The sequence below is a fragment of the Nocardia sp. NPDC001965 genome (assembly GCF_053594175.1).
Genome location: NZ_JBSFDZ010000007.1, coordinates 30658 through 88041, shown reverse-complemented (window position 1 = coordinate 88041; position 57384 = coordinate 30658). Strand labels below are relative to the sequence as shown.

51 protein-coding genes (1 of these 51 only partly in view) are annotated in these 57384 nt (G+C 67.6%); 21 read left to right on the top strand and 30 right to left on the bottom strand.

Going from position 1 to position 57384, the window contains the following annotated elements; genetic code table 11:
* Positions 1 to 620, bottom strand: partial view of an HAD-IIA family hydrolase gene (locus ACWCPQ_RS13335; protein WP_449898422.1) — the 5' portion only. It extends 157 nt beyond the left edge of the window; the window shows 620 of its 777 coding nt (coding positions 1-620); it begins with the start codon at positions 618 to 620; the stop codon falls past the left edge of the window.
* Positions 621 to 898: 278 nt separating this feature from the next.
* Between ACWCPQ_RS13335 and fgd the strand changes: the two genes are divergently transcribed.
* Positions 899 to 1909: a glucose-6-phosphate dehydrogenase (coenzyme-F420) gene (gene fgd / locus ACWCPQ_RS13330; protein ID WP_449898055.1), complete on the top strand. Its 1011-nt coding sequence runs from the start codon at positions 899 to 901 to the stop codon at positions 1907 to 1909.
* Positions 1910 to 2032: 123 nt separating this feature from the next.
* Here the strand turns inward: fgd and ACWCPQ_RS13325 are convergent, their stop codons facing one another.
* Positions 2033 to 3280 carry a hypothetical protein gene (locus tag ACWCPQ_RS13325; RefSeq protein ID WP_449898053.1) on the bottom strand — a complete coding sequence of 416 codons (1248 nt, stop codon included), beginning with the start codon at positions 3278 to 3280 and terminating at the stop codon, positions 2033 to 2035.
* 149 nt (positions 3281 to 3429) lie between these two features.
* On the opposite strand from ACWCPQ_RS13325, the gene pta reads away from it, so the two are divergent.
* From pta to ACWCPQ_RS13305, 4 genes are all read left to right on the top strand, one after another.
* Positions 3430 to 5502, top strand: coding sequence for a phosphate acetyltransferase (gene pta / locus ACWCPQ_RS13320; protein ID WP_449898050.1), 2073 nt, complete (start codon positions 3430 to 3432; stop codon positions 5500 to 5502).
* Positions 5503 to 5534: 32 nt separating this feature from the next.
* A complete protein-coding gene (locus ACWCPQ_RS13315) occupies positions 5535 to 6734 on the top strand; it encodes an acetate kinase (protein WP_449898047.1) in 1200 nt (399 codons plus the stop codon).
* Between the two features lie 84 nt (positions 6735 to 6818).
* Entirely contained in the window at positions 6819 to 7016 is a 198-nt protein-coding gene (locus tag ACWCPQ_RS13310; protein WP_449898045.1) for a hypothetical protein, read from the top strand.
* Between the two features lie 384 nt (positions 7017 to 7400).
* The gene (locus ACWCPQ_RS13305) at positions 7401 to 7808 is read left to right on the top strand and encodes an ATP-binding protein (RefSeq protein ID WP_449898043.1); all 408 of its coding nucleotides are present in this window, start codon (positions 7401 to 7403) and stop codon (positions 7806 to 7808) included.
* A gap of 36 nt (positions 7809 to 7844) precedes the next feature.
* Here ACWCPQ_RS13305 and ACWCPQ_RS13300 read toward each other — a convergent pair whose 3' ends face one another.
* On the bottom strand, positions 7845 to 8099 hold the full coding sequence (locus ACWCPQ_RS13300) for a MerR family transcriptional regulator (RefSeq protein ID WP_449898420.1): 255 nt from the start codon (positions 8097 to 8099) through the stop codon (positions 7845 to 7847).
* 588 nt (positions 8100 to 8687) lie between these two features.
* On the opposite strand from ACWCPQ_RS13300, the gene ACWCPQ_RS13295 reads away from it, so the two are divergent.
* On the top strand, positions 8688 to 8891 hold the full coding sequence (locus tag ACWCPQ_RS13295) for a cold-shock protein (protein ID WP_327149099.1): 204 nt from the start codon (positions 8688 to 8690) through the stop codon (positions 8889 to 8891).
* Positions 8892 to 9044: 153 nt separating this feature from the next.
* Here the strand turns inward: ACWCPQ_RS13295 and yczR are convergent, their stop codons facing one another.
* Complete coding sequence (gene yczR, locus ACWCPQ_RS13290) at positions 9045 to 10544, bottom strand: MocR-like transcription factor YczR (protein WP_449898041.1); 1500 nt, start codon at positions 10542 to 10544, stop codon at positions 9045 to 9047.
* A gap of 61 nt (positions 10545 to 10605) precedes the next feature.
* Here yczR and ACWCPQ_RS13285 point away from each other — a divergent pair, with 61 nt between their 5' ends.
* On the top strand, positions 10606 to 10815 hold the full coding sequence (locus ACWCPQ_RS13285; protein WP_449898039.1) for a hypothetical protein: 210 nt from the start codon (positions 10606 to 10608) through the stop codon (positions 10813 to 10815).
* Positions 10816 to 10893: 78 nt separating this feature from the next.
* On the opposite strand, the gene ACWCPQ_RS13280 is transcribed toward ACWCPQ_RS13285, so the two are convergent.
* From ACWCPQ_RS13280 to ACWCPQ_RS13265, 4 genes are all read right to left on the bottom strand, one after another.
* Positions 10894 to 11178, bottom strand: a complete 285-nt coding sequence (locus ACWCPQ_RS13280) for a hypothetical protein (protein WP_449898036.1) — start codon at positions 11176 to 11178, stop codon at positions 10894 to 10896.
* A gap of 139 nt (positions 11179 to 11317) precedes the next feature.
* The gene (locus ACWCPQ_RS13275; protein WP_449898034.1) at positions 11318 to 13918 is read right to left on the bottom strand and encodes a LuxR C-terminal-related transcriptional regulator; all 2601 of its coding nucleotides are present in this window, start codon (positions 13916 to 13918) and stop codon (positions 11318 to 11320) included.
* A gap of 89 nt (positions 13919 to 14007) precedes the next feature.
* Complete coding sequence (locus tag ACWCPQ_RS13270) at positions 14008 to 14304, bottom strand: excalibur calcium-binding domain-containing protein (RefSeq protein ID WP_449898032.1); 297 nt, start codon at positions 14302 to 14304, stop codon at positions 14008 to 14010.
* Between the two features lie 197 nt (positions 14305 to 14501).
* A complete protein-coding gene (locus ACWCPQ_RS13265) occupies positions 14502 to 16637 on the bottom strand; it encodes an Rv0361 family membrane protein (RefSeq protein WP_449898030.1) in 2136 nt (711 codons plus the stop codon).
* An 85-nt stretch (positions 16638 to 16722) separates the two neighbouring features.
* On the opposite strand from ACWCPQ_RS13265, the gene ACWCPQ_RS13260 reads away from it, so the two are divergent.
* Positions 16723 to 17166, top strand: a complete 444-nt coding sequence (locus ACWCPQ_RS13260; protein ID WP_449898028.1) for a DUF3151 domain-containing protein — start codon at positions 16723 to 16725, stop codon at positions 17164 to 17166.
* Between the two features lie 68 nt (positions 17167 to 17234).
* Positions 17235 to 18329, top strand: coding sequence for an FUSC family protein (locus tag ACWCPQ_RS13255; RefSeq protein WP_449898026.1), 1095 nt, complete (start codon positions 17235 to 17237; stop codon positions 18327 to 18329).
* A 351-nt stretch (positions 18330 to 18680) separates the two neighbouring features.
* On the opposite strand, the gene ACWCPQ_RS13250 is transcribed toward ACWCPQ_RS13255, so the two are convergent.
* Together ACWCPQ_RS13250 and ACWCPQ_RS13245 are read right to left on the bottom strand one after the other, a co-directional pair.
* Entirely contained in the window at positions 18681 to 19460 is a 780-nt protein-coding gene (locus ACWCPQ_RS13250) for a site-2 protease family protein (RefSeq protein ID WP_449898023.1), read from the bottom strand.
* A gap of 214 nt (positions 19461 to 19674) precedes the next feature.
* Positions 19675 to 20334, bottom strand: coding sequence for a hypothetical protein (locus tag ACWCPQ_RS13245; protein ID WP_449898021.1), 660 nt, complete (start codon positions 20332 to 20334; stop codon positions 19675 to 19677).
* Between the two features lie 199 nt (positions 20335 to 20533).
* On the opposite strand from ACWCPQ_RS13245, the gene ACWCPQ_RS13240 reads away from it, so the two are divergent.
* On the top strand, positions 20534 to 21823 hold the full coding sequence (locus ACWCPQ_RS13240) for an adenylosuccinate synthase (protein WP_449898019.1): 1290 nt from the start codon (positions 20534 to 20536) through the stop codon (positions 21821 to 21823).
* 4 nt (positions 21824 to 21827) lie between these two features.
* Here the strand turns inward: ACWCPQ_RS13240 and ACWCPQ_RS13235 are convergent, their stop codons facing one another.
* Together ACWCPQ_RS13235 and fbaA are read right to left on the bottom strand one after the other, a co-directional pair.
* Positions 21828 to 22943, bottom strand: coding sequence for a BTAD domain-containing putative transcriptional regulator (locus tag ACWCPQ_RS13235; RefSeq protein ID WP_449898017.1), 1116 nt, complete (start codon positions 22941 to 22943; stop codon positions 21828 to 21830).
* A 24-nt stretch (positions 22944 to 22967) separates the two neighbouring features.
* A complete protein-coding gene (gene fbaA, locus ACWCPQ_RS13230) occupies positions 22968 to 24002 on the bottom strand; it encodes a class II fructose-bisphosphate aldolase (protein WP_449898015.1) in 1035 nt (344 codons plus the stop codon).
* A gap of 210 nt (positions 24003 to 24212) precedes the next feature.
* Between fbaA and ACWCPQ_RS13225 the strand changes: the two genes are divergently transcribed.
* Positions 24213 to 24953: a DedA family protein gene (locus ACWCPQ_RS13225; RefSeq protein ID WP_449898418.1), complete on the top strand. Its 741-nt coding sequence runs from the start codon at positions 24213 to 24215 to the stop codon at positions 24951 to 24953.
* Complete coding sequence (locus ACWCPQ_RS13220) at positions 24954 to 25748, top strand: DedA family protein (protein WP_449898013.1); 795 nt, start codon at positions 24954 to 24956, stop codon at positions 25746 to 25748.
* Here ACWCPQ_RS13220 and ACWCPQ_RS13215 read toward each other — a convergent pair.
* Positions 25680 to 26870: a glycoside hydrolase family 76 protein gene (locus ACWCPQ_RS13215; protein ID WP_449898011.1), complete on the bottom strand. Its 1191-nt coding sequence runs from the start codon at positions 26868 to 26870 to the stop codon at positions 25680 to 25682. The genes ACWCPQ_RS13220 and ACWCPQ_RS13215 overlap by 69 nt on opposite strands.
* A 301-nt stretch (positions 26871 to 27171) precedes the next feature.
* On the opposite strand from ACWCPQ_RS13215, the gene ACWCPQ_RS13210 reads away from it, so the two are divergent.
* Positions 27172 to 27951, top strand: a complete 780-nt coding sequence (locus tag ACWCPQ_RS13210; protein ID WP_449898008.1) for a TrmH family RNA methyltransferase — start codon at positions 27172 to 27174, stop codon at positions 27949 to 27951.
* Between the two features lie 129 nt (positions 27952 to 28080).
* Here ACWCPQ_RS13210 and ACWCPQ_RS13205 read toward each other — a convergent pair whose 3' ends face one another.
* The 7 genes from ACWCPQ_RS13205 to clpB form a co-directional block, all read right to left on the bottom strand.
* Positions 28081 to 28392 carry a DUF4190 domain-containing protein gene (locus ACWCPQ_RS13205; RefSeq protein WP_449898006.1) on the bottom strand — a complete coding sequence of 104 codons (312 nt, stop codon included), beginning with the start codon at positions 28390 to 28392 and terminating at the stop codon, positions 28081 to 28083.
* Positions 28393 to 28414: 22 nt separating this feature from the next.
* Positions 28415 to 29149, bottom strand: a complete 735-nt coding sequence (locus ACWCPQ_RS13200; protein WP_449898003.1) for a lysoplasmalogenase — start codon at positions 29147 to 29149, stop codon at positions 28415 to 28417.
* Positions 29150 to 29151: 2 nt separating this feature from the next.
* A complete protein-coding gene (locus tag ACWCPQ_RS13195; RefSeq protein ID WP_449898001.1) occupies positions 29152 to 30210 on the bottom strand; it encodes a beta-ketoacyl-ACP synthase 3 in 1059 nt (352 codons plus the stop codon).
* A 95-nt stretch (positions 30211 to 30305) separates the two neighbouring features.
* The gene (pyrE, locus tag ACWCPQ_RS13190; RefSeq protein WP_449897998.1) at positions 30306 to 30854 is read right to left on the bottom strand and encodes an orotate phosphoribosyltransferase; all 549 of its coding nucleotides are present in this window, start codon (positions 30852 to 30854) and stop codon (positions 30306 to 30308) included.
* Positions 30855 to 30989: 135 nt separating this feature from the next.
* Positions 30990 to 32009 (bottom strand): hypothetical protein, encoded by a 1020-nt coding sequence (locus tag ACWCPQ_RS13185; RefSeq protein WP_449898416.1) that lies wholly within the window; start codon positions 32007 to 32009, stop codon positions 30990 to 30992.
* A 73-nt stretch (positions 32010 to 32082) separates the two neighbouring features.
* Positions 32083 to 32859, bottom strand: a complete 777-nt coding sequence (locus tag ACWCPQ_RS13180) for a DUF5666 domain-containing protein (protein WP_449897996.1) — start codon at positions 32857 to 32859, stop codon at positions 32083 to 32085.
* 108 nt (positions 32860 to 32967) lie between these two features.
* Positions 32968 to 35559 (bottom strand): ATP-dependent chaperone ClpB, encoded by a 2592-nt coding sequence (clpB, locus tag ACWCPQ_RS13175; RefSeq protein WP_449897993.1) that lies wholly within the window; start codon positions 35557 to 35559, stop codon positions 32968 to 32970.
* Positions 35560 to 35891: 332 nt separating this feature from the next.
* Between clpB and ACWCPQ_RS13170 the strand changes: the two genes are divergently transcribed.
* Both ACWCPQ_RS13170 and ACWCPQ_RS13165 read left to right on the top strand, forming a co-directional pair.
* Positions 35892 to 37049 (top strand): globin domain-containing protein, encoded by a 1158-nt coding sequence (locus ACWCPQ_RS13170; RefSeq protein WP_449897991.1) that lies wholly within the window; start codon positions 35892 to 35894, stop codon positions 37047 to 37049.
* Between the two features lie 64 nt (positions 37050 to 37113).
* A complete protein-coding gene (locus ACWCPQ_RS13165; RefSeq protein WP_449897989.1) occupies positions 37114 to 37896 on the top strand; it encodes an FAD-binding oxidoreductase in 783 nt (260 codons plus the stop codon).
* Positions 37897 to 38241: 345 nt separating this feature from the next.
* On the opposite strand, the gene ACWCPQ_RS13160 is transcribed toward ACWCPQ_RS13165, so the two are convergent.
* From ACWCPQ_RS13160 to dnaK, 4 genes are all read right to left on the bottom strand, one after another.
* Positions 38242 to 38661: a heat shock protein transcriptional repressor HspR gene (locus ACWCPQ_RS13160; RefSeq protein WP_449897987.1), complete on the bottom strand. Its 420-nt coding sequence runs from the start codon at positions 38659 to 38661 to the stop codon at positions 38242 to 38244.
* Positions 38661 to 39833, bottom strand: a complete 1173-nt coding sequence (gene dnaJ, locus ACWCPQ_RS13155) for a molecular chaperone DnaJ (protein ID WP_449897985.1) — start codon at positions 39831 to 39833, stop codon at positions 38661 to 38663. Before dnaJ ends, ACWCPQ_RS13160 begins: the two co-directional genes overlap by 1 nt.
* A 171-nt stretch (positions 39834 to 40004) precedes the next feature.
* Positions 40005 to 40730: a nucleotide exchange factor GrpE gene (gene grpE / locus ACWCPQ_RS13150; protein WP_449897983.1), complete on the bottom strand. Its 726-nt coding sequence runs from the start codon at positions 40728 to 40730 to the stop codon at positions 40005 to 40007.
* Positions 40727 to 42580 carry a molecular chaperone DnaK gene (dnaK, locus tag ACWCPQ_RS13145; protein ID WP_449897981.1) on the bottom strand — a complete coding sequence of 618 codons (1854 nt, stop codon included), beginning with the start codon at positions 42578 to 42580 and terminating at the stop codon, positions 40727 to 40729. The genes grpE and dnaK overlap by 4 nt, the downstream gene beginning before the upstream one ends.
* Before the next feature lie 496 nt (positions 42581 to 43076).
* Here dnaK and ACWCPQ_RS13140 point away from each other — a divergent pair, with 496 nt between their 5' ends.
* The 3 genes from ACWCPQ_RS13140 to ACWCPQ_RS13130 all read left to right on the top strand — a co-directional run bounded on the left by ACWCPQ_RS13140 (position 43077) and on the right by ACWCPQ_RS13130 (position 47260).
* Positions 43077 to 44411 (top strand): hypothetical protein, encoded by a 1335-nt coding sequence (locus ACWCPQ_RS13140; protein ID WP_449897979.1) that lies wholly within the window; start codon positions 43077 to 43079, stop codon positions 44409 to 44411.
* Positions 44412 to 44572: 161 nt separating this feature from the next.
* A complete protein-coding gene (locus ACWCPQ_RS13135) occupies positions 44573 to 45928 on the top strand; it encodes a S1 family peptidase (protein ID WP_449897977.1) in 1356 nt (451 codons plus the stop codon).
* A 69-nt stretch (positions 45929 to 45997) separates the two neighbouring features.
* Positions 45998 to 47260: a S1 family peptidase gene (locus ACWCPQ_RS13130; protein ID WP_449897975.1), complete on the top strand. Its 1263-nt coding sequence runs from the start codon at positions 45998 to 46000 to the stop codon at positions 47258 to 47260.
* 389 nt (positions 47261 to 47649) lie between these two features.
* Here the strand turns inward: ACWCPQ_RS13130 and ACWCPQ_RS13125 are convergent, their stop codons facing one another.
* Positions 47650 to 48426 carry a hypothetical protein gene (locus ACWCPQ_RS13125; RefSeq protein ID WP_449897972.1) on the bottom strand — a complete coding sequence of 259 codons (777 nt, stop codon included), beginning with the start codon at positions 48424 to 48426 and terminating at the stop codon, positions 47650 to 47652.
* Between the two features lie 469 nt (positions 48427 to 48895).
* Here ACWCPQ_RS13125 and ACWCPQ_RS13120 point away from each other — a divergent pair, with 469 nt between their 5' ends.
* Positions 48896 to 52186 carry a (Fe-S)-binding protein gene (locus tag ACWCPQ_RS13120; protein WP_449898414.1) on the top strand — a complete coding sequence of 1097 codons (3291 nt, stop codon included), beginning with the start codon at positions 48896 to 48898 and terminating at the stop codon, positions 52184 to 52186.
* A 180-nt stretch (positions 52187 to 52366) separates the two neighbouring features.
* Here the strand turns inward: ACWCPQ_RS13120 and ACWCPQ_RS13115 are convergent, their stop codons facing one another.
* Entirely contained in the window at positions 52367 to 52798 is a 432-nt protein-coding gene (locus ACWCPQ_RS13115; protein WP_449897969.1) for a PPOX class F420-dependent oxidoreductase, read from the bottom strand.
* Between the two features lie 103 nt (positions 52799 to 52901).
* Here ACWCPQ_RS13115 and ACWCPQ_RS13110 point away from each other — a divergent pair, with 103 nt between their 5' ends.
* Both ACWCPQ_RS13110 and ACWCPQ_RS13105 read left to right on the top strand, forming a co-directional pair.
* Positions 52902 to 53711 (top strand): phytanoyl-CoA dioxygenase family protein, encoded by an 810-nt coding sequence (locus ACWCPQ_RS13110; protein WP_449897967.1) that lies wholly within the window; start codon positions 52902 to 52904, stop codon positions 53709 to 53711.
* A 19-nt stretch (positions 53712 to 53730) separates the two neighbouring features.
* A complete protein-coding gene (locus ACWCPQ_RS13105; protein ID WP_449897964.1) occupies positions 53731 to 54012 on the top strand; it encodes a hypothetical protein in 282 nt (93 codons plus the stop codon).
* Between the two features lie 43 nt (positions 54013 to 54055).
* Here the strand turns inward: ACWCPQ_RS13105 and ACWCPQ_RS13100 are convergent, their stop codons facing one another.
* The 4 genes from ACWCPQ_RS13100 to ACWCPQ_RS13085 all read right to left on the bottom strand — a co-directional run.
* Entirely contained in the window at positions 54056 to 55201 is a 1146-nt protein-coding gene (locus ACWCPQ_RS13100; RefSeq protein WP_449897961.1) for an acyl-CoA dehydrogenase family protein, read from the bottom strand.
* Positions 55201 to 56433, bottom strand: a complete 1233-nt coding sequence (locus tag ACWCPQ_RS13095; RefSeq protein WP_449897959.1) for an acyl-CoA dehydrogenase family protein — start codon at positions 56431 to 56433, stop codon at positions 55201 to 55203. The genes ACWCPQ_RS13100 and ACWCPQ_RS13095 overlap by 1 nt, the downstream gene beginning before the upstream one ends.
* 162 nt (positions 56434 to 56595) lie before the next feature.
* Positions 56596 to 57126, bottom strand: a complete 531-nt coding sequence (locus ACWCPQ_RS13090; protein ID WP_449897957.1) for a YdcF family protein — start codon at positions 57124 to 57126, stop codon at positions 56596 to 56598.
* A gap of 65 nt (positions 57127 to 57191) precedes the next feature.
* Positions 57192 to 57384: hypothetical protein (locus tag ACWCPQ_RS13085; RefSeq protein WP_449897956.1), on the bottom strand; the 193-nt coding region annotated here is incomplete at its 5' end.

Below are 57384 nucleotides of genomic sequence, written 5' to 3'. Positions count from 1 at the left end.
TCCATTCCGGAGATCACATCGGTATCCATCCGGTCACCGACCATCACACTGGTCTGTGAGTGGGCGCCGATCCGGCGCAGCGCCGAACGCATCATCAGCGGGTTCGGTTTACCGATGTAGTAGGGGTCGCGGCCGGTGGCGCGGGTGATCAGGGCGGCCACCGAACCGGTCGCGGGTAGTACACCGTCGCGGGACGGGCCGGTGGGGTCGGGGTTGGTGGCGATGAACCGCGCCCCCCGTTCGACCAACCGGATCGCGGTGGTGATCGCTTCGAACGAGTAGGTGCGGGTCTCGCCCAGCACCACGTAGTCGGGGTCCACCTCGGTCAGCACGTAGCCGATCTCGTGCAGCGCGGTGGTCAACCCGGACTCACCGACCACGTAGGCGGTGCCACCCGGCCGCTGCTCGTCGAGAAAACTGGCCGTGGCCAGGGCGGAGGTCCAGATCGAGTGCTCCGGGATCTCCAGCCCGGTCTGCCGCAACCGGGCCTGCAGGTCGCGTGGGGTGCGGATCGAGTTGTTGGTCAGCACCAGGAACGGGATCTCCTCGGCCCGCAGTTCGGCGAGGAATTCGTCGGCGCCGGGGACCATATGGTCCTCGTGCACCAGTACCCCGTCCATATCGGTGAGATAGGAGAGAATCCGGTCGTCTGTGCTCACCCCATCGATTCTGCGCTCGACGGTCCGAGGAGCGGGTATGCCGCGCCCGGAGTCCGGAACGCGAGCCGAGAACGAGACCCCCGCACATTCGCACGACCCCGCTCCGGCCGGGGCGAACCTCGGCATACCCGCTTCGCCCCGGACCTGCGCGGGCGGCGGGTGGGCTCGGCCCAACTGCGCCTATTAGTGTCGGATCCGGGCCGGAAACGGTCCGACCACAACGCGACAGGAGTGGGCGCATGGGTGAGCTGAAGCTCGGGTACAAAGCGTCGGCGGAACAATTCGGACCCCGTGAACTGGTAGAGCTGGCGGTACTGGTCGAGGAACACGGCCTCGACAGCGCCACGGTCAGCGATCATTTCCAGCCGTGGCGGCACAAGGGTGGCCACGCACCGTTCTCGCTGGCATGGCTGGCCGCGGCGGGTGAGCGTACCGAGCGGATCCTGCTCGGTACCTCGGTGCTCACCCCCACCTTCCGGTACAACCCCGCGGTGATCGCACAGGCGTTCGCAACCCTGGGCTGCCTGTATCCGGGCCGGGTGATGCTGGGTGTGGGCACCGGTGAGGCGCTCAACGAGATCGCCACGGGTTACTCCGGCGAGTGGCCGGAGTTCAAGGAACGGTTCGCCCGCCTGCGTGAATCGGTCGATCTGATGCGTGCCCTGTGGACCGGCGCCCGCACCGATTTCGACGGCACCTACTACAAGACGGTAGGCGCCTCCATCTACGACGTTCCCGAAGGCGGGATCCCGGTCTACATCGCCGCCGGCGGCCCGGTGGTGGCCAGGTACGCGGGTCGCGCGGGCGACGGATTCATCTGCACCTCGGGTAAGGGTATGGACCTCTACACGGAGAAGCTGATGCCCGCGGTGGCCGAAGGCGCGGCGAAGGTGGACCGTGAGGTCAGCACCATCGACCGGATGATCGAGATCAAGATCTCCTACGACACCGATCCCGAACTCGCGCTGGAGAACACCCGCTTCTGGGCACCGCTGTCGCTGACGGCCGAACAGAAGCACAGCATCACCGACCCGATCGAAATGGAGGAAGCAGCCGACGCGCTGCCGATCGAACAGATCGCCAAACGCTGGATCGTCGCCAGCGACCCGGATCAGGCGGTCGAACTGGTGAAACCCTATGTCGATGCGGGCCTCGACCACCTGGTTTTCCACGCGCCGGGCCACGACCAGAAGCGCTTCCTCGATCTGTTCCAGCGCGACCTCGCCCCGCGGCTGCGCGAACTCGGATAGCGATCAGGCAGTCGCCCGCGCCGGTGCCGGACCACGAGCCGGCCGGCGCGGGCGTGCGGTTGCGGGCAGTTCGCCGTACAGAAGCGGCCGGTCACGGGTCCGGCGCATCCGCGCGCCGCGGTGTCATTCGTCGATCCCGAACCGGATCTTCACCGCCTGTGGACGGTATTTCGCGCTGTCCTCGAGGACCCCCTCGACGCTTCCGTTGAGGTTGTAGGTGACTGTCAATTCGTCACCGCGCCTGAGGTCGGGCTGCTCGTGCGCGTTGTAGACGACCGTGTCGGCATCGCCGAAGAATCCCAAGGGGCCCGATTCTGTGGCGCGGTACAGAAGGGTCTGCGATTCGAACGGGCCGACCGGGGAATCCGAGAGATATCCGACGATATCCGGGCTGTAGGGGACCGTGGTGTCCTGCGTCACCAAGAGGAAATTCCGGTCGTTCAACCTCGACACACTGTATTCGTTGGCCACACCGGACATGATCGGCGCCGAATCCGTCTCTCTCGGTGACCATCCACCGTCGCCGTCCGCGAACTGCCACGGTGCTCGCATATCGTCGCCTTCGACCCGCGCCACGTGCATGGATTTCTCGGCTCCCCGATCGTCGACGCCGTAGACATACGTGTGGTTGTCACGGTTGTCGAATTCCACCCACGATGCCCAGTGCACTCCGGTCTCGGAAGGCATCGGTGTCACATCCAGCCGGCCGAGATCGTGGGCATCGAACCGGACCAGCAGATTCTCCTGGAACTCCAATTCCCCGGCTCCGCCCGGGATCAGTGCAACGCGGAGACGTTCGGCGTCGAAATCCGCGGCCGAGGCCAGTGCCCGGGAATCACCGGTGAAACCGAGGAACATCACATCCAGGGTCTCGCGGCTGGTCACATGCGATCCACCGAGCCAATGGAACTGATCACCCCGTGGGGGCAGCAGCGCACGACTCGCGCCGTCACCGGACGTGCCGAGTACCGTCCGCATACTGCCGTCGCGTTCGACCAGGACGAGGCTGTTGCTGACAAACGGAGTGTCCCGGGCCCGCGAGCCATCGGGTCCCACTCGTCCCAGAAAGGTGTCGGAAAACATGAACACGTGTTTGTCCTCCGACAACCGCCGCAGATAGGTGCTGTCGGCCCCCGTCCAACCTCCGTCGTCGGTATAGGCGTATTTGGACAGCAGTGTGTTGAGCTCGTGATGGGGTGTCGCGGACTTCACGCGCAACCGCGGGCCCGGCACCTGGTCGGTGGGGACCGGTGCGCGGTTCGGACCGTCCAACGGGGCCGCAGCGAGTACGTCGGCCCGCCCGTGGTGATCGGCGCCTCCGCGCAGGGTGAACGCGACATCGTCGTACTCGGATTTGAACACTGCGGCCACGTCTGCGATCGGCGGGACCGTCCGGGCGAGCACTTTCGACCACCGCGCTCCACGTGTCCACAGGAGAATATTTTCACAGGCCGTGGTCCGGCCCGCCGGAATACAGCGGCGACGAGGTGCTCGCGCAGCAGATGGCTAGGCTCTGACCCATGGCCGAGGTAGCTGCGTCCAGTGTGTACATCGCGTCGCCGGAGGGCGATACCGGGAAATCGACCGTAGCGCTAGGTGTGCTGCAGATGTTGTGTGCGACCACCGCTCGGGTGGGGGTGTTCCGGCCGATCACCAGGTCGGCCACCGAACCCGATTACATACTCGAGCTGCTGCTCGAACACAGCACCGTCGATATCGAGTATCAGCAGGCGGTGGGGGTCGGTTACGAGCAGGTGCACGCCGACCCGGATGCCGCCATCTCCGAGATCGTGGAGCGATACCACGAGGTGGCGGCCGTCTGCGATGCCGTGGTGATCGTGGGCAGCGATTACACCGATGTGGCCAGTCCGAGCGAATTGCGGTTCAATGCCCGGATCGCGGTGAATCTGGGGGCGCCGGTGCTGCTGGTGGTGCGCGGGGCACAGCGCTCGGCTGCCGAGATCGAGCAGCTGGTGGAGTTGTGCGCGGCGGAGTTGAAGTCCGAGCACGCCCAGCTCGCGGCGATCATCGCCAATCGCTGTGCGCCCGGGGATCTCGATACGGTCCGGGCGGCGCTGGCGCCGTTCGGGGTGCCGTCGTGGAGTCTGCCGGAGGTGCCGCTGTTGATCGCGCCCACCATGGCGGAGTTGTGCGAGGCCTTGGACGGTGATATGTACAGCGGCGATCCCGAACTGCTGCACCGGGAGGCGCTGGGGGTGATGGTGGGCGGGATGACCGCGGAGCACATTCTGGAGCGTCTGTACGACGGGGCTGTGGTGATCGCGCCCGGTGATCGTTCCGATGTCCTGTTGAGTGTGGTGAACGCCCATGAGGCGGATGGTTTCCCGTCGCTCGCCGGGATCATCATGAACGGCGGGTTGCTGCCGCATCCGGCGGTTGCCCGGCTCATCACCGGGTTGAAACCGCGATTACCCATTTTGACCACCGGTCTGGGCACCTACGACACCGCCGGGGTCGCGCATCGCACTCGCGGCCGGATGTCGGCGCACAATCCGCGCAAGGTGGATACGGCCCTGGCATTGATGGAAACCCATGTCGATGCCACGGATTTCCTGCACCGGCTGGAGGTTCCGCTGACCAGTGTGGTGACCCCGCAGATGTTCGAATACCAATTGATCGAACGGGCCCGGGCCGATCGGAAGACGATCGTGCTGCCCGAGGGCGACGACGACCGGGTACTGCGTGCCGCGGGGCGGGTATTGCAGCGCAAGATCGCGGATCTGATCATCCTCGGTGACGAAACGGCAGTCCGGGCCCGGGCCGCGGAACTGGGGGTGGATATCGGCGATGCGCGGGTGCTCGATCCCCGGACCTCCGAGCATCTCGACGATTTCGCCCGCGAATACGCGGAGCTGCGCAAACACAAGGGGATGACCGTGGAGCGGGCGCGGGAGACGATCACCGATATCTCGTATTTCGGCACCATGATGGTGCATCGCGGTATCGCCGACGGCATGGTGTCGGGGGCGGCGCACACCACCGCGCATACGATCCGGCCCTCGTTCGAGATCATCAAGACCGTTCCCGGGGTTTCGACGGTGTCGAGCGTGTTCCTCATGTGCTTGGCCGACCGGGTGCTGGCCTACGGCGACTGCGCGGTGGTCCCGGACCCGAGTTCGGAGCAGCTGGCCGATATCGCCGTCTCGTCGGCCGCGACCGCGACCCGTTTCGGGATCGATGCCCGGGTGGCGATGCTCTCCTATTCGACCGGTGAATCGGGTAGTGGCGCGGATGTGGACAAGGTGCGGGTGGCGACGGGGCTGGTCCGGGAGCGGGCGCCGGAACTGCCGGTCGAGGGCCCGATTCAGTACGACGCGGCGATCGAGCCGACGGTCGCCGATGCCAAACTGCCCGGTTCCGCAGTGGCCGGGCGGGCGACGGTTTTCGTCTTCCCCGATCTCAACACCGGTAACAACACCTACAAGGCGGTACAGCGCAGTGCGGGGGCGGTCGCGATCGGGCCGGTTCTGCAGGGCCTGCGTAAACCGGTGAACGACCTGTCCCGCGGCGCACTGGTCACCGATATCGTGAACACGGTGGCCATCACCGCCATTCAAGCGCAGGAGCAGTGACCGCGGCGCGGTCGGGCGAAAAGGAGACGGCGGTGGGCGGCGACCTGGTACTGGTGGTCAATTCCGGTTCCTCTTCGATCAAATATCAGCTGCTGGAGCCGGATTCGGGCACCGTCGCGGCGGCAGGCCTGGTGGAGCGGATCGGGGAGGACGGTGGCGCGATCGAACACACCACCGACGGCCGGACCCTGACCGAACAGGTCACGATCCCCGATCACACGGCCGGGTTGCGACTGGCGTTCGACAAATTCGCCGCCACCGGTCACGATCTGGCCGCGGCGGGTGTGACCGCGGTCGGGCATCGGGTCGTGCACGGCGGCGAAGTGTTCTACGAGCCCACCCTCGTCGACGACCGAGTACTGGCCACGATCGACGAGCTGTCGACGCTGGCGCCGCTGCACAATCCGGCGAACGTGCGGGGTATCGAAGCGGTCCGCACCTTGTTGCCCGGTGTGCCGCAGGTCGCGGTGTTCGATACCGCGTTCTTCCACGGACTGCCCGACGCCGCGAAAACCTATGCGATCGACGCGCAGGTCGCGGCCGCGCACGGGATCCGGCGTTACGGATTCCACGGCACCTCACACGAGTACGTGTCCGGTCGCGTCGCCGAATTCCTCGGCCGCCCGGCCGAATCGTTGAAGCAGATCGTCTTCCATCTCGGTAACGGCGCGTCGGTCTCGGCGTTGCGCGGCGGGCGCCCGGTGAACACGAGTATGGGACTGACCCCGTTGGAGGGGCTGGTCATGGGTACCCGCTCCGGCGATCTGGATCCCGGGATCATCCTTCATCTCATGCGCACCGCGCATCTGGATGTCAACGGTGTCGATCGCCTGCTCAACCGTGGCTCGGGCCTGCGCGGGCTGGCCGGTGTCAACGATTTCCGGGAGTTGCGGCGACTCATCGGTGCCGGCGACGCCGCGGCCCGGCTGGCCTACGACGTCTACGTCCACCGTCTCCGCCACTATCTCGGCGCCTACCTGGTCGAACTCGGCGGGGTCGATGTGATCACGTTCACGGCTGGGGTCGGCGAGAACAATCCGGATGTGCGTGCCGATGCACTCGCCGGGCTGTCCGGGTTCGGTATCGGAGTCGACGCGGACCGCAATGCGGCGCCGGAGCGTACCGCGCGGCGGATCTCCGCACCGGATGCGAAGGTGGATGTCCTGGTGGTTCCGACGAATGAGGAACTCGCCATCGCCCGCGCTGCGGCGGCACTCACCGCAACATCCTGATTCGGACCGGATTCGGGTGGGCGCGATTCGATCCCGGGGTAGGTTCGGTCGAGCACATGGGTCGGCTACGGGAGGGGAACCACGGTGGAGCGACGATACTTCTGGTTCGGCGTCCTCACCTGCGTCGCCTTGTCGGTTTCGGCGGTCGAGATCGTCCGAACCTCGGGTTCCCGGTTCGTGCTGGGGCTGGTCTTCGTGTCGATAGTGGTGATGGGGGTCAGCCTGTTCCGCCGCCGCGCCGAGTCCGGTATCCGGTTCGGGAGCAGTCGGCACGACCGGTGAGCGATGGCACCGACATCCGTCGCGCCGCCGGCCGCACTCGGTCAGCGCGATGACGCCGTGCCGGCTCGTTCGAGTGCGCCGTCCGAGCCGGAGTGGGGATATCGATTCCCGGACGGCGCTGCGCACCGCCGTCGCTTCGCTGCGCGGCCCTGTTCGCAGGGGTGTGGATCTCCGCGGGACTGATGCTCGCCTACGCCTCGCCCGCTCTTGTACCGGGTGACGTATTGCTTGCCGACTTCTACAAGTACGTGCCGGTGCCGGACCGCGGCACTCCGCGCTGCCGGACCCACATTCCGCTCGGCCGTGTGGTTTCCGCCGGTCGATCCCGGGTAAGCAGGGCCAGTCGGAACAGCCGTGGAATGCGGAGCGGGAGTAGGAGCCGTGATGGGTGCGATGACCCTGAACCCGGTGCGGGGCGCGGATGTACTGGTTGTCGAGGTCGATCTCGAGACGGCGCCGCCGGCGCAGGTGCGGGCAGCGGTGCGGCGTCTGGTGAGCGAGTGCGCAGGTGTCGAGGTTTGCGATGCGGTGCAGGTGAGTGATGAGTTGGTCAGCAACGCCTTGCGCCACGCTCGCTCGCCACGGACCTGCCGGTTGATGGCCGGTCGTCGCGGTCGGTTTCGTATCGAGGTAAACGATGCCTCGCCCGCGCCGGCGCGGATCCGCCGACCCGACCACACGGGCGGGCGCGGCCTGTGGCTGGTCGTCCGGCTCACGACCCGGTGGGGTACCGACGACCGCGAGGGCGGGAAAACGGTGTGGGCCGAACTCGACCGGCCCGCCGGTCTCTGAACCCGGCGGTCACCGGCCTCGGTGTCGCCGGTGTGGTCAGTCCCGTTCGGTGAGTTCGGCGTTGATCTCGCGAGCCTCGGCGAGCTGGTCTTCGAGGATGATGATCCGGCACGCCGCTTCCAGGGGGGTGCCGGAGTCCACGAGTTCGCGGGCGCGGGCTGCGATGCGCAGCTGGTAGCGGGAGTAGCGGCGATGCCCGCCGGGTGAGCGTTGCGGGGTGATCAATTTCGCGTCGTCCAGGGTTCGCAGAAATGCTTGGGTGGTGCCGATCATGTCCGCGGCCCGGCCCATCGTGTAGGCGGGATAGTCGTCGTCGTCGAACTTCTCGTTCGTGGTCGGGGGTTCAGAAATCAGGGGGTCTCCAGACGCCGGAGTGCCCCGGCGCCAGGGGCGCCGGGGCACTGAAAGGGGGAATTACTTCGTCTTCCGACATGTAAACCGATACGTCGGCGATCACCCCGATCACAAAACCTACTGGGTGACCCGACGGGCAACGCCTCCCTTCTCCTCACGGTGTTACTTCATCTTCTTTCCGTGCAACTTCACTTGCTCCCGGCGAGCGGTAGGACCGTCGTACTTGCTGGTCCCGTAGCCGCGCCCACCGGTCCTTACTCACGGGCAGTTCATCATCTCCCGTGCCGTATGGATACTTCCTTCTTTTCCGACGACACAGAAGTTACCCCACAACTTCTCGAATGTCTACTGTCGTCGCTACAGATTTTTTCGTGGGCCTGCGGCAGGGTGGAGTGCGAGGTCTCGACCGGCGCCGGCGTCGTCGCGCAGCGCGGCGGCGCCGGCGCGGGATGTGTGACATGCTGGGTACTGGGAACGGGTTGTTGCACTGATCGCCCGGCCCGCAACAGGAAGTAAACAAAAAGTATGTCGCAAGGCAGTGTGAAGTGGTTCAACGGCGAAAAGGGCTTCGGATTCATCGCTCAAGATGAGGGCGGCCCGGACGTGTTCGTCCACTACTCCCAGATTTCCGGCTCCGGCTTCAAGTCCCTCGATGAGGGCCAGCGTGTCGAGTTCGAGATCGGCCAGGGCCAGAAGGGCCCGCAGGCCCAGGACGTCCGCGCCATCTAGGAGCCGACCGTCACAGAAACCCGTGCGATACGCGCGGGTTTCTTGCTTTTCCGGGCCGGTCGGGCAGGCAAGGCACAGCGCGGACGCACTGAGCACACTCCGGAACAGTCAGTTCCTGCGAAACTCCGTCCGCCCCGGACCGTCGGCATCGGCTCAGTAGCAGGTGAGCGGCTGGAGTGAATCACCGGCGTGCGGTCCCAGCGTCGCATAGGCGGCCGCGATGGCGCTCACCGCGCGCCGCAGTTCGGGTTCGGGACTGGTGTAGGGCAGGCGCAGGAAACGTTCGAAGGCCCCCTGCACCCCGAACCTCGGGCCCGCCGCCAGCAGCACGCCGTGGTTCGGGGCGGTGGCCGCCAGCGCCGTCGATACCGGGGTGGGCAGCTGCGCCCATACCGACATCCCGCCCACTCCCGGAAGTACGTACCAGCCGGGGAGTTCGGTGGCGATCGCGTCCAGCAGCGCGGCGCGCTGACTGCGCAATTGCGCGCGGCGGCGGTCGAGAATGGGTTCCGCGTTCTCCAGCAGATGGACCGCGGCCAGCTGATCCATGACCGGCGTACCCAAGTCGACCGTGGCGCGGATACCGAGCAGCCGGGTGATATGCGATTCCGAGGTCCGGATCCAGCCCACGCGCAGACCGCCCCAGAACGATTTGGACGCCGAGCCGATAGTGACGACCTCCGCACCCTTCGCGAACGCCGCGACCGGGGCGACCGGGGCGGCCGCGCCGAGCGACAGATCGGCCATGGATTCGTCGATGATCAGCAGCATCCGGGTGTCGCGGGCGATCGCGGCCAGTTCGGCCCGGGCCGCGTCGTCCATCAGGAACCCGGTGGGGTTGTTGTGATCGGTTACCAGATAGGCCAGCGATGCCGCGGTCTGCCGTGCGGCACTGCGCAATCCGTCGAGATCCCAGGCGTCGGCCGGATCCTCCAGGCGCAGCGGCACCGGGACGGGACGAGCACCCACATCGCGGATGGCCTCGATGGCGTTGGGGTAGGTGGGATGGTCGATGAGGACCCGGCCGGCGGCGGGAGCCAGCACATTCAGCAGCAGCCGGAGCCCGTGCTGAGCACCCAGGGTCACCAGGATCTGGTCGGCACTGGTCGGCAGCCCGCGTTCGGTGTAACGACGGGCCAGGGCCTCGCGTAACGGCAGGATGCCCACCGGATCCATTCCGTGGGTGCCCAGATACGACGGTATGCCCTGGAGTGCGACCGAGTACGCCTCCTCCATCTCCGGCGGCGCGGTCATCGCGGCGTAGGTCAGGTCCACGGCCGGTGCGGCGCCGGTGGACATGGTGGCCAGGATGCCGCGGGCGGCCCTGGTGCCGTCGTGCGCGACAGCGGGCGGCAGCGCGACAGTGCTGCGGGAACCCTGTCTGGTGATGAGGTAGCCGTGTTCACGCAGCAGGGCGTAGGTGGAGGTGACCGTGGTGCGGCTGACTCCGAGGGTGGTGGCCAGATCGCGTTCACTGGGCAGGGCGATTCCGAGCGGAGCGCGACCGTCGTGGATCAGCAGGCGGATCCCCTCGGCCAGCGCAAGGTACGCGGGCCGGGCGGTCTTGCGGGGCGCGCCGTCGGCTCCGTCCGAGTTACGCCAGTGCCCGAGATCGCGAGCCAGTCCTGTCGCGCCGATCACTCTTGTCGCCATAAGGTCCAGTATTAAGCAATTGGCTCTTTATCGGCAAGTCCAGTAGGCGGATGCTGAAGCTATGACACTCTTTGTGGCACTCGTGGGAGTGGGAACCTTCGGCTTCATCACCTATGACTACATCGTTCACGAATCGCGGCTCGCCGAGATGCTGGAGCGATACCTACCGCTGGGCTCGGTCGCCGACGACGCGGCGAACCGGTACGACCTCGAGCGGATACACCGCGACCTGGAGGCCGTGCGGTCCTACCGGGAACGAGACGCGGCCTGAACCGGTCCGGATCGGATCCGGACGGGGGATACACCGGATGCGGAAGCAGTCCAGTTGAAAAACTGGACTGCTCAACCGCTATTTCAACGGATGGGTGCGATAGAACTCGCACGCCTCCCCGGCGAGCAAACCGTCCTCGCACGCGAAATAGGTCTGGATACAGGAGTTGGTATCGCAGCCCAGCCGGGTCAATTCGTCACGGACACGGATGCTGCGCTCCTGCGGCGTCTCCGACTGCGGCGGCGCGGCGGCAGGGGCGACCGGGACGGCGGTGCCCTCGTTGTCCGAGCACGCTCCGAGCAGCAGCGTCCCGGCGCACATCGCCGCCAGAGCAGCGAATCGAACAGCGGATCTCGTGACCATGCGCACCTACCTCCACATCCCCCGGGGTGTTCGACGAGCGGCCAGCCTAACCGATAGCCGGCCCGATGGATACCGGCGCATTCGTGCCATCCGGCCCGGCCGACCTGGACGAACGTGGTCGGCACGGGGAAGCTGCCCGTCAGATCGCGGTCTCGCCGCGCAGCAGCGCGGCCAGCGATTCCCGATCCGTCACGTCCAGTTTGGTGCAAGCCCGGTAGAGATGCCCCTCCACTGTCCGGACCGAGACGGTCAGCCGATCGGCGATCTGCCGATTCGACAGCCCCGCCGCGACCAGATTCGCGATCTCGCGTTCCCGGGTCGTGAGCGGGAGCGGCTGCGCGGCAGTACGCAGTGCGGGCGTCGCGGCGCCCCCGCACGCGGCGGCCAGCCGGCTGGCATGGGCCGCCGATCCCAATAACCGGCGTCGATCACCGGTCCGGTCGTGCACGGTGGCCGCCTGGGCCGCCGCGTCGGCGGCAGACAGGAGCGCCCCCAGCCGTTCGAACTCGGCGGCGACCTCGTCCAGCCCCGCACCGTCGTGCCGGGACAAGGCCAGCGCGTGCCGGGCCTGCGCCCGCACCAGCGGACCGTCGACACGTTCGGCCAGATCCGTCAGCCGCTCGGCCACCGCGACCGAACCGAACCGAACCGCGGTGTGCAGGGCGAACGCCTCCACCGCAAATTGCTCGGCCCCGGCGGCGGCGTCCGCGGCGTGCAGCGACAACTCGATCGCGGTACTCACCGCGCCTTCCGCCGCCGCCAGCGCGGCTCGGGCGATCCCGAGCTGCGGCTCGTAGACCGCGCTGTGCCGGCCGCCCCGAGCGCTGGCCTCGGTGATCGCCTCCGCGGCCGCCGCCGTCCGGCCGAGCGCGCAATAGGCTTCGGCCAGCCGGATCCGGGCGGGGAACATCCAGGCCGCCGCGCCTTCGGTGGTGAGCGCCGCCAATGCCTGTTCGAGATTGTCGATACCGGGAGCGAACCGGCCGCGCGCCACATCGACAGTGCCCTGCAACACTTTCGACATTCCCCACGCGAGGTATTGGCCCGGCGCCGAATAGCCGAAGTATTCGGTGGCGCGGTGCGCGGCCGCGGTCAGATCACCGGTGAGGACGAGCGCCAGTACCTCCGCGTGCGTGGAGGTGAACCTGTTCAGACCGTCGATATGTGCTTCCACCTCGTGACCGCGGTCCGCGTAGCACCGGGCCTCCTGCGCCCGGCCCATCAGCGCCGCCGCCAGCCCGCCACCGAACGCCGCCCACCACACCGCCCAAGGCGGCGCGTCGGTCGCGGCGAACACCTCCCGAGCATCGGTGAGGGCTTCGCCGAGCCGGTTCTCGCTCACCGCACACGCCGAGGCCAGACCTGTGACGATCAGCGCGATCTTGGGATGACCGATCCGGGCCCGGACCAGAGCCAGCACCGCATCGGCGCGATCGGCGTCACCGGTGGCCCACAACAGATTCGACACCCGGGTACTGCCCCACCTGGCCAGCTGCACCGCGTCGAGTTCGTCGGGGTCGAAAGCGGCCAGTGTCCGTTCGGCCTCGATCCGGTGCCCCTGCCACAGCAGCGCACGCGCCAGCAGATCGGCCGATTCCAGCCCGCCCCGCCGTTCCACCGCCGCCCGGGCGAACCGTTCCCCCAACGGAAGATTCGCCAGACCGATCGCATCCTCGGCGGCCGATTCGAACAGTTCCAGATCGGCGGATTTATCGCTGTCCAGGGCCAATTCGGCCAGGCGGATCCGGTCGGCGGCCGAATTGATCCGGCGCTGTTTCAGCGCCGAATACAGCCGGCCGCGTAATCGGCGGGAAGTGGCGATACCGAGACGACGGCGGATGACCTCCCCGAACAGCGGATGGGTGTAGCGCACCACCAGGTCGTGGCCGTCCTCCACGACCCGGATCACACCACCGTTCTCCGCCGCCTCGACCGCGGCCTCCCCGGCGAGTTCGGCCATGACCTCCAGGGCGACCGGCTCACAGAAGGTCAGCAGTTCCAGCACCCGCAACACCGATTCGGGTAGCTGTTCGACCCTGTCCTCCAGCAGCGCCGCCAATTCCGAAGTGACAGCAGCCCGCCCGCGCAGCTGCCACACCCCGTTCACCTGGCGCAGCGAACCGGCTTCGAGCGCGCCCTCCACCAGATGCCGCAGGAACAGCGCGTTCCCACCCGAGGACTCCCACATTAGATCGGCGGTGAAGCCCTCCAGCTGGCCACCCAGCATGGATTCCACCAGATCCACGCTCTGCCGCTGGGTGAAGGGGGCGAGGGGGATCCGCAGCAGATGCCCGTCCTTCCACAGCGTCGTCACCGCGTCCGGTACCGGAACACCGTCGCGCACGGTCGCCACGACCCGGGCCGCCTTGTCCGTCGCCAACTGCAGCAGCAGTGTCGCCGAGAGCTGGTCGAGCAGATGGGCATCGTCGACCCCGATGATCGCCGGACCGTTGGCCAGCAACGCTTCGCGGGCGGCGGCCATGAATGTCACCGGATCGTGCGCGGTGTAGGACCCGACCATATGCGCGAAGACCCCGAGCGGAATACTGCGCGCCGATTCGGTTCCCGCGACCCAGCGGATGTGCCCGCCGACCGTCGTCGCGGCCCGGCGAGCCAACGTGGTCTTACCGACGCCCGGCTCGCCGATGAGAACCGCACCGCCGTGGGTGGGGCCGACGAGGGTCGCCCGAATCGCCTCGAACTCGGTTGCCCGTTCGATCATCGGCCAGTTCCGAGACATAGTTCTACTGTAAAGCCCGCATTACCCGCCGGTACCGCGAACTCCGCAGCCCGGCACCGATACTGCCGCCGCGTCCCCTGCGGGTGGCTTCAGTGTTCACCCACTTCGCAGGCCACACCGTCGCCGTCCTCGTCGAGCTGCCACGAATAGCCGGGCTGACCGCCCAGCAGTGGAGTGTCGGTCTCCCGGCGGGCGTGATCACAGCTGATGTAGTAGGGATTCCCATCCTTCTCCGGTTCGCCTTCGGCACGATCGGTGGGCAGCGGATGGGAATCCTGGCTCCGGTTCGACGATTGCTGTGGATCGGCGACGGCCGGCGCGGCGGTGAGGAAGGTGAGCGCGCATCCGGCGATCAGGAGGCGGGTCGCTACTGTTCGAGCACTCATGACGAAAATCCTTGCGGCGAGGTGACACGACCATCCTCACGCGGACTCGCCGATTGCGAAAGACCCTTGTTTCGCCTGGACCCCCGTTCGTACCGCGGCGGCGGGCTGCGGTACGAACGGGATATCCGGCAGCGGGCGTTACCGGCGCACCGGCACGGCGCGGTCCGGAGCGCCGGATATCCCTGCCACTCGGTCGATCACGGGGTGCCCGACGGCGGATCGCATACCTTCCACCCGCCGTCGATCTCCTGCAGATCGAAGGTCCGGGTGGTCTTCGAATCCGCCTCGGTCTGCACACTCACCTGGGCCAGCGCGGTCCGGTCGGTGATCTGGACGGCGTCGACACTGGTCACGTCCGGGATACTGCCGCCGGCGACGGCCTGCTGATGCACTGCCGCGAACTGATCCTCGGACAATCCCTGGTAGTACTCGTGCAACCCGCCACAGGTCACATCGCGCAGGCCCGCCAGGTCGCCGTTCTCCAGCGCACCGGTGTAATCGCCGATCGCCGACCGGATCCGGGCCTGCGGCGAATCGTCACCGGACCCGACCCCGACCACGATCGCGATCACAGCGATCACCACCACCACCGCGGCGCCGGCCGCGATCAGCCATTTGCGGTTGTCGGTAGCGCCGGCCGACGCGGGGGCCGGCTCCACCCGCTGCGGCTGCGCGATCTGCCCGGGGGCGCCGAACTGGGGCGACTGTGCGATCCGCTGTTCGGCCACGGTCGGTTTCACATCCGCCGGTGACGGGGCACTACCGGCACGCGGCGCACCCGCCTGCACCCGGCCCGGACCACCGGCCGGGTGGGGGGCACCCTGCCGCCCACCGGCGCCGTGCGGCTGGGGAGCTGCCCCGCCCGGCCGCTGCGGCGCGACCTGATCCGGACGGCTCGGCGCCTGCGGGCCGGGACGTTTCGGCCCGGACTGCGGCCGCGGCGTGCTGGGCGGTTTCGACAGCGGTCCCTGCGCGCCCGCACCCACCCGATCGGTGCGGGCCGGGCCCTGCGGGCCGCCGGGCGGTTCGGTCCCCGGGCGCGCGGCCTTACGTACCTGATTCATATCGATACGCTCGGTGGCGTTCGGGTCGGGTTTGCGCACCGAGAGGGATTCGGTCGGCGCATCCTCGGGCCGCTGCGGTTTCGGGATCACCACGGTTTTCGCCTCGGTGCCCGCCGCGCCGGACGCCTCCAGTTCGACCGTGGCATCCGTGGCCGCCGGGTCACCGGTTTCCGCGTCCGAGGTCTTCGCGGCGGTCCCACCGGCACCATCGCCCGCCTCGACCTCGGACTTCTCCGTGGATTCCCGGCCACCCGACTCGGACTCGGCGGCGACTTCGTCCCCGGCATTTCCCGGCGTCTTCGCCGCGGCGACTTCGTCGGCGTCGCCGGCCGGATCGGCCGGGTCGGTGTTCCCGGCGACCGCATCGATTCCGGGCCCCGGGTTCCCGGCCGTCGTATCGATCTCGGCGGTCGCGTCGGCAGCGGCAGACGTTTCGATCTCCGCCGTCGCATCGGCAGCGGCAGACGTATCGGAACCGGCCGTCGTATCGTCGTCCGGTTCTGCGCTTCCAGCGGCGGATTCCGTGGCGACCGTCTCCGTACCTGCTGCCGTCGCGGCCGCATCCGCACCGGCGTCCTCGTCGTCTGCCTCGGTATCGGTATCCGCGGAACCGTTCTCGGTGCCGGATGCCCCGGCACCGTCCGCGGACGCCGCCGAGGCGGAAGTCCCGGACGTCTCCTGCCCGGCCGCCGCGGCGACCTCGGCCGACGTATCGGTGGGCGAATCGTCGCCCGCCGACCCGGTACCACTTCCGGTTCCGGAAGGACCGCCGGTCTCCGTCGGCTCCGCCGCCTCGGCTGCGGCGGGCGATTCCGCCGCCTCGGAGGATTCGGTGGACTCCGTGTCCACGGATGTATCGGCACCGGCGGCGGTGGTCGTCGCCTCGTCCGATCCACCAGCGCTCGGCGAAGCATCCGTCCCGGATTCCGCGCTCCGGGTGGGCTCGTCCACCGCGACCGGCGCCGCGGCTTCGGTATCCGCGACGGCGTCCCGATCGGCTTCTCCCGTGGCCTCCCGCGCGTCGTCGGCATCCGCCGGGACGCCGGCCGGTGATCCGCCGGCCGCATCCGGGCTCGCCGGTGCCGCTTCCGCACCGGGAGCGTCCGTATCACCGGTAGCCGCATCAGCTGCCCGCGACGGCTGTGACCCGGGATCGGCCGGCTCCGGCTGCTCCGGGGCGGGTGAACTCGCGCGGGAGTCGCTGCCGGCGGATGCGCCGGAGTCGGAGTCGGAGCGGATCGGTTCCTTGTCGTCGGTCGGGTGCGACACCTATACCCCTCGTTGCTGGCGAACAGAATGTGACGTAGACGGCCAGCCTATCGAGCATTCCCGATACCGGTGCACAATGAAGCCCATGACCTCGTTCGGTGATCTGCTCGGACCGCAACCGGTACTCCTTCCTGAACTACACGAGCCGGAGGACGCGCTCGACGCCGGCACCGACCCGGTTCGGGTGGCGGCCGACCATCCCGCCGCCTCGATCGCCTGGGCGGCGCTGGCCGAAGCCGCCCTGGACCGGGCCGCCGAGGCCGCGGAACCGATCAACCACGACGTCGTAGCCGCCTACGCGTTCGCCCGGACCGGCTACCATCGCGGGCTCGACCTGCTGCGCCGTAACGGCTGGAAGGGTTTCGGCCCGGTCCCGTGGGAGCACGAACCCAACCGGGGCTTCCTGCGTAGTGTCGCGGCGCTGGCCCGGGCGGCGAAAGCCGTGGGGGAATCCGACGAATACGCGCGCTGCCTGGATCTGCTCGAGGATTGTGATCCGCGGGCGGCCGGCGAACTCGGCCTGGGCTGAACGACACAGCGGCGTTGATCGACCCGAATTCCCGAGTGGCCCGAGCCCGGACCAGGGGCGTCGAACGAATGCGGCGTTCCTGGAAGCGGCTCCGGCTCTCGGCCATCCCGATTCTGCAGTGCTCGCTGGCGGCAGCGCTGGCCTGGTTCCTCGCCAAGGACGTGGTCGGCCACGCGCTGCCGTTCTTCGCGCCGACCGCCGCGGTGGTGTCCATCGGAACCGCGTTCGGGGCGCGGCTGCGCCGATCGCTGGAACTGGTGGTCGGCGTCGCCGTCGGTATCGGGGTCGGTGATCTGTTCATCTCCCAGGTGGGAACCGGGGTGTGGCAGATCGCCCTGGTGGTCGCCGTGGCCATGGCGCTGGCCGTGTTCCTCGACGGCGGCGCCATCATCGGTATCCAGGCCTCGGGCTCCGCTGTACTGGTGGCCACCCTGATGCCGCCGGATACCGGCGCCGGCCCGTCGCGGATGGTGGACGCGCTGATCGGCGGACTGGTCGGGGTGGTGGTCGTCGCCGCGCTGCCGTTGCATCCGGTGCGCCGCGCCCGGGAACAGGCGGCGGCGATTCTCGGAGTCATGGCGAAATCGCTCACCGACGGCGCCCACGGCCTACTCGAACAGGACCCGAGCAAGGTTCATGCCGCGCTCACCGCGGTCCGGGCCACCCAGGCGCAACTGGATTCGCTGCGCAAATCGCTCGAGGGCGGGCGCGAGGTGAGCCGGATATCCCCGCTGTACTGGAATTCGCGCGGCAGGCTGGAGCGGCTGCGCGCTGCCGCCGATCCCCTGGACAACGCGGTCCGCAACACCCGGGTGCTGCTGCGCCGCTCGCTGACCCTGGTCCGCGACGACGAAATCCTCAATCCGGGCTTGATCGAGGAAATGGAGCAGCTGGCCGCCGCGGTGGAAGTGGTCCGCCGCATGGTGCTCGCCGATCCGGGCCAGCAACCCGACCGCGCGGAGGCCGCGCGGGTGTTGCGGTCGGCGGCCAAACAGGCCCGTCCGGAGCTGGTTGCGGGGGCCGGGCTGTCGGCGCATGTGGTGTTCGCCCAGATACGGTCCACGCTGGTAGACCTGCTGCAGGTGTGCGGGGTGCAACGCGTGTCCGCACTGGCCCTGCTACCACCCACGGTGCCCAATCCCTATGTGACACCGAAGAATTGATTTGCCGGACCGTTCGCCGGACCGCGTTCGGGACGCGATTGTTCGCCACCCGGTTGCCGGGCCCGGCGCGCCCGGCGAATGCGGGCGCCACCGCGCGCATCGCCCGGCCACAGCGGGTATTCGAGTAGCGGACTACCTGTGCCCGCGCGCCCGGTCTCCACTAATGTGAAACATGACCGCACCGGCTCACGGCCGGTTCGGTGGGACCCCTTCCGTGCGCCGCGTCGCCGACGGACGGCGCGCCAGCGCCCGACGTTTCGGATACCTGGACGCCGGCCCGGGCGGGGAATCCGGGCCCGTCCGGCCGGCGCCGCGCCGGACGGGCCCTCTCGGATCGGCCCGACGCGCGGCCTACGCCCAGAACCGGGTCAGATACCCGCCGTAGCGCGACCACTGTTCCGAAACACCGGACAGGTCGTAGAGGGCGTACACGACGTCGAAGAAGACCTGATTGATCGACGGGGTGAACAGCAGGGCGAACAGGATGAGCATGCCGAACGGCTTGAACTGTTCCAGGCCCCGCCGGGTCTGGTAACTCAGCGACGGCTCCACCACCCCGTAACCGTCCAGCCCGGGTATCGGCAGCAGATTCAGCAAGGTCGCGGTCACCTGCAGGAAGGCCAGGAAACTGAGCCCGAACCAGAGCGCCGGATGCTCGGTCGCGCTGCCGAACAAGCGCACCACCAGCAGCAATACCACCGCGCAGACCGCGTTCACCGCGGGACCCGCCACACTGATCAATCGTTGCGTCCGCGCCGGTACCTGGTGGGTGTGCACATAGACCGCGCCGCCCGGCAGGCCGATCCCGCCCAGCGCGATGAAAACCATCGGCAGCACGATCGACAGCAGCGGATGACTGTATTTGAGCGGATTCAGGGTCAGGTATCCGCGCAATTCCACTTCACGGTCCCCGGCCCGCCAAGCAAGGTAGGCGTGCGCGAACTCGTGCAGACACAGTGTCACCACCCAGCCGAACACCACGAGGACGAAGACCCCGGCCTTCGCCTGTACCGAATCCAGCTCCGCGCCCCACGCCAGCACCCCACCGGCCACGGCGACCGCCAGCACGAGCAGGAACACCGGACTGGGCCGCACCGCGCCGCGCCGCAGCGCCGACACTCCGCCGCTCACGACCGGCCGCCGATGCTCGCCCGAACGATATCGGTCCGCCGGAGCCCGGGCCGGGAAACGAGACCTCGATCCACCGGACGGTCGGCCCCAGCAGCATCCGACCCGTAGAAGCCCGATCGAAAGCCGAGCCCCGCCATCACAGAACTTCCCCCGATAACCCACATACGACCCGCGGAGGCCGCGGCGAAGGCGGAGGTACCGCAGTATCGCCGCATCAGCGGACCAGCAGCCAGGGTTCGTGGTGCCGGTAGAACGTGGATCGCGGTACCACCCGGTCGCTCTGCACACCGTCGCGGTTGACCACCGCTGCGGGGGTACCGAGCTGCGCGGCGCGGCCGGCCGTCCAGCGGCGGCGGCGGAAGCGGCGCGGATAACTCGCCCGGACTCCCGGCAATTCCAGCGTGGGCGTCACGAACATGGCCCGCACCGAACCGGAGAACAGCCGGGTGTCGTCGACATAGGCCTCGCCGGTGAGCTGCTCGCCGTTCGGGCCGGTGATCTTGGCGCGGCCCACCAGGACCGTGCCGGTGTCGTCCCGGACCAGGGGCGTCTGCGTGGGCGAGCCTTCGAGCGCCAATTTGGCGGCGGCGTTGCCGGTGGGAAGGTCGTAGGCCTGCGCACCGTAGGACCGGTCCACCGGGACGTACCCGACTTCCACGTGCAACCGTTCGGTCCGCATCAGATGGGTGAGGACCGCGGCCAGCGCCGCATCGTCGCCGAGCACTATCAACCGCGGCAGGCTGTCCGCCGCGAGCACCGGAAGGATCTCGTCGATCAGATCGGTGCTCGGTACCGCCTCGGTCTGCGCGGTCGGCTGCGCGGCGAGAGCAATGGGTACCGGTGCGTCGGCACAGCGGAGAACCTGGGTACTCAAACGCCCAACACCCTCCCTCGGACCGGTCTCCCACGAGTGTAGAGGGTGCCCCTGCACGACCCGCGCAACGGCCCGGCCGCGGCGACCGTTCCCCGGCCGCCACACGGGCTCGGCTAGACTGTGCTCCCGGCTTCCTCCGCATTACGGCAGGTAGCTGCAGCACTTGCGTGTTGCGCGTCGAACCGTAGGAGACACGACCATGCCGGCAATCGTCCTCATCGGCGCCCAGTGGGGCGACGAGGGCAAGGGCAAAGCCACCGACCTACTCGGTGGTCGCGTGCAGTGGGTAGTGCGGTACCAGGGCGGTAACAACGCCGGTCATACCGTGGTGCTGCCCAACGGCGACAATTTCGCGCTACATCTCATTCCGTCCGGCATCCTGACCCCCGGGGTGAAGAACGTCATCGGCAACGGTGTGGTCGTCGACCCCGGTGTGCTCCTCGACGAGCTCGCCGGGCTGGACGATCGCGGTGTCGACACCTCGGGCCTGCTGCTGTCCGCCGACGCGCACCTGATCATGCCGTACCACGTGGCCATCGATAAGGTCACCGAACGGTTCCTCGGTAACAACAAGATCGGCACCACCGGCCGCGGTATCGGCCCCTGCTATCAGGACAAGGTCGCACGGGTCGGGGTGCGGGTGGCCGATGTGCTGGACGAGAAGATCCTCACCCAGAAGGTGGAGGCGGCGCTCGAGTTCAAGAACCAGGTTCTGGTCAAGATCTACAACCGGCGCGCCCTGGACCCCCAGCAGGTGGTCGAGGAGGTGCTCGGCCAGGCCGAGCAGTTCGCGCACCGCATCAGCGATACCCGGCTGGAACTGAATCTGGCGCTCGAACGCGGCGAAACCGTGCTGCTCGAAGGTTCGCAGGGCACGCTGCTCGACGTGGATCACGGCACCTACCCGTATGTCACCTCGTCGAACCCGACCGCCGGCGGCGCTGCGGTGGGCGCGGGTATCGGCCCCAACCAGATCGGCACGGTGCTGGGCATCCTCAAGTGCTACACCACCCGTGTCGGCTCGGGCCCGTTCCCGACCGAGCTGTTCGACGAGTCGGGCGCCTACCTGGCCAAGACGGGCGGCGAGGTCGGCGTCACCACCGGCCGGGCCCGCCGCTGCGGCTGGTTCGACGCGGTGATCGCCCGCTACGCCACCCGGGTCAACGGCATCACCGACTACTTCCTCACCAAGCTCGACGTGCTCTCGAGCCTCGACCGGGTGCCGATCTGCGTGGCCTACGAAGTGGACGGCGAAAGGGTCGAGCAGATGCCGACCACCCAGACCGGGTTCCACCACGCCAAGCCGATCTTCGAGGAGATGCCGGGCTGGTGGGAGGACATCTCCGGGGCGCGTACCTTCGCGGAACTGCCCGCCAATGCGCAGGCCTACGTGCACCGGCTCGAGGAACTGTCGGGTGCCCGGATCTCCTGCATCGGAGTGGGCCCGGGCCGCGACGAAACCATCGTCCGCCACGACATCCTCGGCTGAGGTATCAGCGGACCGCCTGGAAACCCAGGACGGTGCCGCCGATCCGGATCGAATCGCCTTCCGCCAGCAGCGCCGAATCGATCGGCTCCTCGTTGACGAAGACGCCGTTGGCCGAATCCAGGTCCTCGATCAGCAGGCCGGCCCGGCCCAGTTTTATCTGGGCGTGATACCGGCTGACCTTCGGATCGTCGAGGATCAGATCGTTGTCGGTCATCCGGCCGATCCGGAAGCTGCCGTGCGCGACCATGACGGTCCGCCCGTCCGGTAATCGCAGCTGGCCGCTGCGTACGGTCCGCGGCACCTCGGTGACCGTATCGGTCATCGCGGCCGCCATCCGTTCCACGTTCTTCATCTCGACAGTACTCAGCGGCTCCTGGCGCAGCACCCGCCGCTCCAGTTCGACCAGCGCGGGCCCGGGATCGATACCGAGTTCGGCGGCCAGTACCGCGCGTACCCGCCGACACGCTTCCAGCGCGTCGGCATGCCGTTCGGACAGATACAGGGCGGTGACGAGCTGCCCCCAGAGCGGTTCCCGCAAGGGATGCTCGTTGGTGAGCGCGACCAGTTCGCCGATCACGGCGGCGGCCCGGCCACAGGCTATCTCCGCGTCGAACCGCGCCGAAACCGCCAGCAGCCGTTCCTCCTCCATCGCGGTGGCGAAACTGTCGGCGAAGCCGAGTCCGGTGAGATCGGACAGCGCCCGCCCGTTCCACTCGCGCAGGGCGGTCGAGAACAAATGGGACGCGGACGCGTGATCGCCGGCACCCGAGGCCCGGGTACCGGCATCCCGGGCGGCTTCGAACCGGCCCAGGTCACATGCGTCGTCAGCGATCTCGAGCCGATATCCCGAGGATTCCGTGCGCAACACACCCGCCGGGTCGATGCCGGAATTGCGGAGCGCCTTGCGGATATTCGATACGAATACCTGCAAACTCGCCGCGTACGCGTCCGGCGGCTCTTCGTTCCAGACCATATCGGCCAGGGCGGACGAGGACACGGCCCGGCGGCGGTTCACCGCGAGCGCGGCCAGCAGCGCCCGTGGTTTGGGTCCGCCGACCGGCACCGGCTCACCGCCGACCAGTAACCGCACCGGGCCCAGCACGCGGAGATCGAGAGTCATCCGGCTACGAGCGGTGAGAAGCGATCAGGCACTGATGGAACGCCCCGCGGACCGCAGGTCGTTGCACGCCTGCACCACGCGATCGGCCATCGACTGCTCGGCCTTCTTCAGGTAGCTGCGCGGATCGTAGGTCTTCTTGTTGCCGACCTCGCCGTCGATCTTCAGCACACCGTCGTAGTTGCTGAACATATGACCGGCGACGGGCCTGGTGAAGGCGTACTGGGTGTCGGTGTCGACGTTCATCTTCACCACGCCGTACCGCAGCGAATCGTCGATCTCCGATTTCAGCGAGCCGGAACCGCCGTGGAATACGAAATCGAACGGCTGCGCGTCATTGGCGAGGCCGAGCTTGGCGGCGGCGACACGCTGCCCCTCGGCCAGTACCTCGGGCTTGAGGACCACGTTGCCCGGCTTGTACACACCGTGCACATTGCCGAAGGTGGCGGCGAGCAGGTACTTGCCCTTCTCGCCGGCGCCGAGCGCGTCGATGGTCTTCTCGAAATCGGCGGGCGAGGTGTAGAGCTTCTCGTTGATCTCGGCCTCGACACCGTCCTCTTCACCACCGACGACGCCGATCTCGACCTCGAGGATGATCTTGGCGGCGGCAGCGGCGGAGAGCAGTTCCTGCGCGATCGAGAGATTCTCGTCGATCGGAACGGCCGAACCGTCCCACATATGCGACTGGAACAGCGGGTTCTGTCCCGCGTCCACGCGTTCCTGCGAGACGGCGAGCAGCGGGCGGACGAACCCGTCGAGCTTGTCCTTGGGGCAGTGGTCGGTGTGCAGCGCGATGGTGACGCCATATTTCGCGGCCACCACATGGGCGAACTCGGCCAGCGCGACCGCGCCGGTGACCATATCCTTCACCCCCAGGCCGGAACCGAATTCCGCGCCACCGGTGGAGAACTGGATGATCCCGTCACTGCCCGCCTCGGCGAAACCCTTGATCGCCGCGTTGATCGTCTCCGATGATGTGCAGTTGATGGCCGGGAAGGCGAAAGAGTTCGCCTTGGCCTGACCGAGCATCTCGGCGTAGACCTCCGGAGTCGCGATCGGCACTGTGAAGACCTCCGTGTTGTGCGGCAGACGTGGGATTGTCTGTTTCTGCACATACCCTAAGGCAGGCAGGTTTCATCCGGTATAAGGGGATTGTTTGCGCCGCCGCACCCTACAGCGGTCGATGTAACCGGTACTGTGGGCCGGGTGATTGCGCTGGCAGCTACCGACGCGGTGACGAGCAATCTGGCTCTGACCGAACTGCTCGACCCGATGCACCTGTTGACCGAGACCTGGCTGAAGAACGCGGTACTACCGGCCATCATGGTCATCGTCTTCATCGAGACCGGCCTGCTGTTCCCGCTGCTTCCCGGCGATTCGCTGCTGTTCACCGGTGGACTGCTGGCCGCGCAACCCAATCCCCCGGTATCGATCTGGGTACTGGTTCCGGCGGTCGTCTTCATCGCATTCGCCGGTGACCAGTGCGGATACTGGATCGGCCGGGCCATCGGTCCCGCATTGTTCAACAAAGAGGACACGCGCTTCTTCAAGAAGAGCTACGTCACCGAAACACACGAATTCTTCGAGAAGCACGGCCCCAAAACGATCATCTTGGCCCGTTTCGTCCCGATCGTCCGGACTTTCATGCCGGTACTGGCCGGGGTCTCCAAAATGAGTTATCGGCGTTATGTCGCGTTCGATATCGTCGGCGCGATCGCCTGGGGCGGCGGTGTGACCGTTCTCGGTTACTTCCTCGGCAATGTGGCCTTCATCCGCGACCACGTCGAGGCCATCTTCCTGCTCATCGTGTTCATCTCGATCCTGCCGGGCATCAGCGCCATCGCCAAGAAGCTGCTCGGGCGCAAGGCCGCGGCCCCCGCGACCGGCGGCCGGCTCACCTCGACCGCGGAACTCCCGGCCATGGATCTGCCCGGCCAGGTCGACAGCACCATGCCCCTGCCGGTGGTGTCGAACACCGGACCGGTCGGCGCAAACGATTCCCCCGTTCGGTAAGTGGTGAGCGCCCAGGCCATGCCCCATGCGATGGGCAGCTTCGAACCCCTGATCTCCGCCGGGCCGGCGCTGGTCTGGACGGTCGTCCTCACCTTCGTCTTCCTGGAATGCGCGTTCATTCTCGGACTCTTCCTGCCCGGCGATTCGATGCTGCTCACAGCGGGAATCGTGATGGCCTCGCATGCCACCGGGGAAACACAGGTGTGGCTGCTGGCGGTCGGTGCCATGGTCGCCGCCATCGCCGGTAACCAGGTGGGTTATACGGTCGGGCGGCGGACGGGCCACCGACTCGTCGCCCGGAAGAACGGGCGCTATATCAACACCCATAATCTGACCCGCGTCGCCGAGTTGCTCGAGCGGCACGGGTTCGTGGCCGTGCTGATCGCGCGGTGGATCCCCTGGGTGCGCACGCTCTGCCCGATGGTGGCCGGAGCCGCCGGGATGGATCATCGCCGCTACACCGTCGCCAGCACCGTCGGCGCGATCATCTGGGCGCCGGTGCTGCTGTTGATGGGTTACTACGCGGGCGGCTTCATCCAGCAGATCTCCTGGCTCATGCCGATCGTGATCGGGTCGTTGGTGGTGTGTCTCATCGTGGGCACGATCATCGGTATCCGCCAGTACCGGCAGGAGATGTCGCAGCCGGTCGAGGACTTCGACCTCGATCTCGATGCCGCCGAAGCCGATGCCGACACCATGCCGCTGCCCGGGCTCGGCCGCCGCGAACTACAGCCCGGCCGCCGTGACCATATGGGCGGCTTCCATGAGCATCCAGCCCGAGAGCTGTACCGATAGATCGCGTTCGGGTATCCGTGAGGAACTGACCGCGCCACCGGCGGTGAGCCCACCGGCGCCGCCGCTGCCGCTGGGCAGCTGCGCGGATACGGTCCAGTCGTGGCCGAACAGCGGTTCGCCCTCGACGTCGAGCCGGTTCTCCCACGCCGCAGCCGCCGACTCCTTCACGATCCGCGCCGCCGTACGCCGATCGGCGAGTTGTTCGTGTTCGTTCCCGGGCAGCATGAGCGCGACCAGCGCGAGGTACCGAATGAGGATCCCGTTGAACAGCCCGCCGTCGCCACCGGTACCACCGCGCACCACGCCTTGGACGGTCAGATGATCCTCCACCGCGTCCAACAGCCGGTGCACGCGGTCGAGATGCTCGAAATCACCGGTGTGCACCGCGAGCTCGGTCTCCAGGCCGAGCACCACGCCCTGGCAGTAGCTGTAGATCGGTCGTTCCAGATCACCGGCGGGCAGATGGATCCCGTCGAAGATCAGTCCGGTCTCCGGATCGCGCAGCGTCGCGTCGATCCAGGCCGCCGTCTCGACCGCCCGATCGAAGCGTCCGAGCCGAGCCAGCGCGATACCCGCCGGCCCGTTGGCCGGCGCATTGTAGAAATCCGCCCCGACCCGCCACGGGATCCCACCGCCGACGGCCGGGTTCCACGCCGTGTAGAGCTTCTGCTCCAGCGGGCCGAGGGCTCCCACGGCCTCCTTGTTGTCGTGGATGCGGGCCGCCCGTTCCAAGGCGATGGCCAGCCAGGCCATATCGTCGTAGTAGCGGTTGGTCCATCCGGAGATATTGCGGAGCCGGTGGGAACGGACCAGGGTGGCCACCCGCTTGCGGCGTTCGATGGTCGGCGCCCGGTTGGCGGCGTCGACGGCACAGTCGATGAGATGGGCCTGCCACCAGTAGTGCCAGGTGGCGAAGAACCGCTCACGCCGGATCGACGGCCAGCCCACGACACCCAGCGCGGTGCCCGGCAGTAACCAGACCGGCCGCAGATGACGGGATACGATCGCGGCCTCGGCCCGGTCGGCCCGCTCGGACCAGCGCGTCGCGGGGTCGCCCAGCGGCCTGCGCTGTTGCCCGGCGGAGCGCCGGGGAACGTCGAGATCGTCGCTGGGCGGGGTCATGAAACCCATATTGCCAGGCGAATCGGCTTTTCCGCCGCTCAATTGTTACCGACTCGACGCGGAACCGTTCGACTTCGCCCGGATTCGGTCCGGACCTCGCGTAATTGCGCCCGGACCGGGCGGAGAAGGCCCGCCCGCGAACCGTAAAGCGGGGTAAACGCCCGGGCGTGTCGCCCGGCGGTCCGGCCGTCGGCGCCGGGCCCGCGACCGCACCTCACGGTGAACACACAGCCGCGCAACGGGTTTCGAGTGGACTGGACCGAACCGGATGCCCCCGGTCCGCCCACACTACGATCATGCCGTGACCAACCCAGCGCTACCGGCCGATACGAACCCCACCCGGCACCCGAATCAGACCTCCGGGGTCGCCGCGGCCGGAGTCCGGGACACACAGCCGGCAGGGCAGGAATCGGGCGATCACCTCGAACACGGGCCCGGCCCCACCGAATGGGGCGACAACCCGAACGGAGTCGGTCCCTGGACCGCCGAACACGACGGACCACCGCCGGAGGACGACCGGTTCGATCCGGTACTACTGGCCGAAGGCGACCGCCGCAATGTCGTCGATGCCTACCGCTACTGGACGCGGGAAGCGATCGTGGCCGATATCGACCGCCGGCGCCACCCGTTCCACGTCGCCATCGAGAACTTCGGGCACGATGCGAACATCGGCACCGTGGTACGCACCGCGAACGCGTTCGCGGCGGGCGCGGTACATATCGTCGGCCGCCGCCGCTGGAACCGGCGCGGCGCCATGGTCACCGACCGCTACCAGCACATCACCCATCACCCGGATATCGAGGCACTGCTCGAATTCGCCCGGTCCGAGGACCTGAGCGTGGTCGCGGTGGACAACGTCCCGGGTTCGGTGCCATTGGAAACCGTCCGGCTGCCCCGACGCTGCCTGCTGCTGTTCGGCCAGGAGGGGCCGGGCGTCACCGAAAGTGCCCGCGACGCCGCGGTACTCACGGTGTCCATCGCGCAGTTCGGTTCCACCCGCAGTATCAACGCGGGAGTGGCGGCCGGTATCGCCATGCACACCTGGGTCCGTCAGCACGCCGATCTCACCACCGCCTGGTGACCGGGCCGACGCGATTCGGCCACCGACGGTCACCGTGCCTCTCGCACAACCTTCGCCCACACCGAAGGCGGCGCCGACAACACAGCCGGGGTCACGAGGGCCCCGACAGCCCCACCGGAGGCGGGGCCATTACGCAGAACCGAGCACTACGACGATGATCACGATGTAGGCGATGATCACCAGTGCCATCAAAATCAGCATCACCGAGCCGATGATGCCCAGCACATAGCCCACCATCACGTTGCTGCGGCCGCCGATGGTACCGCCGGAAGCGTCGATCTCGTCGAGCGCCCGGCGGCCCATGATCCATGCGAACGGGGCACAGATCTGGCAGAACATCATCCCGATGATGCCGAGGATCAGCACCGTGGTCGCCTGTGGATGTTCGGGCGGCGGCGGCCCGTACCCCGGGTATCCGTACACGGGCGGCGGGTAGCTCATGCCTGGATCGTATCGGCTGCCGCTAGGAGCGACCAGCGGAAATCTGTTCGGTCCCAGCGGTACCGGCTCGATCCCGGACGTGCGCGCCCGGATCGGCCAGCAGGAACTGTGCGGCGCCGTAGGTCGCCAGAATCACTGCCTCGATCACGCGCCGCGACCGTTCGCCGCGTGCGAAGAGCCGCCGCAGGACGATCAGGCCGTCGGAGACCGTGAACAACAGTGCGCCCACGCCCAGGCGACTGCGCGGATCGGCGTCCGGGATGTTGAGCCCCGCAATATCGTTCGCGTCCGGAGCCAGCGCCGGGTCGGATGCCAGTACGGCCGCGCTACCCAGCGTCGCACCGTAGGCGCTCAGCGGTGCCGCCAGCACCGGTGCCTTGGCGCGTAGCAGTGCGGCGGCCCCCATCCAGGCCAGTACCCGTGGCACGGCCACGGCTGGTGCCGGGCGGGCACCGTAACGCCACCACAGCACCGAATACCCGGTCTGCATCACGGCGAACGAAGAGGCCCCGGCGATGAGCCGACGATCGTCGTCGGGATCGATGAGCAGTACGTCCCCTACCGTGGCCGCACCGAGCGAGCTCAGCAGCAGAGTCCGGTCGGCGGGGGCGATACCGGCGCGGCTGGTCGCGATATCGGCGGCGAGCAACGGCATCATCAGCGGTTTGGCCACCCACTGCCAGCGTTCACGTCCGGTGAGCGCACCCGCCACGGTCACCGCGGTGGCGGCGAGGTACCCGGCACGCAGCGGTCGCATTGCTACAGACTCGATTCGGCCGGTGCCGGCGGCAGGATGACCACCTGGCCCGCGTAGCTGAGTCCGGCACCGAAGCCGAGCAGCAGCGCCAGCTGGCCGCCCTTGGCCTTGCCCGTGGCCAGCATTTCCTCCATGGCCAACGGGATCGAGGCGGCGGAGGTGTTGCCGGTGTTCTCGATATCGCCCGCCATCGGGATTTCGTCGGCCAGACCCAAGTTCTTCTTCATCAGCTCGTTGATCCGGGCATTGGCCTGGTGCGGGATGAAAACCTCGATATCGTCCTTGGACACCCCGGCCACGTCGAGGGCGGTGGACAGCGCGCGCGGCAGGGTGACCGCGGCCCAGCGGAAGACCCGGGGGCCCTCCATACGCAGCGCCATCCGGCCCACCGGTTCCACCTTCGGATCGGTGCCCTGCAGGTCCTGGGCCCGCTGCATGTAGTCGATGAAGTTGATGTCCTGTTTGATGGCCTCGGCGTTCTCGCCGTCGCTGCCCCAGACGGTGGGTGAGATCCCGTTGTCCTCACTGGGCCCGATGACCACGGCGCCGGCGCCGTCACCGAAGATGAACGCCGTCCCGCGATCGGTCGGATCGATACCGATGGTCATGGTTTCGGCACCGATGAGCAGTACGTATTCGGCAGAACCGGCGCGGATCATATCGGTCGCGACGCCGAGGCCGTAGCCGAAGCCGCCACAGCCGGAAGTGAGGTCGAAGGCGGGGATACCGTTCATGCCCAGATCGCTGGCGACGATCGGCGCACCGTGGGGCGTCAGCATCGGCCAGCTGGAGGTCGCCAGGATGAGGGCACCGATCTGCGACGGGTCCACACCGCTGTTGCGCAGTGCGCGGCGGCCGGCGGCCACCGAGATGGACCGCAGCGATTCCTCGCCACTGATCCAGCGCCGGTTACGGATACCGCTGCGTTCGAAGATCCATTCGTCGGTGGAGTCCAGTACCTCGCATACCTCGGCATTGCTGACCACGCGTGTCGGCCGGTAGGCACCGATTCCGAGCATTGCTACGTTGTCGTGCCCCTTCTTGCCGGCAATGCTCACCACGACTCCACGACCCTTCACTTGCAGTACTGACGGATTCTCAGGCTAGCCGAGCGGGAAGAACCGGTGAACAGCCCACCGCGTTTACGCAGCGGTATTCAGTTCAGTTCGAGGTCTCCGAGGCTGAGGATGGAGCGGTACTCGAGACCTTCGTCGGCGATCACCCGGTCGGCGCCGGTTTCCCGGTCCACCACCGTGGCTACCCCGACCACTGTCGCGCCGGCGTCGCGCAGCGCGCGCACCGCGGTCAGCGGGGAGTTGCCGGTGGTCGTGGTGTCCTCCACCACCAAGACGCGTTTGCCGACCACATCGGGTCCCTCGATCTGCCGCTGCATCCCGTGGGTTTTCGCGGCCTTGCGCACCACGAACGCGTCGATCGGCCGGCCCGGAGCGTGCATCACGGCCAGCGCGACCGGGTCGGCACCCATGGTCAGTCCGCCCACGGCGTCGAATTCCCAGTCGGCGACGAGTTCGCGCAGCAGTTTGCCGATCAGCGGACCGGCCCGGTGATGCAAGGTCGCCCGGCGCAGGTCGACGTAGTAGTCGGCCTCGTTACCCGAGGACAGCGTCACCTTGCCGTGCACGACAGCTAAATCGCGCACCAGCCCGGCCAAAGCGTTCCGGTCGGTTGTTGCCTGGTCGATCATCGGTGTCCTTCCGCCCACGTAGGCGAGTCACGGCAGTAGAGGTCCCGGCGCGTACTGCGGCGCCCTGCGAAGCAGGATACGGGGACGCTCCGCGCGGAGTTGTCGCAGGTCGCGCGGAGTACGTATCGGGGAAACCTACTGCGGTACCGGACCCTGGTAGGGGCGGAACCCGGGATGGAACGGACCACCCGGCTGACGTGGCTCCTGGTCGTCGCCGGGCCCGGATTCGCGCGACTCGCGCGGACCGGAGTCACGGTCGGGTTCCGAGCGTGCGGACCGGTTCACCGCCCGGGCGTCGGGCACCACGGCCAGACTGGGCCGCCGGGGCGCGGCGTCGCCACCGTCGGGTTCGCGGCGGCCGGGCTCGTCGAGATCCTCCGGATCGCCCTGCCGGTAACGGACATTGGGTACCTGGCGCCCGTAGCGGCCGTCGTCCCGGTCGTCGTCTTCGTAATCGAGGTAGCCCTCGTCCCGCGCGGCGTCGCGGTCGTCGGCCGAACGGATGCGCGCGCGCGGACGCGCGTCGCCGGGCTCGTTGTCGTCGGAGCGCGGTTCGGTGACCGGCGGCAGCACGTGCAGCAGACCCGACAACCGCAGGACGGCGTCGATGCCGGTCTCCCAGTCCTTGGCCGCGGTCCCGACGGGAAGCATGCCGAGGGTCCAGTTGCCCTCGCTCCACAGCATCTGCACGGTATCGGCCAGCGATTCGATGAACGCGACCATCCGCTGATCGACGGCGTGCCGAGCGATTTCGGGATTGGTCGCGAATACGACGCGATCGCCGATGGCGCCGAGCAGTTCCAGATCGGCGTCCTTGGGCGGATTCATCGTTTTGAGCCGCATATCGACATCGATATCCGAACCGATCTGCCGGCGGACGGCGACCAGGGTCGCCGAATCCTCGAGATCCAGCAGTACGAATTTCTCGCCCTTACGGATACCGGTCACCACGTCGACCGCAGTGAGGTATCCCAGTTTGGCCAGCGCACCGCGCCGCCACGTCGAAGCGAGCGCCGGTTCCACCGACACATAGGTGTATCCCTGGGCTTTCGCCCACACCTGGCGCGCGTGACCGGTCCGCTGCCGCTGTCGCCGGTCGAAGTAGAGCAGCACTATCGCACCCGCGAGGGTGATTGCCGCCAGCCCGAACCACATTGCCGTCATCGTCGCCTAGCCTATCGACCCGCCCGGCGTATTGCCGGGCACCCACACTGCGCGCCGCGGTTTTTCATCGCCCGCCCCCTTCGAGGGACGTGCTGATGATGACATCGGCCTGGATTGATCCGTCCGGGCTCTTCTGGCCCTGCACGATCACCAGGTCCCCGGTCGGCAGAGCGTCGACGGTGGTCCCGGCCAGCGAGATCACCTGGGTGGACGCGGTGGTGTGCACCGTGATCTCGTTACCGGTGAGCGTGCTGATGGTCAGGGTACCGCCGGAGTTGGCGCTGATGGTGCCCATGGTGGTGCCACCGGATTCCGCGTCGCCGGTATCGGGCAACTCCGGCATACTCGGCAGGCTCGGGAGGCCGGGGCCCGAATCACCCGGATCGGCGGGTAGTCCACGACCCGTCGGCCTGCTGGTGGTCGTGGTGCCGCCGGCGGTGGTGTCGGAGTCGTCCCCGCCGAGGAGCATCCCGGCGGCGATACCGGCCAGCCCGATCAACACGATCACCGCGACCGCGATACCGACCCACATCCCGTTCTTCTTCGGCGGGCGCGGCGGCTCCGGCGGTACCTGGCCCGGCGGGCCGTACTGCCCGTAGCCGCTCAACTGGTTGTCGTAGGCGCCGCTCGGATAAGTGGGCATCTCCCGGGTCGGGTGCGGGCCCGGTGGCCCCCAGCCGCCGTAGGGATCGTTACCCGGATAGGCCGTCGTCGACTCCCCGTAACCCGCCGGGCCGTAGCCGGTGGACAGCTTCTCGGTGGCCGATTCCCCCGGCTGACCCAGGTGCTGCGTCGGATCGTCGTCCGGCCGCCTCGCCCAGGGATCGTTCGGGTTGGTCATGTCATCCAGCCTAGGCCGAACCCGTCCCGGGTGAGCGCACTCACCCGGGACGGGGGGCGTGGCGACGGTGACGACGCGGTCAGCGCCGCATCCGGGGAAGGACGCGACTCACGGATTCGCGATGACAGCGGCCGGGTCGCGGTCACGAGGACCGACGATCAACCCGTCGCCGTCGGGCATGACGTTCACCTCGACCGTATCGCCGTCGGTGACCTTCCCGGACAGCAGTTCCTTGGCGAGCGTGTCACCGATCGACTGCTGGATCAGACGCCGCAACGGACGCGCGCCGTATACGGGATCGTATCCGCGGACCGCCAGCCAGAACCGGGCCGAATCACTCACATCGAGGGTCAGCCGCCGCTGCGCGAGGCGCCGCTGCAACTGGTCGAGCTGGATATCCACGACATGCGCCAGCTGGTCCTCGTCGAGGGCCTGGAACATCACCACGTCGTCGAGCCGGTTCAGGAATTCCGGTTTGAACGCCGCGCGTACCGCGTTCATCACGAATTCCGCGTCGGCGCCCGCACCCAGGTTCGAGGTCAGGATCAGGATGGTGTTGCGGAAGTCCACCGTCCGGCCCTGGCCGTCGGTGAGCCGACCCTCGTCGAGCACGGCGAGCAGGATGTCGAAGACATCGGGATGCGCCTTCTCGATCTCGTCGAACAGCACCACGGTGTAGGGCCGCCGCCGCACCGCTTCGGTCAGCTGACCGCCCTGGTCGTAGCCGACATATCCGGGCGGAGCACCGACCAGGCGGGCGACAGCGTGCTTCTCGCTGTACTCGCTCATATCGATGCGGACCATCGCGCGTTCGTCGTCGAACAGGAAATCCGCCAGCGCTTTGGCCAGTTCCGTCTTACCCACGCCGGTGGGACCGACGAACAGGAACGAACCGGTCGGCCGATTCGGATCCGCGACACCGGCGCGGGCCCGGCGTACCGCGTCGGAGACCGCCCGCACCGCGTCGTTCTGCCCGACCACCCGGCGGGCGAGTTCGGATTCCATCCGCAGCAATTTCTCGGTCTCGCCCTCGAGCAGCCGGCCCACCTGGATTCCGGTCCACGCCGAGATCACCTCGGCGATATCGTCCGGGCCGACTTCCTCCTTGAGCATGACCTCACCGTCGGCGGCCGCGCCGGAGGTCTTCTCGGCCTCGGCGAGCTCCTTTTCCAGCGTCGGAATGCGCCCGTACCGCAGCTCGGCGGCCTTGCCCAGGTCACCGTCGCGTTCGGCGCGGTCGGATTCACCACGCAATGTCTCGAGCTGCTCTTTGAGCACGCGCACCTGATCGATCGCCGTTTTCTCGTTCTGCCAGCGGGTGGTGAGCTGGTTGAGCTTCTCGCGGTCGTCGGCGAGTTCGCCGCGCAGCCGCTCGAGCCGTTGTTTGGATGCCTCGTCGGTCTCCTTGGTGAGCGCGACCTCTTCGATCTCGAGTCGCCGCACCGCGCGTTCCACCTCGTCGATCTCCACCGGCCGGGAGTCGATCTCCATCCGTAGCCGGGACGCCGCCTCGTCGACCAGGTCGATCGCCTTGTCGGGCAGGAACCGGGACGTGATGTAGCGATCCGACAGTGTGGCCGCCGAAACCAGGGCGGAGTCGGTGATCCGCACACCGTGGTGGACCTCGTAGCGTTCCTTGATACCGCGCAGGATGCCCACTGTGTCCTCTACCGAGGGTTCGCCGACCATCACCTGCTGGAAGCGGCGCTCCAGCGCGGCGTCCTTCTCGATGTGCTGCCGGTATTCGTCGAGCGTGGTCGCGCCGACGAGCCGCAGCTCGCCGCGGGCCAGCATCGGCTTGATCATGTTCCCCGCGTCCATCGCCGATTCGCCGGTCGCGCCCGCGCCGACGATGGTGTGCAGTTCGTCGATGAAGGTGATGATCTGCCCGGCACTGGACTTGATCTCCTCGAGGACGGCCTTGAGCCGCTCCTCGAACTCGCCGCGGTACTTCGCGCCCGCGACCATCGCGCCCAGATCGAGCGAGATGACGGTTTTACCGCGCAGCGATTCCGGTACGTCGCCCGCGACGATGCGCTGGGCCAGGCCCTCCACGATCGCGGTCTTGCCGACACCCGGTTCACCGATGAGCACCGGGTTGTTCTTGGTACGCCGGGACAGCACCTGGACGACCCGGCGGATCTCGGTATCGCGCCCGATCACCGGGTCCAGTTTTCCGGCGCGCGCGGCATCGGTGAGATCGGTGGAGTACTTCTCCAGCGCCTGATAGCTGCCTTCCGGGTCCGGGCTGCTGACCCGGGCGCTGCCGCGCACAGCGGTGAATGCCTCACGCAGCCCCGACTCGGTCGCACCGTATTTCTCGAGCAACATGGTCACGTCGGTGTCACCGGCGGCCAACCCGACCATCACATGCTCGGTGGAGACGTACTCGTCACCGAGTTCGGTGGCCAGGTGCTGGGCCGCGGTGATCGCGGCCAGCGCCTCGCGGCCCAGTTGCGGGGTGGTGGTGGCGCCGGTGGCGCGTGGCAACCGGTCGACGATGTCCTGCGCTTCGCGGCGCACCGTCGCGGGATCGGTGCCCACGGCCTTGAGCAGGGGCGCGGCGATGCCGTCGGTCTGGTCCAGCAGTGCCACCAGCAGATGGGCCGGGCGGATCTCCGGATTGCCGGCGGCCGAGGCTGCCTGCAATGCGGCAGTCAGCGCGGCCTGGGTCTTGGTGGTGGGATTGAACGAGTCCACGAAGCACCTTCCTGCTAGTCGATATCTCATCCGGCATCCGCACCGATCCCGGTGTCTCGTGCCGTTCTGCCCGATTCAACGTTCGAAAGGTTGAGTCTGTTCCGCTCAACTTTGAAATTTTCGGTGACGACTCACCCGCACCGGGTTGCCAGAAAAGTGCTGGATCACGGCTCACAACGACGCGTCGGTACCCGCGAACAAGATCAGCCAAACCCGGTAACCGTATTTCACACCCACCATCATCTCTTTTTTCGGGGATACTGGTCGGGTGAAGGGCCGCCGTAACGGTCGGTCCCTCCGGGTCGGAATTCAGGGAAAGGAAGCTCCACGCCGTGGATGCGCGTTCGGCAGCGCTGGTCCGCGCCAATTTCCAGTCGGTGGTCGATGCGCCGAGTGGACCCGAGCGGTTGGTCAGCGCTTTTTACGGTCACCTGTTCGCGGAGAACCCGCGGCTGCGGGAGCTGTTCCCGCCCGCCATGGATATGCAGGCGAAGCGGGTGGTCACCGCTGTCCAGTACATGCTCGACCACCTCGAAGACTGGGATCGGGCCCAGAAATTCCTCGAGCAACTGGCCCGCGACCATCGCAAATACGGTGTCGATGCTTCGCATTACGACCAGGCCGGGCCCGCGCTCTACGCCGCCTTCCAGACCTACAACGGCCCCTACTGGACCAGAGAACTCGCCGAAGGGTGGCGCGATGTATGCCTGCTCATCGCCGCCGCCATGGCCATCGGCGCCAATTCCGATGATTCGCCGCCCTATTGGGAGGCCACCGTCGTCGGCCACCGGCACGTCCTCGAAGACCTGGCCATCGTCCGGCTCCAGTCCGACGACCCGATTCCCTACCTGGCCGGCCAGTACGTCCCCATCTCCGTGCCGCAGCGGCCCCGGATGTGGCGCTACCTCTCGCCCGCCATCCCGTCGAACCCCTACGGCGAGATCGAATTCCACGTCCGCAAGGTGCGCGGCGGCTGGGTGAGCCCGTCGATCGTGAACGAGACCAAGGTCGGCGACCGCTGGCTCATCGGCGGACCGCTCGGCGGCCTGCAGGTGGACCAGGACAGCGGCCGGGATGTGCTGATGATCGGGTCGGGCACCGGTGTCGCGCCGTTGCGCGCCCAGCTGATCGAGATGGGCCGCCGCGGTATCAACCCCCGGGTGCACTTCTTCATCGGCGGGGTGTACCCGTGCGATCTGTACGACGTGGAGAACATGTGGCAGCTCTCGCAGAGCAACCCGTGGCTCACCATCGTCCCGGTGTGCGAGCACAAGACGAACCCGTGGTGGTATCCGCATCCCACCGAGGACGCGCCCTACGGGATGCACCGGCGCCTGGTCGGCAACCTCGGCGCCGTGGTGGCCAGTTTCGGGGCATGGGAGGATCGGCAGATCCAGATCGCCGGTTCGGCGAAGATGATCGCCGATACCCGGCGTGCACTGCTCGCGGTCGGCACCCCGGAGGAGATCATCAGCACCGATCCGGTCTGATCGGTATCGCATATCGAGCACCGGACGGGTCGCCGTCCGGCCCGGCCCGTCAGGTGAGTGAGGTATGACCAACGACCCGAGCGCGTCCCCCGGCCATCCGTCCCAGCGGGACTACTGGCTGGCCGATGTCGTCGAACACCACCGGCTGCGCCACGATATGGCCGTGGTCCGGTTGATCGGCGAATACGTGCCGTTCCTCGCCGGACAGTCCGTGCAGGTCGAGGTCCCGCAGTTCCCGGGGATGCGGCGCCGGTTCTCCCCCGCGTTACCGCCCTCGCTGGACGGCAAACTCGAATTCCATGTCCGCACGGTCGCGGGTGGCTGGTGCAGCGCCGGGATCGTCGCCGATACCGCGGCCGGAGATCGCTGGAAGCTCTCGGCACCCGAAGGCATGTTCACCGTGGACCCCGACGGCGACGAGGTGGTGATGATCGCCGGCGGTACCGGTCTGGCCCCGCTGCGCGCCCAGATCCTGGAACTGGCCCGGCATCCGGACCCACCCACCACCTATCTGTTCTTCGGCGGTTCCGCGCCGCGCGACCTGTACGCCGCCGATATGCTCGTGCTGCTGGCCGCCGACCTGCCCTGGCTCACCGTGGTACCGGTGGTGGAGCGGCTCGACGACCCGTCCTGGCCCGATAAATGGTACGAAAGCCACCGGGTGGATATAGGTTTCGACGACGACGACCTGTTACAGGGCACCCTCGCCGAAGTGGTCGGCTCCTACGGTTCGTTCAACCGGCACCAGGTCCTGGTCTGCGGATCACCCGCGATGACCAGGTCCACGGTGGAACGTCTACTCGACGCCGGCACCCCGGCCGAGCGGATCCAGTTCGAAGGAGCCTGAACCCGCGCCGATCGACAGACCCGGAGCCGAGCGACCCGCGGTCGCGACCCCGGAGCGGCACCATCAGCATGGCCGGAGACGAACGACGCGTGACCGCAACCCCGAATGCGGCCGTCGAAGCAACCGGGTTCACATGACCCGACCGCCACGCCGGAGGCGGCCCGATCGACACGTCGGGGTCCCGTAATCCCGACCGCAGCGCCGAACAGCCCACCTCAGTGGCGGGGCCCGCCCCGGTTCTGGAGCGACAGAGCGAAGGAGCGCAGCGACTGAGCGCCGGAGTGAAGAACCGGGGTCACGAGGGCCCCGCCTGCGACGCCGGAGGCGGCGCAATAAACACAGCCGTCAATACTTCCGCCGGTTCCGTGGCTGCCATACCACCAGCGCGGTATTGCGCTGCGGTGGAATCAGTTCCGGCCGGTAATCCGGCCGGGCCCGTTCCCGTTCCAGCTCCGCGGACAGGTCCAGCACTCGCTGCTGGAGTTCGGTGACCTGATTGGTGAGCTCGATGATCCGTTTGATCCCGGCGAGATTGACGCCCTCGTCCTGGGAGAGCCGCTGCACCTCGCGCAGCAGTTCGACATCCCGTTCCGAATAGCGCCGGCCGCCGCCGGACGTGCGCTGCGGTGTCACCAGGCCCAGCCGGTCGTAGGTGCGCAGGGTCTGCGCATGCATACCGGCCAGCTGAGCCGCCACCGAGATCACGAAATATTCAGTGCTCGATTGGCGCGCGGACTTCGCCTCGGGTGGTCGTTTCGGCTCCATTACGCACCTGCCCATCCCGCTCTCGGATCGAAGCCGCTGGCCTTCTCCGCCTCCTGCAGCGCGCGCAGCGCTGTCACGGCGTCGTCGTCCAGCTTCGGCGGCACGGCGACCTTCACGGTGACCAGCAGATCACCGGCTCCGCCACCACGTTTGGGAACTCCGCGGCCGCGCACCCGCAGGATGCGGCCGTCCGCGGTACCCGGCGGCACCTTCACACCGACCCGGCCCTCCAGAGTGGGCACCGATACGGTCGTACCGAGCACCAACTCACTGTAGCTGACCGGAAGTGCCAGAGTGAGGTCGTCGCCGGCCCGGCCGAAGACCTTGTCCTGGCTCACGTGCACCGTGACGAACAGATCGCCCGAGGGCGCGCCCCGCAGCCCTGCTTCGCCCTGTCCGGCGAGCCGGATCCGTTGCCCGTCCGCGATACCCGGTGGGATCCGGACGTTGATGGTGCGGGTGCGGTTCTGGATACCGCTGCCGTGGCAGTCCACGCACGGGTCGTCGATGATCGAGCCGGAGCCGCGGCACTCGTCGCACGGTTCGCTGAATCCGAACGCGCCCTGATTACGGCTCACCACACCGCTGCCGTTGCAGATCGGGCAGACCCGCGGGCTGGTCCCGGGTTTGGCACCGCTGCCGTGACAGGTGGTACACGGTGACGGGCTGGTCAGGTACAGGGGCACCGTGACGCCCTTGGCCGCCTCGCGGAACCCGAGCGTCGTCTCGGCCTCCACATCGGCGCCCCGCCGGGGGCGGCTGCCAGTGCGGGTGGCACCGCCGCCCCGGTTGAACAGGCCACCGAACAGGTCACCGAGGCCGCCGTCGGCACCGCCGGCACCGGCCTGGCCGAAGATATCGCCCAGATCGAAGCTCTGGGAGAATCCGCCGCCTGCTCCCGGGGTGAAGCCGCCACCCCGGCCGTACCCGCCGCCGGAGAACAGGCGTCGGGTCTCGTCGTACTCGGCGCGTTTGGCCGGGTCGGACAGGATGGTGTGCGCCTCGCTGACCGCCTTGAACCGCTCCTCGGCCTTGGCATCGCCGGGGTTGGCGTCGGGATGAAGATCACGGGCGAGCTTGCGATACGCCTTCTTGATCTCTTCGGTGGAAGCGCTGGAGGAAACACCCAGCTCCTTATAGAAGTCCTTCTCGATCCACTCCCGCTGGCTCACCGGGCATCTCCTCCTCTCGGTACCGTTCCACGACCCGGGCGGGCCGCTGCGTGGTCACACTTTCCTACCGTCTCCGGGCCCGTCGCGCGTGGCGTGACGGGCGCGCGGCGCCCCCGGATGTCTCCGGGGGTACGCCGCGCGACCCGGTCCGTGGCTTTCGCCGCGGAGTCGTTACTTGTCCGAGCCGGCATCAGCATCCGATGCCTCCGCCGCAGCGGGTTCCGCCGCGGTCGCGGAACCCGGGTTCGATCCGAGATCCCCCACCCCGTCGGTCACGCCGACCAGCGCGTGCCGTAGCACCCGCTCACCGAAGCGATAACCCTTGCGCATCACCACGCCGATCACCGGATCGTGTCCGGATCCTTCGTGCTGAACCGCCTCGTGCAGGTTCGGATCGAAAGACTCGCCCTCGGAACCGAATTCCTCGAGACCCTGTTTGCGCAGCGCCTCGATCAGTTTGTCGGCCACCGAACGCAACGGCCCGGATTCCAGGTCACCGTGCGCCTTCGCGCGATCCAGATCGTCGAGGACACCGAGCAGTTCGGTGACCACGGCGGCCTTGGCGGAATCCGTCGCGGTCTTGCGATCGCGTTCGACCCGGCGCCGGTAGTTGGTGTATTCGGCCGTCAGCCGCTGCAGATCGGCGGTGCGCTCGGCGAGTTCGTCCGAGGCCCCGGCCGGAACCTCGGCGGGCGCCGTCTCGACACCGTCACCGTCGAGACCGGCCTGCGGCGCCTGGGGGGCTATGCCCTCTTCGGCCCCGGCCGGGGCGGCGCCGTTGGCCGCCCCGGCCTGATCCCGTACCTCACCGGTCTCCGGGTCGATCTTGCGCTTGTCGACGAAGCTGACCGGTTCCGCTGGCTCTCCCGAGTTACCTTTGTTTCCCGAATTCGTCACTTCTTCTCCGTGTCGACCGGCTCGTCCACGACCTCGGCGTCGACCACTTGGTCGTCGCCGGCGTCCGCGCCCGCGGCGCCGTTACCGGCGGCCCCGCCGTCCGAAGCGGCCTGGGCCTCGTAGATCGCCTGGCCCAGCGCCTGCGATTCGGTGGCCAGCTTCTCCACGGCGGCCTTCACCGCGGCGGTGTCGGTGCCCTCGAGCGCCTTCTTGGCGTCGTCGATCGCGGCCTCGACCTTGGACTTCACATCCGCCGGAACCTTGTCCTCGTTATCGGCGATGAACTTCTCGGTCTGGTGTACCAGCGACTCGGCCTGGTTGCGGGTCTCCGCTTCCTCCCGGCGCGCCTTGTCCTCGGCGGCGTGCGCCTCGGCGTCCTTGACCATCCGGTCGATCTCTTCCTTGGACAGACCGGAGCCGTCCTGGATCTTGATCGTGTTCTCTTTACCGGTGCCCTTGTCCTTGGCCGTGACGTGCACGATGCCGTTGGCGTCGATATCGAAGGTGACCTCGATCTGCGGCACCCCACGCGGGGCCGGCGGGATACCGGTCAGCTCGAAGGAGCCGAGCAGTTTGTTGTGCGCGGCGATCTCGCGCTCACCCTGGAACACCTGGATCTGCACGGACGGCTGGTTGTCGTTGGCCGTGGTGAAGGTTTCCGAACGCTTGGTCGGAATGGTGGTGTTGCGCTCGATGAGGTTGGTCATCACACCGCCCTTGGTCTCGATACCCAGCGACAGCGGGGTCACATCGAGCAGCAGGACGTCCTTGACCTCACCCTTGAGCACACCGGCCTGCAGGGCGGCGCCGACGGCGACGACCTCATCCGGGTTCACGCCCTTGTTGGGCTCCTTGCCGCCGGTCAGTTCCTTGACCAGTTCGGAGACCGCGGGCATGCGGGTGGAGCCACCGACGAGCACGACGTGGTCGATATCGGAGACCTTGATCCCGGCGTCCTTGACCACGGACTGGAACGGCGCGCGGGTGCGGTCGAGCAGGTCCGAAGTGATCTTCTGGAATTCGGCGCGGGTCAGCTGCTCGTCGAGGAACAGCGGGTTCTTGTCCGCGTCGACGGTGATGTAGGGCAGGTTGATCGAGGTGCTCTGCGAGGAGCTCAGCTCGATCTTGGCCTTCTCGGCGGCCTCACGCAGCCGCTGCATGGCCATCTTGTCTTTGGTCAGGTCGATGCCCGAGCTGGACTTGAACTTGTCGACCAGCCATTTCACGACCCGCTCGTCCCAGTCGTCACCACCGAGGTGGTTGTCACCGGAGGTCGCGCGGACCTCCACGACGCCCTCACCGATCTCCAGCAGCGAGACGTCGAAGGTACCGCCACCGAGGTCGAAGACCAGGATGGTCTGTTCCTTGTCGCCCTTGTCCAGGCCGTAGGCCAGGGCGGCGGCGGTGGGTTCGTTGACGATGCGCAGGACGTTGAGGCCGGCGATCTGGCCGGCTTCCTTGGTGGCCTGACGCTGCGCGTCCTCGAAGTAGGCGGGGACGGTGATCACCGCGTCGGTGATCTCCTCGCCCAGGTAGGACTCGGCGTCGCGCTTCAGTTTCATCAGCGTGCGCGCGCTGATCTCCTGCGAGGTGTATTTCTTGTCGTCGATCTCCACGGTCCAGTCGGTGCCGATATGGCGTTTCACCGAGCGGATCGTGCGGTCGACGTTGGTCACGGCCTGGTTCTTGGCCGGCTGACCGACCAGTACCTCGCCGTTCTTCGCGAACGCGACGACAGAGGGCGTAGTGCGCGAACCCTCGGAGTTGGCGACGACGACCGGCTCACCACCTTCGAGAACGGCGACGACCGAGTTCGTGGTCCCGAGGTCGATTCCGACCGCACGAGCCATTTGTTTCCTCCTCATTTTTCGACTGCTTGTGTCTGTCCGGGCCGGTGCCCATGGCGCGGCGTGCCGGTGGGCCCACCGCATGGACCAGCCCCAGGCAGAACATAGAGCACGGTCCCAGCAATACTGAGCGTGGTCGGCTCAATCCTGCCCCGCTTCACTGGGGCCGTCAAGTCAAACTTGAGCCAATGTCACTCAACATTGTCGATCAGCTCAACCCCCGGCTCCGGCGATCTATTCCCCACACCCTGTACACCGGGGCCGGCACCGTTCTTCCCCGCACTCACCACCACGAACCGGGTCGGTGCGACATCGTGACCCAGCCGTGCCGCCCCCGGCACCTCCACCCGGCCACACCGGGGTCCCCACACTGCGCCCATCGGCGCTATTGTCAATGCTCCGCCCATGGTGACCCGGCACCCCGCGTCGCGGGCCGGTGCCGCGTGGGTGAACCCGTACCGTGGTTTTTGGATGAGGAAGTCGAAGCGAGGATCCGAAAATGGCCACTGGGGTGGGCCTGCACATCGCCGAGTACGCGTGCACCGCGGCGGTCGTCGACGACGACGGGGATCCGCATTTCATTCTGCGTGAGCCGGTGCTGCACATGTCCGAGGAGGGCGACGCGGTACTCGGCGGCGCCGTGGCTCCGGCCGGGCACACCCATACGATCACCGGTTTCGTCGCCGCTGTCGGCGATCCGGCAGGCGTGATCGTGGACGACGGCGAGGCCTACCGCGGAGAAGATCTGCTTGCGACGGCCCTTTTCTGCCTGATCAATCTCACCGCCGATCATCTCAACGGTCCGGCCGAGTTCTATGCCACCCATCCCGCCGGATGGCCCCCCACGCAGGTCCTGGCTCTGCGCGGCGCGCTCGACTACCTGGGCCTGAAATCGGTGGCCCTGGTCGGCGAGGACGAACTCCCGCTGCCGCCCGCCGGTCGTACCCCGGCGGAGACTGCCCGGTACTTCGCCGAGAGCGCGGGCCGGGCGGCGCTGGCCGTCGTGCTCCAGACACCGGCCGGGGCGACCCCGCCCGATCCCAGCACCGCTCAGAACTCCGCGCTGGACACGATCGTCATGCCCAGACTCGGCGACGACACCTCGGCCAAGGCCTATTCCGCGATGGTCCCCGCCATGGATCCCGAAGCCACCTACGGCGGTCCGAGTCTCGGAGCCCTCGCCGCCGGGCTCGATCCGGCGGTCGACCCCGGCCCCACGCCCGGCGACCGCCCGGCGACCGACACCGCGGCGGCGCTCCCCTCTCCCACCACGTCGAAAACCACGTCGAAATCCGCGTCGAAAACCCCGGCGGCGGCCACGCCCGCCCGGGATCGGCGCAGCGGCGGCCGGCGGACCGCCGCGCTGGTGACCGCCGCCGCGGTCGCCGGCCTGCTGATCGGCGCCCTCGGCGTCACCGCGATTCTGCGAACCGGTGCGGCCGAGCCGAGTCAGCCGGCCACCACCTCGGTGACCGAAGTACCGCCGGCGCCACCACCGGTCCAGCCGCAACCGGCCGCTCCGGTGCCCGAGACCGCGGACTACACACCCGAGCCGACCTACGAGCCGGAGCCCACCGAAACCGCGGAACCGACGGTCGCGCCTCCTCCGGTCACCGTCACCGAGACGACTCCGGTACCCAGCACCGCCGCTCCGACGGAGACCGACGAGCCCACCGGCCCGACCCTCACCGAGCCGACCACGGAAACCGAAACGACGACCACCCGGACCCGCCCCCGGTTCTTTCCTTTCCCGGTTCCCTTCGCCACCGAGGACCCTGATGTGGACCTTCCGGACACCGGATCCAAAGAAGGCGCGCAAGAAGAAGCCAGATAGCGATTCGTGCCTTAGAGTGATCCGCTGACCGGTGTTATTCCGGCCACCCCGGCAACCCGGTCGCAGCTCGAGCAAACCTGTGCGCCAACGGATTCGATTCTGGAGGATTCGAGACTCACGGCGACGGATTATCTGGCACGCAGTGCCTACGAAGGGACTTCATGCGCAAGTCGGTGGCGCGTCGCGCCGCGGTCAAGGCTGCCGTTATCGGCTCGACCGTTCTCCTGGCTCCCCTCTTCGGCGCGACCGCGGCGACTGCCGCACCCGCTCCGGAACAACTCAGAGCCGAGGACCTTCCGGCCGAACTGGTCCAAGCGCTGTCCCGCGATCTCAATATGACCCCGACCGAATATCTGGACCGCGCGGCGCGCGCCCAGCAGTTGCAGACCTATGCCGCCGAATTCCGGGCGGAGCGGCCCGATGTCTTCGCCGGCGCCTGGATGACCCCCGAAGGTAAGCCCACCGTCGCCGTGACCTCGCCGGATGCGGCCCGGGTCGCCAGTGGCGACGGGTACACGACCCGGCTGGCCCCGGTCTCGGCGGCCGCGCTGGAAACCTCGCTGACGCAGATGAACCAATGGGTCGCCGCGCAACCCCGGGATATCTCGCAGCTGATCAATTCGATCGCGATCGACTTCCTCAACAGCCAGCTGATCGTCAACGTCGCGAATACGCCACTGGCGCATATGCTCAACCTGCCGACGCTCATCGCCAACGTCAAGGTCGTCCTCTCCCCGAATGCCGGTGGCCCGGTCGAGCACCGGCCGATGGGCGGTGACACCTATATCAGCGCACCCGGTCCGCTCGACGATGCCGAGCTGAAGAGCGTGGACGTCTGCTCGTTCGGCTTCAACAGTGTCGATTCCGCGGGCAACGCATTGAATATCAGTGCCGGGCACTGCAATCCCAATATCGACAAAGGCGATGAACGGGCCGCCGTTTACGGCCCGAATATCCGCAATATCCCGGCGAGCCCGCAGCTCGGCACGTTCGTGCAGTCGGAACTGGGCGGTCCCAGCACGCTGGACTACTCGGTGATCCAGTTGAACGAGCGTGCGATCGGCTCGGGAATGGACCAGCCCTCGGTTCGCGGCGCCAACGGCACCACCCTGACCATCACCGGTACCGCCGATCCGGTGGTCGGCGCCCCGGTCTGCAAATCCGGCCAGTCCTCCACCTTCACCTGCGGCTTCGTTGTGGCCGACCGGGTCGAGACCCAGTTGTTCACCACCGAGGGCGACGCGAAGGTCGTCCGGGGTTTCGCCAGCTCGGCCTGCACCCTGGGTGGTGACAGCGGCGGTGCCATCGTCAGCGGCACCCTGGCGCTGGGTATCACCAGCGGTTCCAATGCCGCCGACGCGCCCGATTGCGAAAAAGCCAATATCGCCCTCGCGCAGTACGGCGGTACCGCTACCCTGGGAATTCCCATTCGCGGCATCCTGGCGCATGCCGATTCCGCGTCCGGTGGGGGTATCGGAAGCGGCATCAACGTACGAACCAGGCCGAATGCCGGCTGAGCCCGATATAGTCTTCGCATGCTCATGCCACGCATAGGAAAACAAAGGTCGGTGCCGACCGGAAAACGGATGCGACGTGCCGCAGTCGCCGCGTCGGCGGCCGTGCTGCTGTTCGGCCCGACCGCGGTCTCCACGGCCGCCCCCGACCCCGGAATCGGCCTGCCGGCCGATCTGGTGGCCGCACTGAACCGGGATCTGCACATCTCCCCCGAGGAGTACCTGCAGCGCGCCGATACCGCCCAGCAGGTGGCCGCGTTCGCCACCACCGCCCAGCGCCAGTACCCGCAGGTGTTCGGCGGCGCCTGGCTCGACGAGCAGGGGCGCGGCGTGGTCGCACTGGCCAACGGCCCCGGCGCCGACGCGGCCCGCGGTGCCGCCGAATCGACCGGATTCGTAGTCCGCAACGTCGCCAAGAGCGAATCGACCCTGCGGGGCGAGAAGAGCGCCTTCGAACGCTGGCTCGACGGTCAGCCCGAGGCCGTGGCATCCCTGGTGCGCGGTGTCGTCATCGACACCGTGAACAACAGCATCGCGGTGCGGGTCGACAAGGTCGGCCTGCCGATGCCGAACTTCATCGACCCGGCCCGGGTAATCGTCATGGCCCCGCCGATCGCCGCGGAAACGCTGCCCCAGGCGGCCGCGGTCGCCGATGCCGGCGCGGCTGCGGTCGGCGGTGGCGACGGTTTCGCCGCTATCGCCGGTGACAGCTCACTGCGCTGCTCCTTCGGCTTCAACGGAATCGGCCCGGCGGGCAACACGGTCAACATCACTGCCGGACACTGCAATCCGAACCTGGACGACCCCGGCGCCGCCAGCGTGCACGAATCCCTCGGCGGCAACAAGGTGGGCCCGCAGATCGCCAGCTACCAGAAGTCGGTACTCGGCGCCCAGGACTACTCGATCATGAGCATCGCGGACGGGGCTGCGGGCCGCTTCCAGAACAACCAGGTCAAGGTGCCCGGTGCCGCGCCGATCGCAGTCGACGGTGTGGCCACCCCGGTGGTCGGCGCCCCGGTCTGCAAATCCGGTTCCCGGACCGGCTTCAGCTGCGGTGTGGTGAACGCGGTGGACCAGACCGTCCAGGTCGGTGACCGGCAGCTCACCCAGAGCTTCTCCGCCAATATCTGCGCCCTCCCCGGCGACAGCGGCGGGCCGATCGTGACCGGACGGCAGGCCCTGGGTATCTCCAGTGCCTCGTCGGTCGCCGACTACCCGATCTGCGAGATCCCCAACATCCTGGGCGTGCTCACGGGTAACGCACCGCAGCTGTTCGCGCAGCCGGTGAGCGTCGTGCTCTCCGACAACCCGGGTCTGCGTATCCGCACGAGCTAGTACGTCTTGTTCCCTCCGCGCTCCGCGGCGCGGAGAGGGCAGGATATCGGCGCCGCACCCGGAGTGTGATCCGCACCGAGCATCGAGCAACGAAAGGGCCGGCAGCTTTCATGCTGCCGGCCCTTTCGCCTGTTCCGAGCATTTCCCCGCTCTGCGATATCGGCCGACGAACACCGGCGACACAGCGCTATCCGGACGCGTCTGCTCTTTGTCGCCCCATATGAATCACAGGATTCGGGATTCAGCGCGTCAGCGTGCGCTGTGTACCCCGGAGTGCTTCCCGGTGCGAGACCGAAGCAACGACGCGACGGTCTTGTTCAGACGACAAGACCCCGCCTCCTGGAAGGAGACGGGGCCTTGTCGTAGCTGTACGAGAGCCGATGGAGGCCTTACTTCGGCGCCTCGGCCGGAGCTTCCACCGGGGTTTCGGCCGAGGCGGGAGCCGGGCCCTCTCCCCCGTTGGCCCACTTACTGGTGCCGGCGGGCGCCTGCATGGTGTTCATCAGCTCGACACCGGCCGCGATCAGCGTCGGGCCGCCCACCGCGAGAGTGCCGATGATGCCACCGATACCAGCGCCCGGAAGGCATCCGATCGCCGGAATCACGACACAACCCACGACGAAGCCGACGGCGGTGCCGATGAAGCCACCGATGGCAGTGGCGAGGCCGAAGTTGCTGGAGAACTCATTGATCGCCATCTGGTTCTCGGCAGTCGAGGCGATGGGCTTCGCTACCGGACGCACGACCTCTTGCGGCTGGCCGGCTTCGGCGCCGGCCGGCTTCTCGGGGGTGATCTCCAGAACAGCACCGTCTTGCTTGATCTCGGAGACCACCGGGATCTCGGATCCGGCGGCAGTGAATTCGAGCGGCAGGGAGGCGACCAGCGTGCCTGCACTGTCCTTGATTTCGACGACCTTGGTCTTCTCGGCGCCGTCAGCAATCGGCTCCCCCGCCGGTGTGCCGGGTTCCTGCGCGGTCGAGCTCACCTCTTCCGGAGATGCGTCTTTCTCGACGATCGAGAAAGATCCACCGTTGATGGTTGCGACTACGGTCTTGTCTTTCAACTGCACCGCGTAGTTCACGGTCTTCGGAGCCTCGGCCGCCGGATCAGCGTGGGCTGTGCCGAATCCCATAGCGAGCGAACCGGTGACCAGGGCTGCGACCACCGTTGATCTCGGGAGTGTCATCCATTTCCAATCGGGTTTGCGGCGTTACGTCTCGACGCGAGGGGGCCGATGTGATCGAACCCTGTTTCCTCCCCGAGCGTTATGAGATTTCACGCTTCCTGATAGATCGGGCTGAGCGTAGTCGAATGCACTGGCAAAAGGCGAGATTCGTTTCCCAAGCGTAAGAATTCAAGGAGTAAGCCTGGCCTTACCGGCGTCGGCGACAGGGGGCCCTTTACGGTGTTAATCAGCCCTTATGGGTTATGGACAGCCAACTCAATAACGTGACATTGATCACGCCGCGATCCATACGGATAAGCCCAGGCAGATGCCACTACGGGCCGCCGCAGATCGTACAGTGGACACCACTAGTTACTGGTGGGTAACTTACTGGCGGTTACGATACGAGCCGGACGGGGTACTGCTCAGTTCCTCGTACCTCGTGTTGCCTCGAAAGGAAGGTCGCGACATGAATGCCCTGACAGTGACGCTGGGCACCTTGGGAGCGGCGCTCAGCCTGCTGTGTTGGGCGTCGTTCTTCGGCGGCGTCCGCAATATCGTGCGCGCCATCATGGTCGGCCAGCCCGCACCCGACCGCTGGCTGCCGTTCTTCCCCCGCTTCAAGCAGATGCTGGTGGAGTTCCTCGCGCATACGCGGATGAACAAGTTCCGCACCGTCGGCTGGGCCCACTGGCTGGTGATGATCGGCTTCCTCGGCGGCTTCATCCTGTTCTTCGAGGCATACGGCCAGACCTTCGATCCGGAGTTCCACTGGCCGATCATCGGCGATCTGGCGGTGTACCACCTGTGGGACGAGATCCTCGGTATCGGCACGGTGATCGGTATCGGCACGCTGATCGTGATCCGTCAGCTCAACCATCCCCGGGTACCGGATCGCCTGTCCCGCTTCAGCGGATCCGCTTTCGCCCCGGCCTACGTGATCGAGAGCATCGTGCTCGTCGAGGGCCTGGGCATGGTGTTCGTGAAGGCGGGCAAGATCGCGACCTACGGGCACGCGAACGCCGCCACCGACTTCTTCACCATGCAGATCGCGAAACTGCTGCCCGCGAGCCCCACCATGGTCTCGATCTTCGCGCTCATCAAACTGCTGTCCGGCAGCCTGTTCCTGTTCCTGGTCGGCCGCAATCTCAACTGGGGTGTCGCCTGGCACCGGTTCTCGGCCTTCTTCAACATCTATTTCAAGCGCGAGGACGACGGCGGGGTCGCGCTCGGCGCCGCCAAGCCGATGATGTCCAAGGGCCGTGCCCTGGATATGGAGAACGTCGACCCCGATACCGACACGCTCGGCGCCGGCCGGATCGAGGACTTCTCCTGGAAGGGCTGGCTGGATTTCACCACCTGCACCGAATGCGGTCGCTGCCAGTCGCAGTGCCCCGCCTGGAACACCGGTAAGCCGCTGTCGCCGAAGCTGCTGATCATGTCGCTGCGCGACCACGGTTACGCCAAGGCGCCCTATCTTCTGGCCGGGGGTCGCACCGATATGGGTGGCGACGAGATCGGCCTGGTGGACGCCGAGGGCAACGCGGACGAGAAGAAACTGGCCGGAATTCCCGAAGCGGCCCGGGACGAAGCCACCCGGCCGCTGGTCGGCGAGGCCGAAGCCCGCGGCATCATCGATCCCGAAGTGCTGTGGTCGTGCACCACCTGCGGTGCCTGCGTGGAACAGTGCCCGGTCGATATCGAGCATGTCGACCACATCATCGATATGCGCCGCTACCAGGTGCTGATCGAATCGGACTTCCCGTCCGAGCTCGCCGGCCTGTTCAAGAACCTGGAGAACAAGGGCAATCCCTGGGGCCAGAACGCCAAGGACCGGCTCAACTGGATCAACGAGCTGGACTTCGATATCCCGGTCTTCGGCAAGGACGCCGACAGCTTCGACGGCTACGAGTACCTGTTCTGGGTCGGATGCGCCGGCGCCTACGAGGATCGGGCCAAGAAGACCACCAAGGCCGTCGCCGAACTGCTGGCGACCGCCGGGGTCAAATTCATGGTGCTCGGCCAGGAAGAGACCTGCACCGGCGATTCGGCCCGCCGCGCCGGTAACGAGTTCCTCTTCCAGCAGCTGGCGATGCAGAACATCGAAGTGCTGAACTCGGTGTTCGAGGGCGTCGAGCAGAAAAAGAAGAAGATCGTCGTCACCTGCGCGCACTGCTTCAACGCGCTGAACAACGAGTATCCGCAAGTGGGTGGCACCTACGAGGTCGTGCACCACACCCAGCTGCTGAATCGGCTGGTACGCGGTAAGCAGCTCGTCCCGGTCGCTCCGGTGGCGCAGAACGTCACCTATCACGACCCCTGCTACCTCGGCCGCCACAACAAGGTCTACAACGCGCCGCGTGAACTGATGGCCGCTTCCGGGTCGACCCTGGTGGAAATGCCCCGCCACGGCGAACGTTCCATGTGCTGTGGTGCCGGTGGCGCCCGGATGTGGATGGAAGAGCAGCTGGGCAAGCGGATCAATATCGACCGCGTGGACGAGGCGCTGACCACCTCACCGGCCAAGATCGCCACCGGCTGCCCGTTCTGCCGGGTCATGCTCACCGACGGTGTGACCGCGCGTCAGGAGTCCGGCCAGGGCGAAGGCGTCGAGGTCGTGGACGTCGCACAGCTGATGCTGGATTCGATCGAGCGGGTGGATCCGGCGAAGCTGACCGATAACCTCACGGTCGTCCAGAAACCCAAGGCCGAGCCGGAACCCGAGCCGGAACCCGAACCCGAGCCCATCGTCGCCGAAGCCGCACCGGCGGCCGAGAAGGCGGCGCCGAAGGGCGGCGGCCTCGCCATGAAGGGCCCGGCCAAAGCACCCGGCAAGGGTCTCGGCATGAAGGGCGCCGCGAAGGCACCCGGCGCAAAAGCTGCTGCTCCCGAGAGCGATACCGAGGAAAAGCCCGCCGCTCCGGCCGCGAAAGGCCTGGGGATGAAGGGTGCCGCGAAGGCACCCGGCGGCAAGGGCCTGGCCATGAAAGGCGCGGCCGAAGCACCCGGCGCAAAGGCGGAATCCGCTCCGGCGGCAGAGGACACCGAGTCGCCCGCGGCCCCGCCCGTCAAGGGTCTGGGCATGAAGGGTGCCGCGAAGGCACCCGGCGGTAAAGGCCTGGCCATGAAGGGCGCGGCCAAAGCACCCGGCGCAAAGGCTCCCGCCGCCGAAGCGCCCGCACCGGCCGCCGAAGCGGCATCGGCACAGGCCACCGAATCCACCACGGATTCGGTGCCGACCGAGACCAAGCCGACGGTCGCCGCCAAGGGCCTGGCCATGAAATCCGGGTTCAAACGCCCCGGCGCCAAAGCACCGGGTACCAAGCCTGCGGCCGCCGCGCCGAAGGCGGAGACCGCCCCGGCGGCCCCGGCCGAACCGGATGCGGTGGACATCGGACAGGCCACGGCCGCGGCGCCTGCCGAGAGCAAGCCGTCGAAGCCCGCGAAGGGCCTGGCCATGAAGTCCGGGTTCAAACGTCCTGGCGCGAAGGCTCCGGGTGCCGGGACCGCGCAGTCCGCACCGGAACCGGAGTCCACACCGGAACCGGCGGCGGAAGCCGAACCGGCTCCCGCCGCGGCATCGGCCGAATCCGCCCCGGCGGTCACGGCCGAGTCCACCACCGGAGCGACCGTGGAGCAGGCTCCCGAGGGCGCGGGTAACGACAGTTCGGGCAACGGGTCCGGGGCGACGCCCCCGCAGGCCAAGCCGGGCGCGCTAGGTTTCAAATCCGGCGCGAAGGCCCCGGGGCGCAAGGGCTGACGGCCGGCCGATAGAACAGCGGCAGGGTCCGGCGAATCATTATTCGCCGGACCCTGCTTCGTTCTCGAAGAGCGGACGGCTGTGAAGTCCTTCACCGGCGCAATCGCGGTGCTGTGCGGGCGCCGCCGATCGTCCTTTCCCGGAGGACCCTTCCGCGCCGGCCGCGCCGGGGCCGGCTTCTCAGCGCAGTGCGGCGCCGTATACGCGTTCGACGGACAACGTCATGAGCACCCGGCGGTCGGCGACCATCACGGCTCGGTACTCGTCCCAGTCCGGATGCTCACCGGCCGCCTTCCGGTAGTAGTCCACCAGGGCCTCGACCTCGGGCCCGTGCGTATCGGTACCCGGACCGGTCAGGGTCACCGTGCCCTCAGCTGTCGCCCAGGCCCAGCCGTCGGCCCGGGTGACCTCCAGCGCGGCCCGTGGATCGCGGCGCAGGTTCACGGTTTTGGCGCGGCCCTCGGTCATCGAGACGTAGATGGTCTCGGTCTCCCGGTCGTAGTAGGGGGTCACCGGCGACAGTTGCGGCACACCGTCGGATTTGATGGTGGCCAGCACGCCGAGCCGGCTCTCGCTGAGCAGGGTGCGCGGATCGAACTGCGTACTCGTCATATCCGGGTCCAAGTCGGCCGGACGGGTGGGTATTCCGGGCGGGCGCGTCCGGTCCCGGGAAATTCAGTGGCGTTCCGCTGCCGGGGCCGGTTCCAATGAGTCCGTGCTCGACGACGTACAGGTTGCTTCCTTCATCGACAGCGGTTACGTCCACATCCCGGACGCGTTCCCCCGCGCACTCGCCGAGGAGTGCCGCGCGATCATCTGGCGCGATCTGGATGCCGCACCCGACGACCCATCCGGCTGGCCGGTCCCGGCGGCTTTCCGCCCCGATTACACCGACACCCCGTTCGTAACCGCCGCGTCCACCCCGCGCCTGCAGGCGGCCTATGACGCGCTCGTGGGCCCCGGTCGCTGGGCACCGCGCCGCAGCCTGGGCAGTTTCGTGATCCGCTTCCCCGGACACGAGACCGCTCTACTCGACGGCTGGCACGTCGACGCGAGTTTTCCGGGCCCGGATTCGGCCCCCGCCGACTATCTCAGCTGGCGGGTGAACGTTCATTCGAAGGGACGAGCGCTGCTGATGCTGTTCCTGTTCTCCGATACCGGCGAGCCGGACGCCCCGACCCGCCTCCGGGTGGGCTCCCACCGCGAGATCGCGCGGTTGCTCGAACCGGAGGGCGATGCGGGTCTCGATGCTCGCGAACTCGCCGACCGGGCCGACCGGGCCACCGCCGATCTCCCGACGGTCTCCGCCACCGGCAGGGCAGGCGATGTCTACCTGTGCCATCCGTTCCTCGTCCACGCCGGGCAGCCCAATCGTGGCGTCACCCCCAGATTCCTGGCCCAGCCACCCCTGCATCCAGCACAACCGTTGCGTATCACCGGCCCGGGTCCGTTCTCCGCGGTCGAGACCGCGATCCGCGCCGCGATCGGGGACAGGGGCGATTCGACGGAGCGTTCACCGGCCTGACCAGGCATACGATGGTCGCATGTCCTCCCTGCCGGACACCGAACGGCCCGAGCTCCCCGAGTACATGACCTGGGAGGAACTCGAGCAGCTACCCGAGGAGATCGCCGAACAGATCGAGCTGTGGGACGGGCGCGTGGTGTGGCTCCGCCGGGGGCCCAGCGAGGATCAAGCCTTCACTCGTCGTTTGACCAACGCCGTCGAACGGGATGCCCGCAAGGGCATGTCGGAGCGGCCTGAACAGTACCATCGGGCCGCGCGGCGATCCCCCTCTTGCAGATCGCCGCGCGGCTCGGTGGCGTAGTTCCACACCGCGCTCGGGACACGGTGAGCGCGGTGCGGTCCGATCAGGATTTCGTCGACGCGATATAGCGCGCGAGATGATCCGAGCTGGAGCCGAATTCGTATTCGATGGCGGTGAGGCGCTTGAAATAGTGACCGATCGCCAATTCCTCGGTCATGCCCATGGCGCCGTGCAGCTGGACCGCGTTCTGGCCGATGAACCGGGTGGCCCGGCCGATCGTCACCTTGGCCGCCGAGACCGCACGGGCCCGTTCGGCGGGTTCGGCCGCGACCGCGTAGGCGGCCAGATAGGCGGCGGCGATACTCTGCTCGAGTTCGATCAGCATATCGACCATCCGATGCTGCAGCGCCTGGAAACTGCTGATCGAGACCCCGAACTGCTGCCGCTGCTTCGTGTATTCGACGGTGTCGTCGAGAACCTTGCGCATGAGGCCGACGGCTTCGGAAGCGATCGCGGCGATCGCCTCGTCGACGGTGGCTTCGATGGCGGGCCACGCCCGCCCCTCCTCGCCCAGCAACGAGTTCGCGGGAACCCGGAAATCGGCGAAGGTCAGGTCGGCGGCAACGCGGTCGTCGATCGTGCGGTACTGGTGCACCTCGATACCGGCCGGTGGCGCGGCGGGATCGAAATCCACCAGGAACAGCGAGATCCCGTCCTGATCGCGGCGCTCACCGGAGGTGCGGGCGGAGACGATCAGCGCAGTCGCGACGGGTACGCCGGTCACCACGATCTTGCTGCCCTCGATCACCCAGTCCGTGCCGTCGCGGCGGGCGGTCGACGAGACATCGTGACGCACTTCGCCGGACTGCGGTTCGAGCGCGGCGAACGCCAGCCGGACGCTACCGTCCGCGATACCTTTCAGCAGTTCCCAGGCCCGTTCGCCGCCTGAGCGCCGCAGCAGGCCACCGCCGATCACCACCGTGTCGACATAGGGTTCCACGACCAGGGCGCGGCCCAGTTCCTCGGCGATGATCATGCCCTCGATCGGACCGCCGCCCGACCCCCCGGACTCTTCCGGCAGGGTCACGCCCAGCACATCCAGTTCGGCCAGGCCGCGCCAGATCTCGGGCTGCCAGCCGGGACCGGATTTGACCGCGGTCCGGCTCTTCGCGAGGTCGTATCGGGCGGCGAGAAAACCGGAGACCGCGTCGCGCAGCATCTGCTGTTCGTCGGTGAAGGTGAAGTCCATCAGAGCCCCAATGCTGCCTTGGCGAGGATGTTTCGCTGGATTTCGTTACTGCCCGCGTAGATCGATCCGGCGCGATCGTTGAAATAGCGCAGCGGCGCGACAGCCTGCCAGTCGGCGCCGCTGAGGTAACCGTCGGCGGGCGGGGTGTATTCGGCGATCGGGCCGCCGGGCGCGGTGGCATGCGGCTGGTAGATGCGGCCGCGCGGGCCGGCCGCGGTGAGCGCCAGCTCGGTGAGTCGCTGACTGAGCTCGGTGGACAGGATCTTCAGCATCGACGAGGACGTGCCCAGATCCTTGCCCTGGGCCATGGCGGCCAGGGTCCGGAACTCCAGCACTTCCAATACCTCGGTGCGGATCCGCGCATCGGCCAGCTGTGCCGCGAAATGCGGGTCCTCGCGCAGCGGGTTGCCGTCGCGGCCGGGCTGTTCGGCCGCCGCGGTGGCGATGTTCTGCGCCATGGCCTGCAGCGCCGGGGCCATGGCGCCGCCACCGCGTTCGTGGACCAGCAGGTATTTCGCGACCGTCCAGCCGTCGTCGATCTGCCCGAGCACATTGCTCTTGGGCACCCGCACATTGTCGAAGAAGATCTGGTTCTGGACCTGTTCGCCCGAACTCATCACCAGCGGCCGGATCTCGATACCGGGCGCGGTCATATCCATCAGCAGGAAGGTGATGCCCTGCTGCTTGCGGCCCTCGCGGGATGTGCGGACCAGCATGAAGATCCAGTTCGCCTCGGTGGCGTGGGTAGTCCAGATCTTGCTACCGGAGCAGACGAAATCATCGCCGTCGGAGACCGCGGACATATTCAGCGCGGCCAGATCCGACCCGGCTTCGGGCTCGGAGTAGCCCTGGCAGAAGAAGACCTCGCCGGTGAGGATCCGGGGCAGGAAGTAGTTCTTCTGCTCCTCGGTACCGAAAGCGACCAGCGCCGGGGCGACCATCCGGATGCCCATCGGCGACAGCGCGGGGGCACCGGCCAGGGTGAGTTCACGGCTGAAGATGTAGTGCTGGGTGAGCGACCAGTCGCAGCCGCCGTACTCCACCGGCCAGTGCGGCGCCGCCCAGCCCCGCTCGTGCAGGATGCGCTGCCATTCCAGGCCGGCCTCGTGGTCGGAGTAGACACTGGTCATCAGCCGGCCCGCGGTGCTCACCTCGGGCGTCAGCTTCTCGGCCAGGAACGCTCGTACCTCGTCTCGGAAGGCCCGCTCGGCCTCCGACCAGTCGTAATCCATACACGCTCCCGAAGGCTTCATGCGTCGTCGCAGCAGATCCGGCGACTACCGGTGCTAGTGGGAATGTAGCCAGGTCACCGCCCTCCAGTCAAACTGAAGGCACATGCCATCATAACCGGCCGGACCACCCCTTCCCCGACCGCGAAGCCGGACGGGGCGCCATCAAACACACTCCTCGAAAACCGCCTTCGAGTAGCCGACCGATTGATAGACGTAGTCGTAGGCCCAACGCGGCACCGACAGCCGTGGACGGGTGTCCACGAAGAGCATCTGCCCGTTCCAGCATTTCCCGAGGACGAATCTGGCGCGGGATATGTGCGGCGTGAAGGTGACCACGATGACGCGCTCCCAACCGTTTTCCCGCGCGCGGTCGGCCAGGTAGCGCCCCTCGCCTCGGGTGGTGCGCGGTGACGGATCGAAGCAGATCACTTCGAAGCTGTATCCACCGTGACAGATCCGGTTCACCAGCGGACTGTCCTCGTAGGGGTTGGAGATCAGCACCCGTGGCGCGTATCCCGCCCGGGCCAGCCGCAGTCCCAGTTCTTCGCGTCCGTCGTGGGCACCGCCGAGCACCAGGATCGCGTCGGCGGGTGCGGGCTCTTCGCGCTGTGGGCTGACGTAGACCGGCCACAGGCCGAGTACCAGCGCAACGACAGAAACCACCCCCGCGGCGAGGAAGAATCGACGGCGCACCGCCGCGATCCTAACCGGCACGGTCCATCCACAGACATCCACAGGCCGCGTATGCCCGGAGAAGATCACGGCACGCGGTTGGCAGCCGGGCGAACCACCACGTGGGTATCCACATCACGCACCCGAGCGAACGCGGAGGTACGCACAATGCGCACGGCCGGAGCGAACGCGGAGGTACGCACAATGCGCACGGCCGGAGCGAACGCGGAGGTACGCACAATGCGCACGGCCGGAGCGAACGCGGAGGTACGCACAATG

What these genes read in the sequence shown, in the direction of transcription:
- fgd (WP_449898055.1), top strand. Translation starts at nt 899, where the DNA reads ATGGGTGAGCTGAAGCTCGGGTACAAAGCGTCGGCGGAACAATTCGGA.
- pta (WP_449898050.1), top strand. Translation starts at nt 3,430, where the DNA reads ATGGCCGAGGTAGCTGCGTCCAGTGTGTACATCGCGTCGCCGGAGGGC.
- ACWCPQ_RS13305 (WP_449898043.1), top strand. Translation starts at nt 7,401, where the DNA reads ATGGGTGCGATGACCCTGAACCCGGTGCGGGGCGCGGATGTACTGGTT.
- ACWCPQ_RS13300 (WP_449898420.1), bottom strand. Translation starts at nt 8,099, where the DNA reads ATGGGCCGGGCCGCGGACATGATCGGCACCACCCAAGCATTTCTGCGA.
- ACWCPQ_RS13295 (WP_327149099.1), top strand. Translation starts at nt 8,688, where the DNA reads ATGTCGCAAGGCAGTGTGAAGTGGTTCAACGGCGAAAAGGGCTTCGGA.
- yczR (WP_449898041.1), bottom strand. Translation starts at nt 10,544, where the DNA reads ATGGCGACAAGAGTGATCGGCGCGACAGGACTGGCTCGCGATCTCGGG.
- ACWCPQ_RS13285 (WP_449898039.1), top strand. Translation starts at nt 10,606, where the DNA reads ATGACACTCTTTGTGGCACTCGTGGGAGTGGGAACCTTCGGCTTCATC.
- ACWCPQ_RS13280 (WP_449898036.1), bottom strand. Translation starts at nt 11,178, where the DNA reads ATGGTCACGAGATCCGCTGTTCGATTCGCTGCTCTGGCGGCGATGTGC.
- ACWCPQ_RS13275 (WP_449898034.1), bottom strand. Translation starts at nt 13,918, where the DNA reads ATGTCTCGGAACTGGCCGATGATCGAACGGGCAACCGAGTTCGAGGCG.
- ACWCPQ_RS13270 (WP_449898032.1), bottom strand. Translation starts at nt 14,304, where the DNA reads ATGAGTGCTCGAACAGTAGCGACCCGCCTCCTGATCGCCGGATGCGCG.
- ACWCPQ_RS13260 (WP_449898028.1), top strand. Translation starts at nt 16,723, where the DNA reads ATGACCTCGTTCGGTGATCTGCTCGGACCGCAACCGGTACTCCTTCCT.
- ACWCPQ_RS13255 (WP_449898026.1), top strand. Translation starts at nt 17,235, where the DNA reads ATGCGGCGTTCCTGGAAGCGGCTCCGGCTCTCGGCCATCCCGATTCTG.
- ACWCPQ_RS13240 (WP_449898019.1), top strand. Translation starts at nt 20,534, where the DNA reads ATGCCGGCAATCGTCCTCATCGGCGCCCAGTGGGGCGACGAGGGCAAG.
- ACWCPQ_RS13235 (WP_449898017.1), bottom strand. Translation starts at nt 22,943, where the DNA reads ATGACTCTCGATCTCCGCGTGCTGGGCCCGGTGCGGTTACTGGTCGGC.
- ACWCPQ_RS13225 (WP_449898418.1), top strand. Translation starts at nt 24,213, where the DNA reads ATGCACCTGTTGACCGAGACCTGGCTGAAGAACGCGGTACTACCGGCC.
- ACWCPQ_RS13215 (WP_449898011.1), bottom strand. Translation starts at nt 26,870, where the DNA reads ATGACCCCGCCCAGCGACGATCTCGACGTTCCCCGGCGCTCCGCCGGG.
- ACWCPQ_RS13205 (WP_449898006.1), bottom strand. Translation starts at nt 28,392, where the DNA reads ATGAGCTACCCGCCGCCCGTGTACGGATACCCGGGGTACGGGCCGCCG.
- ACWCPQ_RS13200 (WP_449898003.1), bottom strand. Translation starts at nt 29,149, where the DNA reads ATGCGACCGCTGCGTGCCGGGTACCTCGCCGCCACCGCGGTGACCGTG.
- pyrE (WP_449897998.1), bottom strand. Translation starts at nt 30,854, where the DNA reads ATGATCGACCAGGCAACAACCGACCGGAACGCTTTGGCCGGGCTGGTG.
- ACWCPQ_RS13185 (WP_449898416.1), bottom strand. Translation starts at nt 32,009, where the DNA reads ATGTGGTTCGGGCTGGCGGCAATCACCCTCGCGGGTGCGATAGTGCTG.
- ACWCPQ_RS13180 (WP_449897996.1), bottom strand. Translation starts at nt 32,859, where the DNA reads ATGACCAACCCGAACGATCCCTGGGCGAGGCGGCCGGACGACGATCCG.
- ACWCPQ_RS13165 (WP_449897989.1), top strand. Translation starts at nt 37,114, where the DNA reads ATGACCAACGACCCGAGCGCGTCCCCCGGCCATCCGTCCCAGCGGGAC.
- ACWCPQ_RS13160 (WP_449897987.1), bottom strand. Translation starts at nt 38,661, where the DNA reads ATGGAGCCGAAACGACCACCCGAGGCGAAGTCCGCGCGCCAATCGAGC.
- dnaK (WP_449897981.1), bottom strand. Translation starts at nt 42,580, where the DNA reads ATGGCTCGTGCGGTCGGAATCGACCTCGGGACCACGAACTCGGTCGTC.
- ACWCPQ_RS13140 (WP_449897979.1), top strand. Translation starts at nt 43,077, where the DNA reads ATGGCCACTGGGGTGGGCCTGCACATCGCCGAGTACGCGTGCACCGCG.
- ACWCPQ_RS13135 (WP_449897977.1), top strand. Translation starts at nt 44,573, where the DNA reads ATGCGCAAGTCGGTGGCGCGTCGCGCCGCGGTCAAGGCTGCCGTTATC.
- ACWCPQ_RS13130 (WP_449897975.1), top strand. Translation starts at nt 45,998, where the DNA reads ATGCGACGTGCCGCAGTCGCCGCGTCGGCGGCCGTGCTGCTGTTCGGC.
- ACWCPQ_RS13120 (WP_449898414.1), top strand. Translation starts at nt 48,896, where the DNA reads ATGAATGCCCTGACAGTGACGCTGGGCACCTTGGGAGCGGCGCTCAGC.
- ACWCPQ_RS13115 (WP_449897969.1), bottom strand. Translation starts at nt 52,798, where the DNA reads ATGACGAGTACGCAGTTCGATCCGCGCACCCTGCTCAGCGAGAGCCGG.
- ACWCPQ_RS13105 (WP_449897964.1), top strand. Translation starts at nt 53,731, where the DNA reads ATGTCCTCCCTGCCGGACACCGAACGGCCCGAGCTCCCCGAGTACATG.
- ACWCPQ_RS13100 (WP_449897961.1), bottom strand. Translation starts at nt 55,201, where the DNA reads ATGGACTTCACCTTCACCGACGAACAGCAGATGCTGCGCGACGCGGTC.
- ACWCPQ_RS13095 (WP_449897959.1), bottom strand. Translation starts at nt 56,433, where the DNA reads ATGGATTACGACTGGTCGGAGGCCGAGCGGGCCTTCCGAGACGAGGTA.